Source organism: Candidatus Planktophila sulfonica, assembly GCF_002288065.1.
Taxonomy (GTDB): domain Bacteria; phylum Actinomycetota; class Actinomycetes; order Nanopelagicales; family Nanopelagicaceae; genus Planktophila; species Planktophila sulfonica.
Map to the genome: position 1 here is coordinate 509,609 of NZ_CP016773.1, position 57,671 is coordinate 567,279.

Here is a 57,671-nt window from a genome sequence, read left to right on the forward strand (position 1 = left end):
CAACTCAAGATCCTTCAGGGCTTGAACAGCCTTGGCTTCTTCAATTGAAAATAGGTTAGGGATATATGCATATTGCGTTCCCTTAGAAATAACCAGTGCAACTGCAGAACCCTTATCTGCGGTTGCCCCTCCTGCAGGTTTCTGCGAAATCACTTCTCCAGCAAGACGAGTCTCGCTAAATGCATATGTGGAAGTGACGGCAAATCCTGCATCTTGAAGTTCATTGAGAGCCTGATCTGAGCTCTTTCCGATGTAGGAAGTAAGAGCTACTTGTTCGATTCCCTTAGAAACACGAATCACAACAACAGAGCCGCGCTTTACCTTCTCACCTGACGGTGGATTGGAATCAATGACATAACCCTTTGGGACAGTGGTGCTGAACTCTTCAGAAAGTGGCTTGAGATCCAGTGGCATCTTCGCAATTAGATTTGTTGCTGCCTCGGGTGTAAGCCCCACAACTAATGGAAGAGTAAAACGTTCAGGTCCCTTAGAAACAATAAGTTTCACAGTTCCGCCTGCATCGACGCGACCGCCAGCTTCAGGAAGAGATTGAATGACTCGACCTTCAGCAATATCTTCGCTGAATTGCTTCTCGATAATCAGAGAAGTAAGACCTAGCGGTTCAAGAGCTGCAGATACTTCACTCTGCGATGCGCCAACTGTTGATGGAACGACGACGCGAGAGCCTGGACCAATCAATACATACCAACCAACAATGCCGACGACTACGGCCATAAGCAGAGCAATCTTGCGATTGCGACGAACGCGCTTGCTAGCTTTCTTGCGCTTTCTTACCTCTTCGGTGGTTTCACGAGGTGCAGGAGTCGGGATGCTTTCAGTCAATTCTCTTACCTTTGCTCGCAGTGATTTTCGGGTTGGCTTTGGTCGCATCGGTTCGATGGGAATATCTAGTTCTAGGCTGAGTTGATTCTCTTTAGGACTGAGCGCCTGATTAATGCGCGATAGCTCTTCATGGAAGACCGTTGCATCGCGTGGACGCTCATCTGGATTAGAACTAGTGGCGCGATAGATCAAATCATCGAGTTGCTCTGGAATACCTGAAACTAATGAGCTGATCTTAGGAACACGATTATTGACATGCATGTAGGCAATCTGAATTGGTTCAGCACCTTCAAAAGGTTTTTTGCCTGTAAAGATTTCAAATGCAGTAATTGCTATCGAATAAATATCGCTACGTGAATCTGCGATGCCGCGTTGCACCTGCTCAGGGGAGAGGTAAGAGACGCTACCGAGAATGACGCTGGATTCTGCCGTCATAGTGCCGCCCAGCAAAGGACCCTTTGCTAAACCAAAGTCGGCAATCTTGATACGACCTTCTTTAGAGATCAAGATATTTTCTGGCTTTAAATCGCGGTGAACGATTCCAATTTTGTGGGCGGCCGATAGGGCGCTGAGAACTGGAAGGAGGAACTTGATTCCATCCTTGACTGAAAGGCTTCCTTGTTCGTTGAGATATTCACGAAGCGTATGACCTTCGATCATCTCCATCACTAAGAAGATTGCTGGCGTGCCATTCTGATTCCAGCCTTGATCTTGTACAGCAACAATATTTGGGTGAGATAGAGCGGCAGCAGCTTTCGCTTCGCGGATAAAGCGTTCAACAAATTGTTCATCCTGCGCCAAGTGGGGGTGCATGATTTTGACTGCAACTTTGCGATCCAAACGAGTATCGAGTGCCTCGTAGATGCTGGCCATGCCGCCTGTGGCCATCTGGCGAATGAGTTGGTAACGCCCATCAATGAGCTCGCCGGTCAGGTCAGACATATCCCGAATTCTAGGTAGTCAGTACGAAATCAGCGGCGTTCTGCGTGCCCTCGTCGCGAAAATGTTGCTCTTGTGTGGAAAGCCACTTTTTCATCTGACTCTCTATTTCATTTCCATCACGTTCTAAAACCCTTGCCATTCCTTCTGAATCCTCGATATCAATCCAGATAAGGGCAGCAAGTGAATCGCGAATAGCCATCTGCCCGCTGCCGACTCCTTCAAGGATAAGCAGCTCTGATTTTTCAATTTCAGATGCTTGATTAAATTCGCCGGCGAGCCAGTTATATGTAGAAAGAGATATTGGCTTTGCATCTTTATGGGCGCTCACAAGGTGCGTAAGAACGTCCGTTAATTGCGATGTAAGTGCGTTATCCCAACCGTGATAGAGATCATCCATATGTACTTCAGTGATGGAATAACTCTGGGCGAGAGCAAGCTTTATATCGTGGGCAAGGGTGGTCTTTCCTGCACCTGCTGGCCCATCAATTGCGATGATTGGTTGCGGTACGTCCTTACAGAGATCGGATAGCGCGTCTATGAGATCCATACCAAGTACTCCATCCCAGCGCAGCCATTGCAGTGAACGCTACATAAAGTAGTGTTGTAAAGAGTAACCCTTGTGATGCATAGAGCGCGACGTATCCGGCATCGACAACCAACCACATTGGCCAGCTATCGTACTTTTCATAAACCATCAGAATCTGTGCAGCGAGTGAACCAAAGAAGAGAAGTGCATCAACGTAGGTAGATGCAGCCCCTGCCCATTTCAAGACTGGGCCGAGTGCAAGTGTTGCAACCAAAATTGCACCGACTGTATACAGGCGATACTTATTTTTGAATGGACCAGGCTTTGCACCTGTTGGTTCCCAGCCATACCAACCAGCAATTGCTGCTGCGATAAAGACTAACTGCAGCGCAGCGCTTGCATAAAGTTTGTAATGTAAGAAGAAGAGACCATACAAAACACTACTGAGCGCCCACCAAGGCCAAGTAATTCTCTTTGCTGTAATACCGAGTGCTACACCGATAAATGAAACTACTGATGCAATAAATTCGAGATAAGAGACTTCATAAGTCCAGGCGGTGAAAAAGGTGGAATACATCTATCCTCATTTCTAGATCCGCATTACCGGAACAGTCAGACGGTCGACTTCGATGAAGTCCTCTCAGCCACTGTGGCTCCCGTTATGTATAACTTTAGCGAATACGAGCAGCAATTGCCTGAATGTAGGCAGCTCCTGCAACGCGTGCGCGGCGAGCAGTTGAAGTCTTTGCTCGCTTATTGAAGATGTCATAGCCAATTGCTTCGACTTCATCGACGATTCCGCAATACAACTCGCTCGCTGCACGAATACAGGGACGAGATTCCTTATCCAAGTAAGCAATCCCGATATCGGCTTCTCGCTGTAATTGACGAACGCGAGCGATTTGGAACTTCAGCGCAGCAGTGATTTCAGGGGTTAAGACGCGACGTTCCAACATGGCGCGATCTACTCCGAATTGAGCAAGCTCTTGAAGAGGTAAATACACGCGACCACGATCGAGATCCTCGTTCACGTCGCGAATAAAGTTGGCGAGCTGGAAGGCGATACCTAACTTCTTCGCGGCCTCGTATGCGCGCTCATCTGAGTAACCCAAAATTGGGACCATCTCAAGACCGATGACAGCAGCAGAACCGTAGACATACTCAAGAAGATCTTCATATCTCTGATATTCGGTGACGGTTAAATCCATCTCCATGGAGTGCAAGAAATCAACAAAGTATTGGTGGGGGATATCAAACTTACGAGCGGTATCAACGAGTGCGCGACCTATGTGATCGGTACTTGTACCCGACTTAAGGTCTGCAAGAACTCCGCTGCTCCAAGAACGCAACGCTTCAGCTTTCTCTGTTGGAGAAAGAGTGGAAGCTAGATCATCAACGATTTCATCGGCATAGCGAGCAAAACCGTAGAGAGCATGTACGTATGGACGCTTATTCTTGGGAAGAAGCAGGGTTGCTAAGTAGTAAGTCTTGCCATGCAACGAGTTAAGTCGTTTGCACTCTTCATAACTTGCTGCAAGAGCTTGATCCATTTACTTAACCGGACCCACAATTCGTTCAGCTGCCAAACGTCCTGAGATAAGAACCATTGGAACGCCAACGCCTGGTTGAGTTCCGCTACCTGCGAAGACAACATTTTCAAATCCAGCTGCCATATTGCGTGGTCTAAATGGACCTGTCTGGAAGAAGGTATGTGCGCTAGCAAATGGTGCACCGCGCTCCATTCCTTGTGCCTGCCAATCAAGGGGAGTAGTCATAACTTCTGTTTCGATGGCATCGCCAAAACCTGTATATCCACGGTCTTCAAGAGTCTGAATCATCTGATCGCGATAAGGCTTTGCCTGCTTGGTCCAATCGATATCTGCATCCAAGTTAGGTGTTGGGTACAAGATGTAATAAGACTGCTTTCCGGCAGGTGCAAGAGATGGATCGTCATGAGTTGGCACAGTCACCAACACAGAAGGATCTGTCATTAGAACCTTCTTATTGATGAGTTCGTCAAAGACGCCATCCCAAGATTCGCCGAAGTGAATATTGTGGTGAGCAATATGGTCATACTTCTTAGATGAACCAACGAGCAGAGTTGCACATGATGGTGAGTAGTTAAGACGCTTGATATTAAGTGGTGTCTTACCTAGCAAGTCACGCCATACAACTGGCAAATCTGGGTTCATCACAACGACATCGCACTCAATGCGTTCGCCGGTATTTGTTGTGACAGCCTTGACGCGACCGTTCTGCTTATCAAGGCCAGTAACGGTTGTGTTGTACTTAAATTCAACGCCGTGCTTCTGAGCAGCAGCGGCTAGAGCGCGTGGAACTGCATGCATTCCGCCCTTAGGGAAGAAGACACCGTTTACTGAATCCATATAGGCAATGACTGCATAAATTGCCAAGGCTTGCTGTGGGCTAACGCCGGCATACATAGCCTGGAATGAGTAAACCTTCTGAAGACGTGGGTCCTTGAGGTACTGATTGACCTTTGGCTGTAAATGTCTGAAACCACCGAGAGCAATGAGGCGAGCCAAGTTAGGAGTCAGAAGATTAAGCGGTGAATCGATGTTCTTATCGATGAAGTCATGCATCTCGTACTTGTAAAGCTTGGTGACGAAATCTACGTATCGGCGGTAACCCAAAGCTTCTTCAGGTGAAACCTTCTCGCGGATCTCTTCTTCCATCTGCGCAGTATTTGCATGGACATCAATCTGAGATCCATCTGCGTAGAAAGCGCGATACAGAGGTGAAAGAGGCATGAGTTCAAGCCAATCCTTCATATCTTCACCCACGCAACTAAAGGCATCTTGAATAAGTGAAGGCATTGTTAAAACAGTTGGACCAGTATCGAATGAGTATCCATCCTTATTGAGCAGACCATTACGCCCACCAGGTACGGCTTCACGTTCAATCACTGTGACTTTACGGCCAGCACCTGCAAGGCGTAGCGCTGCACTGAGTCCACCCAGACCTGCGCCAACTACGACAACGTGATCTGTGGGTCCCTTAACGGTTCTTGTCATTAGTAGCTCCTACGGATTGCGGTCTCAGCGAGAGCTAAGAGAAATGGACGTGCATTTTCGTTAATCGCTGCAGAATTTGCTGCAGCTACTGATTCTTCACCGAGGCGGTCGATCAATTTTTCTACATCGGCGATTGCGCCGGTATCCATGATGAGCGCACGAAGTGACTCGATTTTTTCTGCAGAGAGGTCAGGCTTACCAAGATTGGCTGAAAGTTCTGCGCGGGCAGCATCCGTTGCCTTCTCCATGGTCATCGCCATCAATACTGTGCGCTTTCCTTCGCGTAAGTCATCTCCTGCAGGCTTGCCCGTAGTTTCAGGATCTCCAAAGATGCCGAGTATGTCATCGCGCAATTGGAATGCTTCACCGAGTGGAAGGCCGTATGCAGAAAGTACGTTGAGAAGTTCAGAATGCTCAGTCGCTGATGGACGGGCAATGACCGCACCTAAATGCAGCGGACGTTCGATTGTGTACTTACCTGACTTGTAACGGGCAATTCGTAGCGAACGTTCGACGCTATGTTCGCGTTCGCCTGCTTCACGAACATCGAGGTACTGACCTGCCATTAGTTCGATACGCATTTCATCGTGGATGCGAAGCGCTGCTGTAAGTGATTCATGTGAAAGACCACTGTTGTGAAGCATGTGATCTGACCAGACAAGTGCGAGATCTCCGAGCAATACAGCAGCTGCTTCGCCAAATTGTTCAGCAAGTCCTGCCATCGAACCTTGGCGATGAAGATTTTCAAAGTGGCGATGGATCGCTGGCTTTCCGCGACGCGTATCTGATCCATCCATCAAGTCATCATGAATAAGTGCGCATGCTTGCAAGAGTTCCAAGCTCGCCATTGCACGAATCTCAGTGCGGCTTGGAGTTGCCCCTGCTGCCATGAAACCTGCATAGGCAAAGAGAGGGCGAAGACGCTTGCCGCCTTCAAGAAGATAATCTTCGAGGGCATCACAGACCGGTACTAATTCAGATGCGATGCTGGTGAGATAGTCACGTTGTTCGGCGAGATAGTGAGTAAGTTCGCCTTTCACAGCATCGCGTACCTCTGATGCGCTCTTCATGACCTCTTTATCCACGGAGAAAAGGTACCCTGACGCCGTGGAGATGCGCAGTGTGAAGAGTGGCCTTACCTACTCATTCGAATTCTTCCCACCCAAAGATGTTGAAGGCGAAGAGCGCCTCTGGGCTGCGATGTCGCAGCTTGAATCCATCGCCCCTGATTTCATCTCTGTGACCTATGGCGCAGGTGGCTCAACCCGCGACCGCACCATTCGCATCACCTCAGAAATTACCGCTCGTACACATATCCCGACTGTTGCCCACCTAACTTGTGTGGGTTCTACTCGCGATGAGTTGGTAGATATCTTGAGTAAATATCGCGACGCTGGAATCAAAAGTATTTTGGCACTTCGCGGAGATCCAACTGGTGGACCTCGTGCACCTTGGAGTGCAACTGAAGGCGGACTCAATCACGCAGATGAGCTGGTAACTCTCGCTGCTGAATTCGGCGGATTTACTATCGGCGTCGCCGCATTTCCAGATGGGCATCCATCATCTGAAGGAGATATCGATAAAGATGTTCAGGTGTTGCTTGAGAAAGAGAAGCGCGGTGCAACATTTGCAACAACGCAATTCTTCTTCGATACAGCTAAGTGGAAAATTCTCGTTGATAAGTTAGCTGCAAAGGGCTCAACGCTTCCAATCATTCCCGGCATCTTGCCTGTGACCAATGTCAAGCAACTTAATCGCATGGCAGAACTCAGTGGCGTGCCAATTCCTTCAGAAATTTCAAGCGCCTTTGCAAAGGTCGAGAGTAATCCAGATGATGTGCGCAAAGTTGGCGTCGAACTTGCCACCAAACTCTGTCAGGAGTTACTTGAAGCAGGTGCCCCGGGACTTCACTTCTACACAATGAATACCTCATCGGCTACCCGCGAGATTTACTCGCAGATTAAAGATGAGCGATGAAAGAGCAGCAGTTTAAAGAGCGCTGGAGCGAACTCCATGGTGGCGCGGATACTGAAGGCGTTGTAGGTGGATGGCTCTCGTTCTCTTATCAAGCAGCGCGTGTTTGTGTAGCTCTTCGCATCACACCTAATCTCTTAACTTTTCTTGGCCTCGGAACAGCGATTGCAATGGGGCTTTCTGAGTACGCAGCCATTGCACTCCTTTTGCTTGTCATCTCACTCTTCTTCGATGGTATCGATGGCAGCGTTGCGATTCTTCGTGGCACTGAAAGCAAATGGGGCGAGCTCCTTGATTCACTCGCCGATCGCATCTCTGAAGCATTCTGGCTTTATATGGGTTGGCGCTTAGGTATTCCTGCTTGGGTCGTCATCACCATGTGGACGATTGCATCAACGCAGGAATATGCCCGAGCACGCCTTGCATCACTTGGTCATCGTGAAATCGGTGTTGTGACTCCAACTGAGCGACCAGTGCGCGCAATCTTTATGGCCTTTGCTTTGATCTTCTACATCTTTGATATTCCAGGAACGGTGCAACTTTCATACGCGTTCTTGGCTCTTCTTACCTTTAGCTTCTTAAAGGTTATGAAGGTTGCTTCTCTAAAATTGCGTTAGCAACCATCTCTGCGCTGAGGCCCACAAGAGGTAGCCCGCCTCCAGGATGAGCGGATCCACCTACTAAGTACAGACCCTTAATTGGTGAGCGGTTCTTCGCGCGAGCAAATGCAGAGCGCGCACCGTTACTTGAAGTTCCATAGATCGAACCACCTGGTGCATTAACACTTGTCTGTAAATCTAGGGGAGTGCGAATCTCAAGTACTTCTAGGCGATTTCGAATAGCGATTCCCTGTGACTCAATCTGATCGATAATCGTATTTGCATACTGGCGCTTGAAGTTTTCATCGCTCCAATCAAAACCATCACCAGTGGTGCTGTGGCGCGGAGCATTTACTAAGACAAACCATGCCTCATGACCTTTATCTTTAACCATCAGTGGATCGCGAGGTGCGCAGATATAGATAGTTGGTTTCTCAACCGGGGTCTTACTGGTGAAGATTGCTTCAAATTCAAGGTCGTAATTTTCAGGGAACAAGATGGTGTGATGTTCAAGTGGCTGCGCATCCGATGGTTTAAGACCAAGTAGGAGCGAGAAACCAGCAAGTGAAGGTTCTTGTTTTGCCAGTTGCTTACGAATTTTTACAACCTTATTGGTTGGTGCCAATAACTTCTCGTAGACAAATTGCGCATCTGCGTTGGCAACTACGCGATCAAAGTTCTGCTTATTGCCATGTACTACAACACCTGAAACACGGCCTGATGTGAGGGTAATTTCTTCAACGCGGGCGTTGAGCTGAATATCTACGCCCAGCTTTTCGCATCTCTCAGTGATCTTTTCAGAGAGTGTGCCAATACCGCCCTTGATATGCCAAGCACCGAACGCTTCTTCGACGAAAGCAATAGTTGATAGAACTGCAGGAGCTACGCGAGGGTCAGAGCCGCTATAGGTTGCATAGCGATCCATAATCTTTGCCAGGTTTGGATTAGAAATAGCTAGACCGCGCAGTGATTTCCACGGTGAAATAGTCTTTAGGTCTCGAATCAATCGCGGGCGCTTGAGTAGAGAAACTGGCGACTTCAGCTCTGACTCAATAAATGGTTCGCGCGAGACATCCCACATCGCTTCCGCCTGCAACATCACTCGGTCCCATTCAGCTGCTGCATCTGCGCCAAGAGATTCTTCAATTGAGGCCAGCGTCTTCTTGCGAGATAAGTTGGCAAACTTCACTGACTTGCCATCGTGGAACCGGTAATCAAAAGATGGATTTACTTCTTCAATTTCAAGAACGCGACCCATGACCTCGCCTGTGCGCTGGAAGAAATCGCGATAAACAGCCGGCAGAGTCAGAAGTGAAGGACCAGTATCGAATGCGTAGCGGCCAATCCATTCAGTGCGGCACTTACCGCCGGTGCGATCGGATGCTTCAAAGATTGTGACCTTATGTCCGGCTTTTGCTAAACGAGCTGCTGTGCAGAGTCCGCCGATACCTGCGCCAATAACCGCAATGTTTTCAACGTTCTTTACTTTTCCCACATGGCCGGTCATACGGTGCGACCTTTCCACTGGATAGTTCCGCGTTTAGCCCATGAGTAGATGATGAGATAAATCAACAGAGCGCTTGAAAGCGGATGCAAGAATGCGTAAATCGGATTACCGCGCGAACGGATTGCGCTGATTTCGCGAGAGAAAACTATGTAGGCGTAGATAAACCATCCGGTGAGATAGCCGTTGAAGATAAGAATGACAGGCAGGATTCCTGTAATAAAGATAAAGGCCACCGCAACGACAGCACCGATACGGCCACCAAAAGCTTTCCAGAGTGATTTTCCGTAGCCCTGTCGGATCTCATCAAATGATCCATACATGCGAGTGCTTGCTATTGCTGAGCCTTCAGTGACTACGCCCTTAAAACCAGCTGCAATCAGAGAACGTGCAAGTTCGATGTCATCAAGGATTTGATTGCTGACTGATGTGAAACCACTGATCTTTTCTAGTGCAGTTGAGCGCACGACAAAGAATTGACCATTGGCTACGGCGGTTGAACGACGTGGATATTTCTCAGCGAGGCGAAGAATGACGGTAGCCATCCAAGACCAATGCAGAAGAGGCTGAATTAACTTTTCAGAGAAAGTCTGCGCAATCTGACGTGGGTATGGTGAGATGAAATCCAGTCTCAGCCTCTCCATCTGTGTAATTGCGCGCATGATTGCATTGGGTTCTAGGCGCACATCCGCGTCAAGTGTGATGATGTAATCCGAAGTTGTCGCTTCATAACCTGATTGCAGCGCAGATACTTTTCCAAGCCATCCCGGGCGAAGCTCGGGGGAGTCAATCACAGTAAATCGTGAATCGCTGCCGATAACAGTTACGAGTAGTTCGGCTGTCTTATCTGTAGATCCATCGTTGATGATGATGAACTTGAGCTTCTTGACGCCCATCTGCGAAACCAGCGCCGAAATGAATTCAGGGACATTCTCTGCCTCGTTACGCATCGGAACCAAGACGGTTACAGCTTTCTTGACCTCTTCGTCCCTTTTAGGAATGCGAATTGTGAAAAAGTTAATGAGCGAGATTGCAAAGATGAGAATTGAAAAAGATAAAAGAAATTGAGCCATTACTAATTAATCTTTGTTGCCGAGCCAGCTTGAGAAGAAGTACGGAGTAAGTAGTCCACCCATAATCACTGTGCCGAAGAATGCGAGTCCGGGGCGATCGAAGAAGAAGAGGTTGCCGACGAATCCGCCAAAGAGAGTCCAGAGAAGAAGTGCATCAACTGCCGCAAGGGAAGCTGCTTCCTTGCGTCGCTCTTTCGGTAGAACAAGATTGAGAATTCCGACAATGACTAAACCTGCAAGTAACCAACCAAAGGCATTCGATAGTGGAATATCTGGAGTAAATGGAACGTGCGCGCCAGTTACTTCCCATGTCCAACGACCAGCGCCGACCATCAGTGGATCGAGGAAGAGATCCCATGCTGCAAGAACTGCGCCTCCGTAGAGAAATACCCAATTACCTGCGATACGTCGTGCAGCTAAGAGCGCAGGATGAACCATCATCACCCAAGCAAAAGGAACAACAAGTGGAACTCCGAAGAGTTGTGCGCCAAGGGATGAGTCATATTCATAGACTCCAAATGGCCATCCTGTATGAACTCCGAGAACTTCGATTCCTAATCCAAAGAGCGCGGTAATGGGCAGATAGCGAGTCGAATACTTCGCTCCATAAGAGAGGTGTCCATGCACAACCATGGCGAGTGCACCCATATAGATAGTTGCGATAGTGACCAAGCGCAAGGCTTCGCCCTCGATGAGCGGATATGAAATCTGAAGAAGGATTGTTAAGCCAACAAAGAGAAAGAGAAAGTTTCTTGCCTGAGGAGAAATACCGCCACGACGCCTACGGCGCGGGTTGTAATGGCGGATTGACATGGTCTAAGTCTGCCTTACTTCGCTCTCGTTGCAGAAATCTCACCGCGGAGCTCGAGTACCTCAAAGCGTGCGAAGAGTTCTTCGCTATACCAACCGATTTCTTCAGTCTGCTTGATGGCGACTTGATGCGCCTGCCCCTTATAGGCAAAATCCCGAAGAGCAGCTGCTGATTTCCAGAGCGAGAAAGTGCCTTGCAGTCCGATAGGTGCCTCACCGATTCCGATTGCTGTAATCAAACCAGGAGAGTTGTGAAGATCTGTGACCACCGGTGGAACTGCACCCCAGAAACGAAAGTTTTGATGCCACTTAATTCGCGCACGTGTAATCGCAGCAATCTGCGCATCAGGAGTTGAAAGCGCAGAAGTAAAGTCAAAAGGATTGGTCTTTGCCCACAAACCATGTGAAGACAAAGGCGAAAGAACTGCGCGAAATTCTGATGTAGATCTCTTGCGCCAGTTGGTCACGATGGAAGATGAATCAAAATCAGCCAAACGATTCTGATCGACGACCACAACCATGCCCCATCGAGTCAGGTCAGCATCGCTTGGGGTAAATGTTTTGCCCGTACCCGTTCCCAGAAGCTTCGAAAATGAAATTCCGGTGAACTTGCGACTGCGCATCCGGTCAATTGCCATGCTGAGAAAGGCGAAGGGGATACTCTTGCGTGCAATAGTAAAGAAGTAAGCGACGGTGACTTTCTCGGCGCTTTCCATAGTAAAAGGATACCCATGCTGCGCAAGAAGTTATTCGCTGAGTTTCTAGGAACAGCTGTTCTTGTGGCCACCGTTGTTGGCTCAGGCATCATGGCAACTAACCTCAGCCCAGACCTTGGCATCGACCTTCTTATCAATACCGTTGCAACAGTCTTCGTTCTCTACATTCTCATTACTCTCTTAGCCCCAATCAGCAGCGCCCACTTCAACCCATTGGTCAGTGCAATCGCGTTCTTCCGTAAAGAGCTAACAGCAGCTCATGCAATTGCATTCTTTGTTGTGCAGATCCTTGGTGGATCACTTGGCGCAATCATCGCCAACCTCATGTTTGAACACCCTGCTATTGATCCTTCGCAGAATGTAAGAGAAGGAGTCAACCTTCTTCTCGGAGAAGTGGTTGCATCTGCGGGCCTTATCTTCATCATCTTTGTAGCAGTGAAGCAGGGAATAGATAAGAAGATCCCACGCCTCGTTGCTGCGTGGATCGGCGCTGCCTACTTCTTTACTTCATCCACTTCCTTTGCCAATCCAGCTGTCACGATTGCACGAAGCCTGACTGATTCTTTCTCAGGCATCAATTTCTCATCAGTTCCTGCATTTATCGGCGCGCAAATCGTAGGCGCAGCCCTTGGTTATGCAGGATTCAAATACCTCACCACTAAAGCAAAGTCAGGAAAGTAAATGAGCCAACCAACCGTTCTCTTCGTCTGTGTTCACAATGCCGGTCGCTCACAGATGGCAGCAGGCTTTATGCGCGAACTCGGACAGGGTCGCGTTGAAGTTCTCTCTGCAGGCTCTGCTCCTAAGGATTCAATAAACCCCATTGCAGTTGAAGCAATGGCTGAAGTTGGAATCGATATCGCCAACAACACTCCAAAAGTATTAACAACCGAAGCAGTTCAAGAATCAGATGCTGTCATCACTATGGGCTGTGGCGATGTCTGCCCGTTCTACCCAGGTAAGCGTTATGAAGATTGGGTTCTAGATGATCCTGCAGGACAGGGGATTGAACCTGTTCGCGTAATTCGTGATGAGATTAAGTCGCGCGTAGAAAAGTTACTCGCTGAACTTCTTGCCTAATCTCCAACAACCATAGGCGTTGCACCTGTGCAGGCAATGAGTTCTGAGTAGCTTGTTGGGTAAACCGCGTGCGGATGTCCTGATGCAGCCCACACAACGTCGTAATCATTGAGCGCTTCGTCGATCAACGTGATTTCTGGTGTTGAGATCCAGCCGATAGGGGATACGCCACCAACGGAGTAGCCGGAAACTTCTTTGACGTAGTTGGCATCGGCGCGACCGAGTTCTGGAATGTTGAGGTTCTTTGAAACAAGGTCTGTATCAACTCTGTGGCGACCACTTGTGATAATCAGTAACGGATTTCCTGATGGAAGTCTGAAGATGAGTGATGATGCAATCTGACCGACTTCAATACCAAGGCCGTTAGCTGCATCGATTGCAGTGCGCGCAGTTTCTGCAAGGATATTGATTTCACCTTTGACACCAAGTGAATCTGCGGCCTCTTTGAAACGTTTAACTGCAGCCTTTTCGAGAATTCCATCCATATGAGAACTTTATGAGATACCGTCACGCTATGTCACAGACTTTGACCCCGTTCCAGCATGGAATCAGAGCCCGTAATGCGCTTTGGGCAATCTTCTTCTTTATGGGAGTTGTCTCGATGGGGTGGGTGCCACGTATCCCTGAGATCAAAGAGGCGATTGGCCTGACCAACTCTCAGCTGGGAATGGTCTTTATCGGAAGCACGATTGGTGCAGTTCTTGGTGCGCAGTTTGCAGGACGTGCGATTCATACCTTTGGAACAAAGAAAGTTGTTTCTGGTGCAGTACTTGTAATGCCTGTGGGACTGATCGGGATGGGAAGTGCAACTACTTTCACTCAGCTCTTCTTGGCTTTATTCGTTATGGGATTCGGCTATGCCAACCTCGATATCACAGGCAATACCGTGGCAGTCGAAGTTGAAAACTTGGTTGATCGCAAGTGGATGGTTTCATTCCACGGATGCTGGAGCGTTGGTGCATTTGCAACAACAGTGCTGGGCGGATCAATTGCTCATGCTGTAGATCCACGTGAGAACTTGATTGGCGTTGGAATAGTTTCGATTCTCTTCTTTATTCCACTCTCTCGCTACATGTTGCCGCCAGATCTTGATAACCATAAAGGTGACGATAAAGATTCATCAGCAAAGATTCCGCTCTTTGCAAAAGAAACAGCTCCACTGTGGTGGATGGGCTTTGGAATGCTCGGTGGTTTGATTGCAGAAGGATCAGCCAGCGATTGGGGCGCACTTCTTCTTAAAGACAGCATGGGTATTGGCAAGGGACTTAACGCGGCAGCATTTGCCTCGTTCTCACTTGCGATGATCATCGCTCGCTTCTCAGGAGACTGGGCGCTGACAAAGTTTGGACCGGCAGCTGTTGTCCGTATCGGAGGTTTTGGTGGAGCAATCATCTGGGGAAGTGCGATTGCAATTGCAGTTCCGCTTTCAGATTCACATCCACTCCCAGCATTTATTATTATCAATATTGGCTTTGCAGCTGCCGGTTTAGGTATCGGACCAATGTTTCCTGCATTTATCTTGGCAGCTAGTCGCATTCCTGGAATCGCACCTGGTGTAGCAATTGCGCGTGTAGGAGTGACTGGTATTGCTGGTTACTTTATTGGACCAACAATTACAGGATTCCTTGCAGATATCTTCTCGTTGCCGGTGGCGATGTTCTATCCGGTTGCGCTCTTAGGTATGGCTGGTTTCTTCTCGCGCGTAATTAAGGTTTAAAGCCAGGTCTTTGCAAGAGTAAAGAACGAAACTGCGAAGAGTAAATAAGCAAAGGCTTTACGTAGCGCAACAGGGGATGACTTTCCTGAATAGTGCGAAGCAATCTGCGCAATCACAATTGCGGCACCTGCCATAAAGATTGGGATATGCCATTGCACATCAGCCCACAGTGCGTGGTGGCCGATAAATGAAATTAAAGAGTTAAGGGCAATGATCAGTAGCGATGTTCCTGCCGCAATTGCTTGAGGAGTTCCGAAGAAGAGAACAAGAACGGGAATAGCTAAGAAACCACCGCCAATTCCGAAGAGCCCTGTCATTGATCCGATCAGAAGTGACATCAGAATGAGAATGTGAAGAGGCATGCGCTTATGTTCTTCAAGTCTTGGTGGGCGCAGCATGGAAAAGCCGGCTAAAAGGAGAACGGCTGCAAAACCTGTGGTGATCACGCTATCGGGAATGTGTTCGGCGATGAGAGCGAAACCGATATTGGTGATGAGGCCAATGCCTGAAATAACAAAGGCATCGCGATAGAGAATCTGCTTCATGCGAGCTTTCGGAACAAGCCCTGATAGCGCTGCAAGAAAGACAACAGCCAAAGCTGCGGTAGTTGCAAGCTTGGGTTCGAAGTCAAAGAGATACATCAAGATTGGTACCGAGAGCATGGCACCGCCTGCTCCGATAAATCCAAGGACGGCACCGATAAATGAACCAGCAAGCAGAGCGCCGAGGATTTCCATATAGCTATCTTGTCAGGAGAATGGAAAAAGCCCCCCGATTTCTCGAGGGGCTTTTCGTGAACTTTAGATTAGAAATCGAAGAAGTTCAGGCTTCCAACGCTTGGACCGAACTCTGTGAGTGATCCGAATGCGATGAGTGCAAAGAGGATAAGAGCTGCGCCAGCAAGTGCGATGTTCTTGTTAAATGCGATCATCTCGTTCTGCTTAGCTGTTGCATCAGTTTCTTTCCAGAAGTTGTGGAAGATGACTGCTGCGAGGATAAGAGTGATAGCCAAGAGAAGTGCACCAAGGTCAACCCAGAGACCGATAGCGATATAGACGCCACCGAGTAGGAAGAAGAGGCCTGAGATAAGAACACCAAACTTTGCAGCTGGGAGCTTCTTGTACTTTGCGTAACCTGTCATCGCTTCAAGCTTTGCGAAGTGAGTGATACCTGATGTGATGAAGATGAAGGCGAAAAGGATTCGGCCTACGAGTAGAACTGCGTTCAATTGATTCTCCTAAGGATTAGCGGGTACTTACAGGCTAAGGGTAGTTGAAATTTCAACTATCTTCCTCCACGCCACGCCGTTTTACCTCCTGGCAGGGGGGTCGATCCACGCTCAAATCCGCCCCTATATGGGGCCACTTGCCCTTGTCAGTCCTCTGGTCTACTTTTCGAACATCTGTTCGAATTATCAACAGGCACCAAGGGGAAGTAGTAAAGATGTCAGCACAATCTGTACCAGCTCAAGTAATACCAGCACACGAAGTCGTATCTGATGGCGGCCTTACGCCAATTGAGTTCACCTTTAAAGGACGACGCTTTCGCATCCATGCAGTCTTATCGCGATGGTGCGAGGCCGGGGGATGGTGGAACCGCATTAGCGATGGCAAGTTCCGCCCCGACGATCAAGCGCGTGCTTTATGGACTGTCGAAGCAGCGCCTATCGGTGCGCTCACCACATTCCAACTCGAACGCGATGAGACAACGGGTCAATGGATTATTAGGGCCATCTAAGAATGAGCTTTATCCATCTGCGCACCGCAAGTGCGTACTCACTTAAATACGGAACAACGCAGCCACGCGATTTAGTTGCGCGCGCATCGGAACTCGAAATGCCGGCGCTCGCACTTACTGATCGCGACGGCATGGCCGGTGCAATTCGTTTTACCAAGGCATGTGTATCTCATGGCATCGCACCCATTATCGGAATCAATCTTCCAATTCGTATCGGCGATCTATCAGGAACACTTCCGCGCGTTACGGTGCTTGCACATGGTGATGGCGGGTGGCGCAGTTTGGTCCGTCTTTACACAGGGCTGCAGATGAATTCACTCGATCGCACTGCAGTCTTAACGCCTGAACTTCTTGAAAAATTTAGCGAGTACACATCAAATCTGCATTTATTGCATGGCCCTGAATCACCAGTGTCACAGGCGTTGGCCACACACCGATTCGATGCAGCACTTGATATCTTCAATCAGACCCGTGATCTATTTGCTGACCATGCCATCGAATGCGTATCGCACTTAGTTGCCGGCAGCGGTCCGCGTTCTACGGCGCATGCTGCCCGTTCTCTCATCTTTGCTCGCGATAACGATATCGATGCAGTTATCACCAATGCAGTGCGTATGCGCGATCGCGCCGATGGACCAGTAGCCGATGTCCTCGATTGTGCGCGCCAATTAGTTCCGTTGCATCCACGTAACGTCGAACGCCGTAACTCTGAAGCTTTCTTAAAGAGTAGCGATGAAATGATTGCGTTGGCTGCCGAAATTTCGCGAGCAGCCGGTGAACGCACACCGCGTGCGCTGCTGAAGACAACTAGGCAGTGGGCAGAACGCGCAGTGCTTTCACCTCATCGCGATATTGGTTTAGGCGGCATTCATTTGCCCGAACCCCATGTTGTCGGCGCAGATTCTCCAGCTGCAATGCGCGCGCTACTGCGCACTCGTTCTGAAGCTGGAATCAACTGGCGCTATAACGATGGCGCCACTATTGCAAAGGCGCGTGCGCGACTCGATGACGAACTCGCCATAGTTGCAACGCTGGGCTATGAGTCCTACTTCTTAACGGTTGCCGACATTACCGATATGGCGCGCGCTGCCGATATCCGGGTTGCAGCGCGTGGCAGTGGTGCAGGCTCACTTATCTGTCACCTGCTCGGAATATCCGGCGTCGATCCGATGGAACATGGTTTATTGATGGAGCGCTTCTGTTCACCGCTTCGTCGCGCACTTCCTGATATTGATATCGATGTTGAATCCGCACGCCGCCTCGAAATCTACGAGATGGTCTTTAAACGATATGGTGCACAAGATTGGAGCAAGCCTGGGCTGGTTTCACGATGTGCCACCGTTGCAATGGTCGACACATACCGGGCGCGTAATGCAATTCGCGATGCAGGGGCGGCGCTCGGCATGCCAGCAATGGAGATCGATCTCCTGGCAAAATCAATGCCACATATTCGCGCCGGCAATATCGATGCAGCGCTGAACTCACTGCCTGAACTTAAGAACCTCAATACATCGGCGCCTCTTACTCGCGCCACCATCGCACTTGCTGCACGCCTCGATGGCCTGCCTCGCCACTTAGCGATGCACCCATGCGCGATGGTCTTATCCGATGCAGCTTTTCTCGACCGCGCACCAGTGCAGATCAATGCTGGTGGTTTTCCTATGGTCGAATTCGATAAAGATGATGTTGAAGATATTGGTTTACTCAAACTCGACATCTTGGGAGTGCGTATGCAATCTGCCATCGCACATGCAGTACATGAAATCAAACGGGTTGAAGAGAAAGAGATTGATATCGATGCAGTGGCTCTCGATGACCTCGACACATATCAACTCATTCAATCAACGCGCACGCTGGGTATCTTCCAAGTGGAAAGCCCCGGACAACGCGAACTCGTTGGAAAACTTGAACCGCGCACCTTCAATGATTTGATTATCGATATCTCACTCTTTAGACCAGGGCCGGTAAAGAGCGACATGATTCGCCCATTCCTAGAAGCTCGCCACGGTTTTAGCCCTGCGCAGATCATTCATCCTGATTTGTTGCCCATCCTGTCCGAAACCGAAGGCGTTGTTGTCTTTCACGAACAAGTGATCTCGATTATCTCTGTCATGACAGGCATTTCATTAGCTGCTGCCGATGAAAAGCGCAGAGCGCTGGGGGATAGGGCTGGCCAACAAGAGGTCTGCGATTGGTTCTTTCCTGCCGCAACCGAACGTGGCTATGAACTGAAAGTCATCACTGAGATCTGGGATGTACTGCGCGCCTTTGCATCCTTTGGTTTCTGTAAAGCACATGCTGCTGCCTTTGCCCTGCCCACATATCAATCGGCATGGCTGAAGACTCATCACCCGGCAGCTTTTATCGCAGGTGTACTGACACACGATCCCGGCATGTATCCCAAGCGGTTACTGCTCGATGAAGCGCGCCAGATGGGTGTGGGTATCGCACCTCTTGATATCAATAAATCTTCTATCGATTATCACGTCGAACGCACACTCGATGGCGATGCAATCCGTATTGCGTTCTCAACTGTTGCAGGAATATCGGATAAAGAAATTACCTCCATCATTGCGGGCCAGCCCTATATCGATCTCGCCGATTTCTATCGCAGATCAGGTGCATCAGTGCCGGTAATCGAAAACCTCATCATGACCGGTGCATTTGATTCAGTGCACACCAACCAACGCGATCTCTTGTTGCACTTTAGCGACCTACAGAAATCACCGGTTGCGCACTTGCCGGGTTCACAACTCACCTTTGGTTTTGCTGCCCCTGCTCTTGAAAGTAGCGGGCTACAACCGCTGAACACAGCAGAAAAAGTGCGCAGCGAAGTCGAACGCTTAGGCATGGATGTCACTCAACATATGCTCAGCTTCTACGCACCGTTTCTCAATGCCATCGGCGCTGTGAAATCTTCTGACTTACTTTCGCACCGTTCCAAATCATCAGTGCTGGTCGCCGGAGTCAAGGTCGCGCTGCAAACTCCGCCGGTGCGTTCAGGTCGCCGCGTTATCTTCTTAACTCTCGATGATGGTTATGGCTGCAGCGATTCAACATTCTTTCCTGATGCACAAGTCGATCATGCATCAACGCTCTATTCGACATCACTTCTTCTGGTGCGCGGTGAGACCCGTCGTACTGGTGCCCGTGGAATCTCTATCCGCGCAACAGCAGTGTGGGACTTGCGCCTGGCTTACGAAAAATGGCGTAGCCAAACAGATAGTGTGGCGATATGACCAGCGAGGAAGTACAGGAGTCAACAATCCTGCATGTCGATATGGATGCCTTCTATGCATCTGTCGCCGAACTCGATAATCCACAATACAAAGGTAAGGCGCTCGTTGTAGGCGCTGGTGTTCGCGGCGTTGTCTTGTCGGCAAATTACGAAGCTCGCAAATTTGGAATCCGCGCAGCAATGCCAGTGGGACGCGCAAAGCGAATGGCGCCGCATGCAATCTTTATCGCACCTGAACACCATAGATACTCTGAAATATCAGAACGCGTGATGGCGATCTTTAATTCCTATACACCGCTGGTTGAACCCATCTCACTCGACGAAGCATTTCTTGATGTCACGGGGTCGCAGAAGTTATTCGGTACAGGCCGTGAAATCGCCGCAAAGATTCGCACGCAAGTTGAGAAAGAGGAAGGCATTACCTGCTCCGTTGGAATCGCACCCTCTAAATTCATCGCAAAGCTGGCATCGCAACATTGCAAACCCAATGGCATGCTCGAAATTAAATCTGACCGTATTCTCGAATTCCTACATCCACTTCCTGTGCGCGCAATATGGGGAGTAGGGCCAAAGACTGCCGAGTCTCTTGATCGTTTAGGGCTGCATACCGTTGCTGATATCGCCAACACTCCGCGCTCTACACTGATTCGCGCACTAGGGGATGCAACAGGTGAATCTCTCTATGAACTTGCATGGGGGCGCGATTACCGCGATGTCGTTGTCAATGAACCTGAAAAAAGTATTGGTAACGAAGAAACCTTTTCTCGCGATATCGATAGCCCAGAAGAAATCTTGCGCGAATTCCTTCGTATGACCGAGAAAGCCACTGCACGACTTCGCGATGCCAATCTCTTTGCAAAGACAATCACCATCAAGATTAAATTTGCCGACTTCTCATCCATCACGCGATCAAAGACGTTGCCACTTGCCATCGATAGCACTCACGAAACTTATGAAGTAGTGAAGAAGTTGTATTTGGCTCTTCGCAACGATGGTGCCCGCATCCGTTTAGTCGGAGTATCACTCGGCAATCTTCAGGAAGATGTCCCGGTCCAGCTCGAACTCGGCGCCCGTGAACGAGGATGGCGAGAAGCAGATAGCGCTATAGATAAGGCCACAGCCCGTTTTGGAAGGGCCAGCGTGCGCCCAGGACGCTTGATTAAGCCTGAAAAGTCTCAAGATGAGGCGTAAGTAGCGCGTATTTACGAACTGTTCTATTCTGCACATATGGCTCTCTCCGATCGCGAACGTCGCCTCTTGGCCGAGATGGAAGCTGCTCTGGCCACTGATGACCCACGCCTTGAATCCCGCCTAGGAGCCACAACCCTTGCACCGGCACGTCCACGCTTATTGCTGGGCGCTGCTGCAACCCTTGCTGGAATTGCCATCCTCTTCGGTGGCTTGATCTCAAAGACCACACCTATTGGCGTTGCCGGATTCCTTGTAGCTCTCTTTGGCGTACTGACCTTGGTCCGCTCACTGGGATCGATTACTAAGGGTTCACCTCGCACAAAGGCGCCTCGCACATCCTTAAGCGCTCGCCTGGAAGAGCGTTGGAATCGACGTGACTTTCAGCAGTAAGTAGACCAATACCCACAAGCCCTGGCCTTCGGTCGGGGCTTTTTTTGCGCCCAAAAACAGGTGGGGAGAGGTGGGGCGAGATAGGGAAAATATTGGTGAATAGTGGTGTAAAAAGGGGGAAAGTGGTGTAAAGTGGGGAATTGAGCGAGGAATACACGCTCAAACCAACTTGGGGAAGGTGGTGAAGACAATGTTTCTAGGCACACACGAACCACGCCTTGATGAAAAAGGCCGTCTCATCCTTCCTGCCAAATTCCGTGAAGATCTCTCATCAGGTCTAGTTATCACCAAGGGACAAGAGCGATGCCTCTATGTCTTCCCAGCTGCTGAATTCGCAACGATCACTGAAACGTTGCGCCAAGCCCCAGTGACTGCAAAGAGCGCTCGCGATTACCAGCGCGTGATGTTTGCAGGCGCCCACGATGAAATTCCTGACCGCCAAGGTCGCGTCACCATCCCACAAGGTCTTCGCACATATGCAGGCCTTGAAAAAGAGTGCGTTGTTATCGGCGCAAATACTCGCGTTGAAATTTGGGATAGCGCTGCATGGAACGAATACCTCGCTGATCGCGAAAAGAGTTTTGCTGATGTCTCCGAAGAAGTTTTTCCGGGACTTTTTTAGAACATCAGCAAAAAACATTTAAAACAACTAAATAGCACAACTGAATAGCACGACCGAAGAACACAACTACATAGAGCGCTCATTTGTGGCCACCGCCGACCTTTCCATTCATGTTAGGCCGGCAGCGACGTCCCTTCCCCGGCGTCGCTATCGAAAAAGATCCGTCGGCCGGCGGTGACCAGAGATGAGCGCTCGAAGTTATTGCACAGCAATAAAAAGTTAATGAAACGAAGTAAGAGAACGGGGGAGAAGATGCAACATATATCTGTAATGCGCGATCGCTGCGTCGATCTGCTTGCTCCCGCAATTCTTGCTTCTTCAAATCCTGTTGTTGTTGATGGAACTCTCGGTCTCGGTGGACATACAGAAGCTCTCTTGCAGCGTTTTGAAAACCTTACTGTTATTGGAATTGATCGCGATGAAATCGCACTAGAGCGCGCAACAAAGCGCCTTGCACCGTATGCAGATCGCCTCAAGACAGCGCATTGCGTCTTTGATCAGATTTCAACTGTTGTAGAAGGCTTTGGATATAGTCACATTAATGGCGCCCTCTTTGACCTTGGTGTCTCATCAATCCAACTCGATGAAACAGATCGTGGATTCTCTTATTCACAAGATGCGCCACTTGATATGCGTATGGATCGCAGCCGCGGAATTACAGCATCAGAGATTCTCAATACTTACGAACCAGGCAAGCTAGTTCAAATTCTTCGCACTTACGGTGAAGAGAAGTTTGCAACTCGTATTGTTGAAAATATCGTCAAAGCACGCGCAAAGGCGCCACTGAATTCAACAACTGAATTGGCAACTCTTGTAAAAGAGAGCATCCCTGCAGCTACACGTCGCACAGGTGGCAACCCTGCAAAGCGCACTTTCCAAGCACTTCGCATTGAGGCTAATGACGAACTTGGCGCAATCACTCGCGCACTTCCTGATGCACTTGAACTTCTCATGGTGGGTGGTCGTCTCGTGGTGATGTCTTTCCAGTCACTTGAAGATCGCATCGTTAAAGAGGTCTTTGCAGAGGCGTCAACGTCGAAATCTCCACGCAATCTTCCTATCGAACTTCCTGAATATGCAGCGAAGTTCTCACTTGTCTTCCGCTCAAGTGAGACTCCAACTGCAGAAGAGCTCGAATCCAATCCACGTTCGGCATCAGTTCGCCTTCGTGCAATCGAGAGGGTGGCTGCCTAATGTCTCTGGCTACCGCTCGTAAAGTTTCAACTGCTCGTCCTGTTACAAAGAAATCTGCGCCTAAGGCAAAGAAGCAGGTATCAGAGCGCACCGCCGAGATTATTTCGGGTCTCTTCCCTGAAATTTCATCTGGTGCCCGCGCAACACATAAATACTTTGCGACATTCTTAACTGTTGTCAGTGCAGCAGGCTTCCTCGTACTTCTTGGAGTTAACACACTCCTAGCTCAAGATGCATTCACACTCTCTAATCTCAAGACAGAAGCGAAGGCTGTAGCTGATCAACGCGATGCAGTAAATCGCCAGATTGATTCTTATGCTGCTCCTGAGAAGTTAGCTGCTGCTGCTGCAGCTCTTGGAATGCGCCCATCTGAGACCCCGGTCTTCCTTGATCTCACAACGCCAGAAGGCGGTGTAGCAAATGGGTAACCTGCTCTTATCTAAAGCCCGCATCAATATTTTAATTATCGGAATTTTCGTCCTCTTTACAATCCTGGCAGCACAGCTCTTTAGAGTGCAGGTTGTTCAGGCAAGTAATTACCAGGAAAAGGCTGCCAATGAGATGCAGTCAACACGCACAATTCCAGCTCAACGCGGTGAAATCACAGATATTAACGGCGTCGCCTTTGCTCGCAGCGTTTCAGCAATCACCATCGTCGTCGATCAGACACAAATCACTGATCCTGCGCGAGTTGCAAACTTTGTTGCTCCCATCTTGGGTCTGTCCGCTGCTGATGTTCAAGAGAACATCACAGGCACCCGAAAGTACTCAATTGTTCTTAAGAATGGTCGCCCAGCTCTCTGGGATAAGTTGACCGAAGCAATTTATGAATACAACAAAGCTCTTGATGATAAGTACTTTGATAAGCGCATCATCGGCTTCTTCCCAGAGCGTTCATATATCCGCGAATATCCATCAGGGCAGCTGATTTCATCACTCGTTGGTTTCGTTCGCGCTGATGGAATTGGTGCAACCGGAATCGAATCAAGTTTGAACTCAATCATCACCGGCACAGATGGCAAGTATTCATATGCACGTGGCTATGGAGCTGAAATCCCTGGTTCACAGCGCGAAATCGTTGCAGCAAAGGCCGGCACAAATATTCGTCTCACCATCAATCGCGATGTGCAGTGGGTTGCATCTAAGGCAATCGCCGATGCAGTCAAGAGCGCGAACGCAGTCAGCGGCACCGTCATTGTGATGGATCCAAAAACAGGCGCCATCGTCGCTCACGCTACGGCTCCAACATTTAATCCAAATAACACAAAGAATGTGCCTCTTGCATTGATGCGTAACCCATCTGTCCAAGATGTCTACGAACCAGGATCAACTGGAAAAGTTATGACAATGGCGGCAGCTCTTGAAGAGAAGACAATTACTCCAACAACAGTATTTACAGTGCCTTACATGCTCAAGCGCGGTGGTTCTCCGTTCCACGATCACGAACCACATCCAACTCAACAGCTGACATCTTCAGGAATCCTCGCTGTTTCCAGTAACACTGGAACAATTAAAGTTGGCGAAACCATGAGCAATGACACGCTCCACAGCTACCTCACTAGATTCGGTATTGGCATCAAGACAGGTTCCGGACTTCCAGGTGAATCTGCAGGATTGCTTCGCCCGGTTTCAAACTGGTCTGGAACTACTGCTCCAACAGTTGCATTCGGTCAGGGATACTCAGTAACAGCAATGCAGGCCACTAGCGTCTTTGCAACGATTGCTAATAACGGCGTGCGCGTCTCACCAACAGTTATTGCAGGAACAAGTGATCCATCAGGGCACTTCACTCCAACAGCAAATCGCTCTAGCGTTCGTGTCGTCAGCGAAGATACCGCAATCAAACTTCGTCTCATGATGGAGAGCGTTGTTTCATCTCAGGGAACCGCGCCCAGTGCAGCGATACCTGGATATCGCGTTGCTGGCAAGACAGGTACCGCAATGAGATACGACCAGAAGACAGGTCGCTACAGCGGTTACACCGCATCATTTATTGGTTTCGCTCCTGCAGATGCTCCTCGCTATGTCATCAGCGTTACTCTGCAAGATCCACGTAACGGCCACTACGGCGGTTCACTTGGTGGGCCTGTCTTTAAGAAGGTAATGACTTTCGTTCTTCAATCAGAGCACGTTGCACCAACTGGCACCAAGGTGCTTCCTGTTGCTCTTACAAAGTCTGAACTCACTCGAGCTCGCGCAACACAGGTAAGCGCAAAGAAGCAATGATTCGCACCCTCGCACCGTTTACTGCGACCCTCGAAGATACGGCGCAGTTGATAGGTGCATCTCTACACGGTGACAACGTCACCTTTACTGGCGTCACTCATGTGGATTCAGAAGTTGAAGCAGGCGATCTCTTTCTTGCAATTCCTGGGGCACGTGTACATGGTGCGACCTTCGTTCAAGCAGCGGTAAAGCGTGGTGCCGTTGCCGTTCTAACAGATGAAGCCGGCCTTGTTCACTGTTCTGGGATTCCGGCCCTCGTCGTTAAGGATGTCCGTACTGCAGGAGCACTTGCCGCTTCCTCTTTATATAAATATCCAACGCGTGATCTTGTCAGTATTGGAATTACCGGAACTAACGGAAAGACCACAGTTTCAACTCTGCTCTACCAAATCTTCGAAGCAGTTGGCCGCGAGACCGGTCTTATTGGCACTGTTGAAACGCGCATCGGCGCAGAAGTTGTAAAGAGCTCACGCACAACTCCTGAGGCAACTGAGCTTCAAGCACTTGCCGCTGTCATGCGCGAACGTCATATGCGCCATCTAGTTATGGAAGTTTCCAGCCATGCACTCTCTTTAAAGCGCACGAAAGGTAGCCACTTCTCCATAGCTGCCTTCACCAACCTCTCGCAAGATCACTTAGATTTTCACCACGATATGGATTCGTATTTTGCAGCCAAGGCGCAACTCTTTACCTCTGAATATGCCGAACAAGGATTTATCAATATAGATTCACCATACGGTCAGCGCATTGTTACCGAGGCAGCGATTCCCGTTACAACGGTCTCGCGAGCAAATAAAGAAGCTACCTGGCACTTCACAGAGACTCACAACGTTTCTCGCGGAATCGAATTCAGTATTCGTGGCGCAGGCGGAATCTTGATTGAATCACGTACTCGACTCTTTGGTGGATACAACCTCGACAACTTATTACTTGCGATTGCTATCGCCGTTGAATGCGGAATTGATCCCATAGAACTTGCGGCGATTATTCCAACGCTATCTGGTGCACCAGGTCGTCTTGAATCGGTTTCACTTGGTCAGCGTTATGCAGCGCTGGTTGATTACGCGCATTCACCCGATGCGGTAAGCAACGTCCTTGCGGCAGCTCGCGAATTTACAACAGGCAAAATCATTGCTGTTCTTGGTTGCGGGGGAGACCGCGACTCTTCCAAGCGTCCGCTCATGGGTTCAGCGTTGGTACAGGGCGCTGATATTGCAATCTTTACCAGCGACAATCCACGATCAGAATCTCCAAGCGAGATACTTTCTCAGATGACAGCCTCGCTTACCTACAACGCACCTTCTCAAATCATTGAAGATCGCAGCGATGCAATTTGTGCAGCTGTCGCTCTCGCATCAGATGGAGATACAGTCTTAGTTCTCGGCAAAGGACATGAAACCGGACAAGAAGTAGCAGGCGTAGTGACACCCTTCGATGATCGCATTGCGCTGGCGCAAGCGATAGAGGCCAAGCCATGATTGCAATGAAAGCATCTGAAATCGCATCAGTTATTCAAGGAACACTGCACGGTGATGACGTCACGGTGACAGAAGCAGCTGTTATTAACTCTGCCGAAGCAACTCCCGGCTCACTCTTCTTAGCAATCAAAGGCGAAAAGGTAGATGGGCACGACTATGTAGCTGATGCTCGATCTCATGGCGCAGTGCTGACCATTTCAACGAAGTCAGTCGAAGGTTCACACATCGTTGTATCCGATGTAGTAGTAGCTTTGGGCAAACTTGCACAGCATGTTCGTAGCAACTTGCTTAATCTCACCGTCATCGGAATTACCGGCTCACAGGGAAAGACGACGACAAAAGAATTATTGGCGACTGTTCTTTCATCAGCGGCGCCAACAGTTGCACCCCACGGAAATTTCAATAATGAAATTGGCGCTCCGCTTTCCCTGCTTCATTGCACCGAGGCGACTAAATACTGCATCATTGAAATGGGCGCACGCCACAAAGGCGATATCGCGCACCTCTGTTCAATCGCACAACCCAACATCGGACTTGTCCTTAAGGTAGGAACAGCCCACGTTGGTGAATTCGGTTCTGTTAAAGCAATCGCTGAAACTAAATCAGAACTCGTTGCTTCCCTTCATGAAGAAGGGATTGGAATTCTAGGAACATACGACGAATTCACCCCGAAGATGGCAGCGCTTCACAAGGGCAAGAACATCACCTTTGGTGAAGGCCCTGATTGCGATATCCGTGCCACCGATATTGAAGTTCGCGAAGGTCGCGCACATTTCGATCTCGTTACTCCTGAAGGGCGCAGTGCAGTCGGATTGCGCATTGTTGGGCTGCATCAAGTAGCTAACGCTCTCGCGGTGGCATCTGTTGCAACTGTCCTCGGATTCTCTCTCGATCAAATCGCCGGCGGACTTTCGACCGCGGAATCAGCCGCCAAGTGGCGCATGGAAATTCACGAACTTCCTTCACTCGTTCTGATCAACGATGCCTACAACGCTAGCCCCGAAGCGATGGCAGCGGCCTTGCAGACTCTGGTCCTCTTTGCGCAAGAGCGCGGGGGAGAGTCATGGGCATTCGTAGGAAAAATGAATGAACTCGGCGAGTCATCTGATGCCGATCACGCAGGTATTGGCACCCTTGCCTCAGAACTTGGAATCGATCATCTGGTCTGCGTTGGAGCTCCAATCTACGGAGCAAAGATTGCAGCAGATAGCGCCACCTCTGTTCATCTCTGCGCCGATAAAGCTGAAGCACTCACCGTTGCAGCCAATATCAATCCTGGAGATGTTGCGTTGGTAAAGGCGTCACGATCGGAGAAGCTTGAAGAGTTAGCAGAATCAATTTCTGCACAGTGGTTGGAAAAAATGAAAGAGAGTGAAGAGAACGCATGAAGCTGATTTTGATTGCTGGAGCTCTCGCTCTCATCCTTTCACTCTTTGGAACCCCCGCGCTCATTAAAGCGTTAGCTCGTCGCGGTTACGGGCAGATCATTCGTGATGACGGTCCATCTACACATCACACCAAGCGCGGTACCCCAACAATGGGTGGGCTCATCATTATTTTTGCTTCTCTCGTTGCTTATCTTGTGGCGCACGCTGTCACACAGAGTTCTATTTCGACTTCAGCAATTCTGATTCTCGGACTTGTCATCAGCCTTGGTTTTGTTGGCTTCCTCGATGATTACATGAAGATTTCTCGTCAGAACTCTCGCGGCATCAGCGGCAAGCAGAAGATCCTCGGACAAGTTCTCTTTGCATCGATCTTTGGTTACCTCGGAACTCGTTTTCCAGATAAAGATGGACTTACTCCAATCTCGCTCAATCTCTCAACTGTGCGCGATACGAGTATCACCCTTGGCGTAGTACTTGTTGTTATTTGGATTGCGCTCATGGTTACTGCAACAAGTAACGGAGTAAACCTCACCGACGGACTCGATGGATTAGCAACGGGTGCATCTGTCATGACCTTCTTGGCATTTGTTCTGATTGGCGTCTGGGAATTCGGTCAGAGCTGCGCAGTTACTGCTTCTGCAAACTGTTACAACGTGCGCGACCCACTTGACCTCGCAGTACTTGCTGCAGCATTTGCAGGTGCATGTACAGGTTTCCTTTGGTGGAACGCATCTCCTGCAAAAATCTTTATGGGAGATACCGGCTCACTTGCTCTTGGTGGAGCTCTCGCTGGCTTAGCTGCCTCCCTTCGCGTTCAACTCTTGCTCATTCCACTGGGCGGACTCTTCGTCATCATTACTCTTTCAGTTGCGCTTCAGGTGCTTTATTTCCGCATCACTGGTGGTAAGCGACTCTTCAAAATGGCGCCACTACAACATCACTTCGAACTTATGGGTTGGGGCGAAGTCACCATCGTGCTTCGTTTCTGGATCATCGCTGGCCTCAGCGTCGCTCTTGGTCTCGGACTTTTCTATACACAATGGGTAGCAAGCTAAAACTCCTATGGCACATGCTCTCTACACAAACCTCGATGGCAAACGAATTCTTGTTGCCGGCGCAGGGGTTACGGGCGCAGCTTGTGCGCGTGCGTTGGAAAAACGAGGCTCCACTGTCACGATTGTTGACGAGAAAGTAACGTCGCTCGAAAGTTTCTCAGTCATCACACCTGATGCAGTTAGTTTCTCGAACTTTGATCTCTTATTGGTATCACCTGGATGGCGCGAAGATCATCCTGTTGTACTCGCAGCCCGTGCTGAGCGAATTGCTCTGATCAATGAAGTAGACCTTGCCTGGAGCCTTAAGCCAACTGGTCAAAAATGGATTGCGCTGACCGGAACCAATGGCAAGACATCGACAGTTGAACTCACTGCCGCAATGCTTCGTAGCGGCGGATTCCAGGCAGTTGCTTGCGGCAATGTCGGCACAACTGTGATTGAAACTGTTGATTCCATTGAAAAGCACGACTTTCTCGTTCTCGAACTTTCTTCGTTCCAGCTTCACTGGCTAGAAGATGCGCAATTTGTATCTTCTGCAATTCTTAACATCGCCCAAGATCACGTGGATTGGCATGGCTCATTTGATGCCTATGCAAAAGATAAAATCTCTATTCTTGATAAATCAATGACTGCAGTTCTCAACGCTGATGATGGCGAGATTGTTAACCGCACTACACATTGGCAGGGACGTAAAGTCTTCTTCTCACTCGATACTCCTGCACCCGGTGAAATTGGAGTAGTTGAGGAACTACTAGTGGATCGTGCCTTTGTTGCTGATACGCAAGAAGCGTCCATGATCTGCGAACTCGTTGAAGTAACACCAACAGTTCCCCATAACGTCTCCAATACTTTGGCAGCAGCAGGTCTTGCCCGCACAGTCGGAACGTCACACGAAGCTATTCGCGCTGCTATTCAAGAATTTAGCCCTGGCCGCCATCGCATTGAAAAGGTGGGCGAGAAAGATGGAATTGCGTGGATCAATGATTCCAAGGCGACCAATCCGCATGCCGCATCTGCCTCAATCATGTCAGCGCTCTCAGTCATCTGGGTTGCTGGGGGATTAGCAAAAGGTGCATCGATGTCAGAGCTTGTTACTCGTATCAAATCACGTGTGCGCGTCGCAATTCTCATCGGTGAAGATCGAGAACTGATCGCGCAAGAGTTAACCGAGAAGGCATCACACATCGAGATAATTCGAATAGATGCACCGACTGATTATGTTAAAGGCGGAGCAAGTAATTCATTAATGGAAGAAGTTGTGCGAGCAGCACACGCGAAGGCACTTTCCGGAGATACCGTCCTTTTGGCTCCTGCATGCGCATCAATGGACCAATTCATTTCCTACGGTGATCGCGGAGATAGATTTAAAGATGCAGTAGAGAAAGTTGTTCTCAATGGCTAATAAGACCGCTTCAACATTCTTGGCAAAGCCAGTTAATCATCTCTATATGTTGTTAGTTAGCGCTGGTGCGCTCACCTTCCTCGGTTTGATTATGGTCTTCTCCGCCTCATCCATTACAGCCATTGATAACCAAGGCAGCGCTGCATCCATTGTGATTCGCCAACTGCTCTTTGTGGCGGTCTCTATTCCGCTTGCTGCATATCTTTCTAAGCTTCCTATTATCCGATGGGAAATCATCGGTCGTGTCGGTCTGGTTATCTCGATTGGCCTCCTTGGCCTGCTCTTTATTCCAGGGCTTGGCAAGACGGTGAATGGAAATACCAACTGGATTAATCTGAAGTTTTTTGATGTTCAACCCAGCGAATTCGCCAAGTTACTGATGATCTTGTGGGCAAGCTATCTTCTTGCTCGTAAAGAGAAGTCTGGTCGCCACAGCACCAATGTTGTAAAGCTGATTGCGCCAGGATTTCTCATCATCATGGCGATGATCATGTATGGCCGCGATCTGGGAACCACTTCAGTCGTTGCTGCGATACTCGCTGGCCTGCTCTTCGTCTCAGGTATTCAATTGCGAATCTTGGGTTGGATCACTGCAGCAGGGGCACTCGCATTGGCATTTTTGATTGCAACATCGGGATATCGCGCACAGCGCTTCCTAGTATTTCTCAACCCGTTTGCACCTGAGGATTACAAAAATATTGGATGGCAACCTGCTCACAGCTTGCTCGGTTTAGCTACTGGCGGACTCTTTGGTGTGGGTCTTGGTGGCAGTCGTCAGAAGTGGGGAAATCTCCCCGAAGCACATACTGACTTCATCTTCTCTGTCATTGGTGAAGAACTTGGTCTTGTTGGAACTCTTACAGTGCTTATTCTGATGGCAGTTCTCATCTACTCAATTTTCCGAATCGCGCTTCGCGCACAGGATCCAATGGTTCGTTATGCATGTGCCGGAATCGGTATTTGGATAACCGTGCAGGCATTTCTCAATATCGGTTCAGCTACGAGCGTTCTCCCTGTTGTTGGCGTGACACTTCCTTTAGTCTCTTATGGTGGCTCAGCACTGGTGGTAACTCTCTGCGCAATTGGTTTCGTTGCAGGAGCTGCCTTACGTGATCCAGCGGTGCGAAAAGAAATCGTAAAGAAGAAGAGCAAGTGACCCGAGTACTTTTTGCTGGCGGCGGCACTGCCGGACACGTAGAACCTGCAATCGCGGTTGCCCGCGAATGGCGCGCTCACCATGCAGATTCCAAAATCTCTTTTATTGGAACTCGTAGCGGACTGGAATCACGTCTCGTTCCTGAAGCTGGATTTGAAATTAATTACATAACAAAGGTTCGCATTGCTCGCCGACTATCTCCATCTCTGCTCGTTGCACCCTTTTCACTCCTTCGCTCTGTTGCACAATCAGTAGCTTTGATGCGCAAGCACGATCTCGTTGTTGGTTTCGGGGGATATGTCTCAGCTCCTGCCTATATCGCTGCCGCACTTACACGCACTCCCATCGTTATCCATGAAGCAAATGCGCGCCCCGGGCTGGCCAACCGTCTTGGCGCCCTCTTCACTTCTCATACTGCAATTACACATTCCATCGGTTCTGGAAAACTTTCTGAATCACTTCTAGCTGGATTGCCACTTCGTGAAGATGTGATCAGCGCATATCGATCAGCGTCGCACGATTGGCAGAAAGCACGCGCTGAGGCAAAACGTCAGCTTGGATTTAGTGCAACAAAGCCACTCATCTTTATCTTTGGTGGTTCACAAGGATCCGTTGCTCTTAACCAGGTCATTTCAGATTCACGTTCTGCACTGCTTGCCGACGGTGTTCAAATCCTTCATGGAATTGGTGCCCGCAACGAGGAGCCAACAAAGCTCGATGGATATGAAGCGCGCGGGTACATCACCGATATGGCCACTGCTTATTTAGGAGCAGATCTGATTATTTCTCGCAGCGGTGCGGTGACATGCGCTGAAGTTAATACTTTAGGTCGTTATGCACTCTTCATTCCATTGCCAATTGGAAATGGCGAACAAGAACTCAATGCGCGCGATCTCGTTTCTCAATCTCGCGCCGAAATTCTGCCTCAAAAAGAGTTCACGGCCAGCTGGCTCACTTCGAATATCAAGCGTCTTATTTCTCACAGTGCCACCGCGCCCATCGCAGGTTCAGATATCGATATCAACGCTGCATCTAAGATGGTCTCACTGATGGAACACGCGCTGCACGGAGGTAAGTAGTGAATTCGCTTAAGGGCAAGAAGATTCACTTCATCGGCATCGGTGGTTCTGGGATGAGCGGCCTAGCGCGTATCGCACTCTCCGATGGAATCGCAGTCTCTGGCTCTGATGCAAAAGATTCTTCTGTTCTCACAGCTCTTCGCGCACTCGGTGCAGAAGTCTTCACTTCTCACGAAGCAGCGCACGTTCAGGGCGCGGATGTAGTTATTTACTCCACTGCAATCTCTGCTTCTAATCCTGAGATGGCCTATGCAGTCGAACGCTCCATTCCAATCTTGACTCGCGCACAAGCGCTTGCGGCGCTGATGTCCGGAAGTAAGAGCATCGCTGTTGCTGGAACTCACGGAAAGACTACGACTTCATCAATGCTCACCGTCGCACTTCAGGCATGCGGAGTCGATCCTTCATTTGCCATCGGTGGAACGCTCACTGCATCAGGGTCGAATGCACACCGTGGAACCGGTGATTTCTTCGTCGCTGAGGCAGATGAATCAGATGGATCATTCGTTGAGTACCGACCACTTGCGGCAATCGTTACAAATATTGAACATGACCATGTCGACTTCTTCCACACTCCTGAAGCAGTCACAGAGGTATTCGAGAACTTTGCAGCCACAATTTCACCGCAGGGATTTCTCATCTATTGCGCAGATGACGCTGGGGCAACGCGACTTGGAACCTCAGGGCTAACGTGCACACCTATCTCTTACGGTGAATCAGAGAGTGCGGACCTGCGTATCGATCAGATTGAACTTAAAGCGATTGGATCTTCGGCTCGCGTGATGTGGAGAGGAAGAGCAGTAGGTCATCTCGAACTTCAGGTTCCGGGTCACCATAACCTTCTGAATGCAGCGTCCTGCCTTGCGATGGGTCTGACTCTTGAACTGCCAATCCATCAACTCCTTGAGGGACTCCATAACTTCCGAGGCGCAGGCCGCAGATTTGAATTAAAGGCAACTGAACATGGAATCAGAATTATTGATGACTATGGCCACCATCCAACTGAAATTACTGTGACGCTACAGGCGGCACGTCGCTATGCAGGTGATGGTCGCGTCCTGGTTATTTTCCAGCCTCATCGTTATTCGCGTACACAAGCCTTCTTAGATGACTTTGCAGTTTCACTAGACCTTGCCGACGATGTCACTTTGCTTGAAATTTATGCAGCGAGTGAGAAACCTATTCATGGGGTTTCATCGTCTCTCATTGCCGAAAAGATGAGCCGCGGACATTTCATTCCAAACTTCGCTTCAGCGTCAGAGCGCGTGATTGAGATGGCAAAGCCCGGGGACGTCATCATTACTCTCGGAGCCGGAGATGTAAATTCCCTTGCTCCGATCATCGCCGAAGGGTTGCAACGTCGCTTTGCGTAAAGTCTCAAAGATTCCATTGGTTGCAGTCATAGCTGCGGCGCTCTTCGGTGGACTCATCTATCTCTTGGCATGGTCTTCAATCTTTACAGTTTCATCCATCACGGTCACTGGTTCGCCTACACCTGAATCACAATCAGCGATTACACAGATCTCAGCAATTACTTCAGGTGAGAAGCTTGCACGAGTAGAACCTCAAGCCATTGAGAAGCGCCTACTTCATCTTAAGTGGATTGAGTCTGCACATGTTTCTCGTAACTGGCTTGATGGAGCAGTAGAGATAGTCGTGACGCCCCGAACACCTACTGCAATCTTCAATGGCTCAACTATTGATGCATCCGGAACCATCTTTACTTTGCCCGGATTTACGACGGCGGATCTTCCTCGAGTCTCGGCCAAGACACCGGCTCTAGGCCTTGCTGCAATCAAAGTTTTCCAAGATCTTCCACGAGAGTTTCAGAGAAGTGTCGTATCTCTTACTGCCCGCAACAGCTCTAACTTCGCGCTCTTTGTAGATGTCGATGGTCGCAACGTTCAAATTTTGTGGGGCGCTCATGAAGAAACTGCCTTGAAAATAGAGGTTATTAGCGCACTTCTTACACTTGAAGAGAATAAGAAAATTCGTCGCATTGATGTGAGTGCACCACATGCACCCATCGTTAAGTAATAAAAATTCACTCAAGTTGTAGTTGAGAAAATAGTTCGTGGCGGTCTTTGATTACTACCTTCATACGCCATACGTTGCCGCCATCAAAGAGAGTAGAAATGTAATTCTCAAGTAGAGGTTTACAGTTCTAAAGGGGGACTCACGTGGCTGCACCACAGAATTACTTAGCTGTCATCAAAGTTGTCGGTATCGGCGGCGGCGGAGTAAACGCAATCAATCGCATGATTGATGTTGGATTAAAAGGCGTTGAGTTCATCGCAATCAACACTGATGCACAACACTTATTAATGAGTGATGCAGATGTGAAATTAGATATTGGTCGCGCATCAACAAAGGGTCTCGGTGCAGGCGCTGCTCCTGAAAAGGGACGCCAAGCTGCAATCGATCACACTGAAGAGATTGAAGAAATTCTTCGCGGCGCAGATATGGTTTTTGTAACTGCAGGAGAAGGTGGCGGAACCGGAACTGGTGGAGCCCCAATCGTTGCAAAGATTGCACGCGATCTTGGTGCACTCACAATCGGTGTTGTTACAAAGCCATTCTCATTCGAAGGAAAGATTCGTTCACGTCAAGCAGAAGAAGGAATTGAACTTCTTCGCGAACAAGTAGACACACTTATTGTTATTCCTAACGATCGCCTTCTTGCAATTTCAGATCGTTCAATTACAGCAGTGGACGCATTTAAGAGCGCTGATCAAGTTCTACTTTCCGGCGTTCAAGGAATTACCGAAATCATTACTCAGCCAGGTCTGATTAACCTCGACTTCGCAGATGTGAAGACAGTGATGACAGATGCAGGTTCTGCCCTTATGGGTATTGGCTCTGCTCGCGGAGATAACCGCGCATCACGTGCTGCCGAACTTGCTATCTCAAGTCCACTTCTTGAGGCATCAATCGATGGAGCGATGGGAGTACTTCTCTCAGTTGCCGGCGGTTCTGATCTCGGCCTCTTCGAAATTAACGAAGCATGCGAGCTCGTACAGGCAGCTGCTCACCCAGATGCACGCATCATCTTCGGTACAACTATCGATGACGCTCTAGGCGATGAAGTTCGTATCACTGTTATCGCTGCAGGCTTTGCTGGCGGAGAGCCAAAGAAGGTTGAGATGCCTGTCATCAATGCAACCACTCTTGGTGGCGTGGCAGATCCAATCCCTTCAAATGATCCACTCTCTGTGGCACTCGATTTGGATTCATCTCCTCGTAAGCGCATTACATTTGAAGAGCTCGTCTCTGAAGATGAAATTGATGTTCCAGATTTCATGAAGTAATCCACGAACGCACTTCGCATGAAGTATCGCTTTACCAATCGCACCGGTGGCGCAAGCTCCGGTGCTTTTGCGTCTCTTAACCTAGGCACCCATGTCAATGATGACCTCGAAACTGTTTTAGCAAATAGAGCGCTCTTGGCTAGCGAACTTGGCCCGATTCAATATATGTACCAGGTGCACGGCAATCGAGTGGCGATTATTGAAGAGGTAACGGATGAAGATCCCACTGCAGATGCGTTAGTGACAGGAATACCTGGTCTTTCACTGGCTGTACAGGTGGCTGATTGCATTCCATTATTGCTCCATTCAAGTCAGTCAGTTGCCGCAGTGCATGTGGGTCGCAAAGGACTCGTTAATGGTGTTGCGCTTGCTGCCATAGAGGTAATGCGCGATATGGGATCTACACAAATCACTGCAATCATCGGACCTTCTATTTGTGGAACTTGTTATGAAGTTTCTCAAGAGATCCACGACGAAGTTGTTGCTTTACATCCGGCAGCAACTGCGAAGACTGCACAAGGCACGCCTGCGCTCGACCTTCCTGCAGCTCTGCGGGTTCTCCTGAAAGATGCAGGCATTCCGATTGTCGATGAATTCCAATGCACTCATGAGAATTCTGATCTTTACTCGTATCGTCGCGATGGAGTAACTGGACGCCAAGCAGGGATCATCACGCTATGAGACGCCGCGGAGAATTAGCCACAAATCTCGAAGCCGTTAAGGCGCGGATTAAGAACCCCGAAGTCACGCTGATTGTTGTGACCAAGACATACCCAGTATCTGATGTTCAGATTCTCCATGAACTAGGTGTCAGAGATTTCGGCGAGAACCGAAATGAGGAAGGTTTAGAAAAATCTGCAGCAGTTGAAGGTAGATGGCATTACCAAGGAGAGATCCAAAGTCGAAAGTTACGAGACATTGGAGCGTGGGCTGATGTGGTTCATTCACTCGATAACGCCAGCCATATTTCCAAGTTAGCCAATGTCGCCTCCAAGTCTCTCGATATCTTCCTTCAACTTTCACTCGATGGCGACCCTGCACGTGGGGGAGCCGTTGAATCCGAGCTGCCGGCCCTTGCGGATATCGCACTGGCGTCTGCCAATCTTCACCTCGCCGGGTTGATGTGCGTGCCACCAGTTGCTGCAGACCCCCGTACTGCCTTTACTGAAATTGCAGCGATTCATCAAAGGTTTATCAGTAAATATCCAGAAGCTAAATCCCTCTCTGCTGGAATGTCGGGAGACTTTGAAATTGCTATTGACTGTGGAGCGACACATATTCGCGTAGGTAGCTCAATCCTCGGCTCACGCACGGTGCGCTAGTAACCTAGCCATATGTCAGCACTCAATAAAATGATGGGCTTCCTTGGCCTCGTCGATACAGATGAAGAGACCAACGTTTCCGAGGTTCCACAGCGCGCAGCAGTTGCACGTCCAACTCGCGAACGCACCGGAGTAACAGTTCTAGGTTCTCACCAATCTGCACATCCAGTTGCTTCACAGCCTGCGATGATCGAAGAACCAATCTCTTCATACAACATCATCACTCTTCAGCCACGTTCTTACTCTGAAGCTCGCAAAGTTGGCGAGTACTACCGTGAAGGAAATCCAGTCATCATCAATCTCGATGACATGGAAGAGTCAGAGCGCAAGCGTCTTGTCGACTTCGCAAGTGGTCTCGTCTTCGGACTTCACGGACGTATCGAACGCATCAGCCTTAAGGTCTTCCTACTCTCGCCAGCAAATGTCAGCGTGAGCAATGAAGATAAGACAGCTGCACAAGCTTCGTTCTTCAACCAGAGCTAATACATATGCTCTCATCGCTTCTCGTACAGCTTCTTGGACTTTTTAAGTTAGCTCTCTTCGCACGCATCATTATCGATTACGTTCGAATGTTTGCGCGCAACTGGCGCCCCAACGCGTTCTTCCTAGCGATCTTCGAAGTGATTTACTCAATCACCGATCGACCAATGAGATTTGTGCAGCGCTTCGTTCCACCGCTTCGCCTTGGTGGCGTAGCGATTGATCTCTCTTTCATCGTTTTACTTATTGCGATCAATTTTGCACAGACCGCAATCAGAATAATTCTCTAGTTTCTTAAGCTATCGCGAGAGTTACTCCAACGCTCAATTCGTTATCTCCTGCAGTAACTGCTGCATCAAATTCGAACGAAAGCGCCAGTACTTCATCAGAGATATGAGCAGTGTGGGCTGCAATCACTTCAGCTAACTCGGCAGGTGCGCTCCAGCGCACAGAGATGCGATCTGAAATATCAAAGCCATCGCTCTTGCGACGCTCTTGAATTAAGCGGATGACTTCACGAACGTTTCCTGAAGCTATCAACTCTGGAGATAGAGCTAGATCAAGAGCCACGCTCTCGCCATCATGGCTTGCCACCATCCAGCCGCTCTTTGGAACTTCAGTGACCACTAAGTCATCGATATCAATTGCGAATTCACCAAGTGTTGCCGCGCCAGTTGAGCGCAGACCCTTTACAAGAGCAGTTGCATCAGCTGCAGCAACTAACTTTGCAACATCTTGCACAGCCTTGCCGTATTTAGCACCGAGTGATTTGAAGTTCGCCTTCACTGAGATATCTACTAAATCTCCGTCAGCGTTGGCGATATCTTCAAGCTCGATGACATTGAGTTCATCAGAGATCTGAGCCTTCATATCATCTGGAAGGGAAGCCCATCCTTGCGCCGAAATAAGTGCGCGCTGAAGAGGCTGGCGAATCTTGATGGCAGATTCTGCGCGAGCAGATCGACCTAACTCAACAACGCGTCGAGTCATGGCAACCTGCTCGTTCAGAGCAGCGTTGATGAGAGATGAGTCTGCAACTGGAAAGTCAGTCAGATGCACTGAAGCAACTACAGATGAATCCGCTGGGCGCACCAATACCTGCCATGTGTGTTCTGCGATGAATGGAACCATTGGTGCCAAGAGTTGAGTCACGGTTGTGAGGGTCTCATGCAACGTTGCAAGGGCTGCAACATCGCCATCCCAGAAACGTCGGCGTGAGCGACGTACATACCAGTTAGATAGATCGTCAATAAAGCGAGCAAGAACACGACCGGCAGTCTGCGAATCGAAATCGTTATACGCCGTATCTACTTCAACAATGAGTGCATTGAGTTCACTGATGATCCATTGATCCATCATGGAACGCTCGCTCAAAGCTGGGCTCTGCGAAAGTTCAAACTTTGATGCTTCTGCATAGAGAGCATGGAATGAAATGGTGTTCCAGTAGGTAAGTAGCGTCTTTCGTACAACATCAGAGATTGCATCGTGGCCGACGCGACGTGCAGACCAAGGCGAACCGGCGGCCAACATGTACCAACGGACTGCATCTGCGCCATGTTGGTCCATGAGCGAAATTGGTTCTAGAACATTGCCGAGGTGCTTACTCATCTTGCGACCATCTTTATCCAAGATGTGGCCAAGACAGAGAACGCTCTTGTAAGAACTTTCATCGAAGACCAAAGTTCCAATAGCCATCAATGTGTAGAACCAGCCACGGGTCTGATCGATTGCTTCACAGATAAAGTCAGCTGGGTATGCAGCCTTGAACTTCTCAACTGAGCCTTCCTTATGTGGGTATCCCCACTGAGCAAATGGCATCGCACCTGAGTCATACCAACAGTCAATTACTTCAGGAACGCGATTCATAGTTGCTGAACATTCGGCACATGCAAAGGTGATGTCATCAACGAATGGGCGGTGTGGGTCCATTGCGCTGAGCTCTTGACCCGAAAGTGCACCTAGCTCTTTGAGCGAATCAACACAGACTTCATGCTTATTCTCGCAACGCCAGATGGGAAGGGGAGTACCCCAATAACGATTACGTGAAAGTGCCCAGTCAATATTGTTGGTGAGCCAATCGCCGTAGCGACCAGTCTTAATTGTCTCTGGATGCCAATCAGTCTTCTGATTTTCACGGATCAATTCATCCTTGATAGATGTGGTCCGGATATACCAAGATGGTTGTGCGTAATAGATAAGTGCTGTGTGACAACGCCAGCAGTGTGGGTATTCGTGCTCATATGGCTGATGCTTATAGAGAACGCCGCTTGCCTTTAGCTCTTTCACGAGTGGCTTATCTGCTTCTTTAAAGAACATTCCACCAACGACTGGCACATCTGAAAGGAAGGTTCCATCAGGTGCAATTGGGTTCACAACAGGTAATCCATAGGCACGACAAACCTGAAGGTCATCTGCACCGAATGCAGGGGATTGGTGAACAAGCCCTGTTCCATCTTCAGTGGTGACATAGGTAGCCAAGACAATGAAATGTGAATCCGGAATTTCAAGGTAATCAAATGGGCGCTTATAGGTGGTGCGCTCTAAATCCTTACCCTTAATAGTCTTCAGGATTTCATGATCTCCAGCGACCTTGGAAAGTAGAGGCTGTGCAACAACGAGAATTTCACTTACCTCTTCAACAGTTGCCTTCACCACTACATAATCAACATCTGGGTGGACTGCGACAGCGGTATTAGAGACAAGTGTCCACGGAGTTGTAGTCCATACTAAGAATGAAGCGCCAAGTTCTGCGAGTTCCCCTGATGTTGCAGGAAAGCGAACGAAGACTGATGGGTCGGTAACGGTTTCATATCCTTGCGAAAGTTCGTGATCGGAAAGACCTGTTCCACAACGAGGGCAATATGGTGCAACGCGATGGTCTTGAACAAGCAGACCTTTCTTCCAAATTTCCTTAAGGCTCCACCAAACGCTCTCGACATATTCCGGAGCCATCGTCCAGTAAGCCTGATCGAAATCAACCCAGAAGCCCATTCGCTCTGTCATGGTGGTAAATGCATCGACATGTCGGGTTACAGATTCACGACACTTATCGTTAAAGGGTGCGATTCCAAACTTTTCAATATCGCCCTTGCCGGAAAAACCTAACTCTTTCTCAACAGCAATTTCTACAGGTAGTCCGTGGCAATCCCATCCAGCTTTACGAGTGACGTACTTACCCTTCATTGTTTGGTAACGAGGAAAGACATCTTTAAAGACGCGCGCTTCAATGTGGTGAGTGCCAGGCATTCCGTTAGCGGTAGGAGGGCCTTCATAAAATGTCCAAGGAGTTCCATTGGCACGTGATTGCATGCTCTTCTGGAAAATCTCATTCTCGCGCCAGAAATCTAGAATCGAGTGTTCCATTGCTGGAAGGTCGATCGCCGCTGGGATTGCGCGAAATGGTGATGACATAAAAAATCCTCCAAGAAGTTAAGAACTTCTGGAGGGACGAAATCTGGCGACTTCGCGGTACCACCCGCCTTGTAGCTTCAGCCGTGATGCTGGAGATACCTCTTTATTACTTACATCCGGCTGGTTCTACCCCGCTCATGTGGCGGATCTTCCAGCGTGCTCCGAAGGTGATGGCCTCATCAACGCACTTTTCCTGCAAGGTCTTGCTCGCAAAGTCTAAACCATGCGTGGCAAAGTTGGTTACGAGGGGAAAAACGCATAAGGTGCGCGGCGTGCCAGGAAAAAAGATTGTGAAGAAGGCGGCTAAAAAAGCCCCTGCCAAGAAAGCGCCTGCAAAAAAGGTCGCTAAGAAGGCTCCTGCGAAGAAAGTTGCAGCGAAGAAGGTTGCAAAGAAAGCACCTGCTAAGAAGGCTGCGGTCAAGAAGGCTCCTGCAAAGAAGGCGCCAGCTCCTAAAACTTCTGTGGCAAAGTCACCAGGTCGCCCATTCCCATCAAAGATTGGTAAGACAACTCTTACCGTAGATGAAAAATCTCAGACAGTTTCTGTGGCAACAGTTGTTGCACCCACTGCAGCTCCTGTTGTTGAAGAGCGCCGCTTAGTAATGCCACCTCCTCCGCGTCCCGTAAAGAGCGGAAAGAAAGTTGCACCATTGAAGCCAATTAAGGCAGCTCCTACTCCTGTTACTGCAGCTGAAGGTGAAGCTCCTTGGACTGCTGCAGAGCTCAAGACAATTCGTGCTGATATTGCAAAAGATCTCGAACGTCTTCGCCACGAGCTCGCACTCGTCGAAGCAGAGATGGATGACCTCATCGCAGATTCTGGTGAAGGCGCTGGCGATGATCAAGCTGATTCTGGAACAAAGACTTTCGAACGCGAGCATGAAATGTCACTCGTGATTAATGCTCGCGACATGGTGTTGCAGACAGAACGCGCTCTCGAGCGAATCGATGCAAAGTCATATGGATATTGCGAAGATTGCGGTTCTGCAATTGGTAAGGCACGACTACAAGTATTTCCTCGCGCTACTTTGTGCATGATCTGCAAGCAGAAGGAAGAGCGCCGCTAACGTGCGCCGATTGTTCGCAATCGCGTGGACTATCTGGCTCTTCGATTTTGTAACAAAGACCTGGGCGCTCTCCACATTCTCAGCATCTCCTAAGCCAGTAATTGGATCTCTTCTGCAATTCACACTCATTAGGAATTCCGGCGCAGCATTTAGCCTGGCAACAGGATTTACGATTCTCTTCTCACTTCTTGCCTTAGCTGTTGTCGTGACGGTTATTTCCTATGCCTCACGAATTACATCCCAAGGTTGGCAATGGACAGCAGGGCTCTTGCTAGGTGGAGTTCTCGGCAATCTGACTGATCGAATCTTTCGCGAACCATCATTTCTCAATGGACATGTGATTGATTGGATTCAGATTCCTAATTGGCCGGTCTTCAATATTGCAGATATGGCGATATCAACAGCTGCGGCGATTGCATTTGTGCTGACGATGCGAAATATCCCTCCCATTACACGGGTAAGGTAGCCACATATGACAAGAGATTTACGACAGTTAACAGTTCCCGAAGGCGTCGCAGGGGAACGCATTGATAGCGCGCTGACTCGCGTTTTAGGCCTATCGCGCACAACAATCGTCAAACTTCTTGAAGATGGTGATATCACCACAGGCAATCAAGCGATGCAGAAATCAGATCGCGTTGCAGCAGGACAAGTTATTGAAGTGCTGATGCCAGCGCCTCTCAACCAAGATCCCATTCCTCTCACTCCGCTCGAAGGTCTGACCGTTGTCTATAACGATGATGACATCGTCGTGATTGATAAGCCGGTTGGATGCGCTGCCCACCCAAGTCCAGGATGGATGGGGCCAACTGTTGTGGGTGCCCTGATGGCTGCGGGTTACACAATTTCTACTTCAGGTCCTGCTGAACGTGCCGGCGTTGTACATCGCCTCGATGCCGGAACTTCTGGCCTCATGATTATTGCAAAGACAGAAGCGGCGTATCTCAAACTCAAAGAGATGTTCCGCGAGCATGAAGTCGAAAAGACATATCACGCACTTGTACAAGGACATATGGATCCATCAACTGGAACAATCGATGCGCCTATTGATCGCCACCCAAAGGAAGATCATCGCTTTGCAGTTGTAGCAACAGGTAAAGAGAGCATCACCCATTACGAAGTCATCGAGTATTACCGCTCTGTCTCATTGGTGAAGGTCGAACTCGAAACCGGACGCACTCATCAAATTCGTGTGCACTTCTCTGCACTCGGTCATCCACTCGTGGGGGACACTACATATGGCGCAGATCCTGTCCTCGGTAAGAAAATGAAGATGTCTCGACCTTGGCTTCACGCTCTTGAACTGCGCTTCAACCACCCTACGAATGGAAACCCGCTCGTGTTAACCGCGCCATACCCAGCCGACCTTCAGGCTTCTCTGGCGTTGCTATCCGAAGCAGTTCTGCCTTAGGCGCTAATGTTGCGCCACCATGTCATCTGAAGATTTTTCAGCTTCACGGGCATCGACGCAAGACTCGTTTGTACATCTTCATGTGCATACCGAGTACTCGATGCTCGATGGTGCCGCGCGCGTTGGAGATCTCGTTAATGAGGTAGCCCGCCAAGAAATGCCGGCAATCGCCATGACAGATCACGGAAATGTCTTCGGCGCATTTGATTTTTATAAACAAGCAACGAAAGCTGGCGTCAAACCAATTATTGGTATTGAAGCCTACGTTGCACCTGAATCTCGTTTTGATAAGAAGCGCGTGCAGTGGGCCGATGGTGGCGAAGATGACGTATCAGGTGGCGGCGCATATACGCACATGACCATCCTGGCTGAAAACAATCAAGGGCTCGCAAACTTATTCCGACTATCTTCTCTTGCATCCCTCGAAGGTTATTACTACAAGCCTCGTATGGACCGCGAACTCATCTCTCGCTACGCCGATGGCCTGATTGCAACAACAGGTTGCCCGGGCGGAGAAATCCAAACTCGTCTTCGTATGGGTAATTACAAAGAGGCGTTACGTGCAGCAAGTGATTACCGAGACATCTTTGGCGCCAACAACTTCTTCCTCGAAGTCATGGACCACCAAATCGATATTGAATCTCGCGTAAAGGCGGATCTTCTTAAACTTGGTAAAGAACTTAAACTTCCGTTGCTCGCCACAAATGATCTTCACTACACACGCCATGAAGATGCAGCAGCGCACGAAGCACTTCTCTGCGTGCAATCAGGATCAACTCTTGCCGACCCCAAGCGGTTTAAATTCGATAACGATGAGTTCTATCTCAAGACTCCCGCACAGATGCGCGAGCTCTTTAAAGATATTCCTGAATCCTGCGACAACACTCTTCTCATCGCCGAACGCTGCAACGTCAAATTACGCGAGAACGAAAACTTGCTTCCCGCATTCGAAGTTCCCAAAGGCGAAACTGAAGATACGTGGCTTCGTAAAGAATCAGTCCGCGGTCTCATCGAAAAACTTGGCGAGAAAGCAACCGAGGAATATCGCACTCGCTTGCAATACGAACTCGATGTCATGGCGAAGATGGGATTCCCGGGTTACTTCCTCGTTGTGGCAGACCTTGTTGGACATGCAAAGAAAGTTGGCATTCGCGTAGGCCCTGGTCGTGGATCTGCAGCAGGTTCACTCGTTGCATATGCACTTGGCATCACAGGTCTTGATCCCATCGAACATGGACTTTTGTTTGAGCGATTCCTTAATCCAGAACGTATCTCGATGCCTGATATCGATCTCGACTTCGACGAACGTCGTCGCTCAGAGATGATCCGTTATGCAACTGAAAAGTATGGCGAAGATCGCGTAGCTCAGATCATCACCTACGGAACTATTAAATCTAAGCAGTCACTTAAAGATGCAACTCGCGTTCTTGGTTATCCCTATGCAATCGGTGAAAAACTCACTAAGGCTCTTCCACCTTCAGTTATGGGCAAAGACATCACGCTCTCCGGTGTATTCGACTCTAAAGATGCGCGCCATGGCGAAGCAGGCGAATTCCGTCAACTCTACGAGACAGATCCTGATTCAAAGCGCGTCGTTGATTTAGCAAAGGGCCTTGAAGGTCTAAAGCGTCAGTGGGGAGTGCACGCAGCGGGCGTAATTCTCTCTCGCGAACCTTTGCTCGATGTTATTCCTATCCATCGTCGTGAAGCAGATGGCGCAATCATCACCCAGTTCGATATGGGTGCTTGCGAATCTACTGGGCTTCTCAAGATGGACTTCCTCGGCCTTCGAAACCTTTCTGTTCTCGATGATGCACTTCTTAATATCAAAGCGAATCAAAATATCGATGTAGTTCTTGAAGATTTACCACTGAGCGATCAGAAGACATTCGAACTTCTTTCACGTGGAGATACCTTGGGTGTATTCCAGCTCGACGGCGGGCCGATGCGCGCACTTCTTCGCAGTATGGCACCTGATTCATTTGCCGATATCTCTGCGGTGATCGCCCTGTATCGCCCAGGACCAATGGGCGAGAACGCACACAATAACTATGCCGATCGCAAGAACGGTCGCAAACCTGTCGAGCCAATTCACCCTGAACTTTCTGAGCCACTTCAAGAAATTCTCGGTGACACCTACGGTCTCATTGTTTATCAAGAGCAAGTAATGGCGATCGCCCAGAAAGTTGCTGGCTTTACTCTCGGCCGCGCAGATCTCTTGCGTAAGGCGATGGGTAAGAAGAATAAAGAGATCCTTGATAAGGAGTACATCCCATTCGAAGCTGGCATGAAGGAGAACGGTTTCTCAGTTAGCGCAATTAAGCGCCTCTGGGAAGTTCTGATTCCGTTCTCAGATTACGCATTTAACCGCGCACATAGCGCCGGTTACGGTGTTGTCTCCTTCTGGACCGCCTACCTCAAAGCGAATTATCCAACTGAGTACATGGCAGCACTTCTCACCAGTGTGCGCGATGATAAAGATAAGTCTGCGCTCTATCTCTCCGAGTGCCGTCGTATGGGAATCAAGGTTCTTCCACCCGATGTCAACGAATCAGATGCCGAATACACCCCTCGTGGAAAAGATATTCGCTTCGGCCTTGCTGCAATTCGTAACGTAGGAGAAGGCGTTGTTGCATCCGTAAAGGCTGCTCGAGAAAGCAAGGGAGCATTCGCATCCTTTGGAGATTTCCTCGCAAAAGTCGATGCCAACGTCTGCAACAAGAAGACCATCGAATCTCTCATCAAAGCAGGAGCATTCGATTCTCTGCAGCATCCTCGTAAGGGGCTGATGGCAATCCACCTCGAAGCTATTGATTCAGTGATTGAAACAAAGCGCGCTGAGGCCATCGGGCAGTTCGATCTCTTCGGTGGAGATTCGATTACACAAGTTGCAGGTCTTGATATTGAGATCCCAACAACCGAGTGGGATAAATCAACGCTCCTTACCTTCGAACGCGAAATGTTAGGTCTCTATGTTTCAGACCATCCACTCTTAGGTGTTGAACACGTTCTTCGTTCACATACAGATATGTCGATCAGCCAGCTCCTCGATGATGGTCCACAAGATGGCATGGTCACTATTGGCGGGCTAATCACTGGCATTCAGCGAAAAGTTTCACGACAAGGCGCATCGTGGGCTGTCGTTAACGTTGAAGACCTGGAAGGCGCTATCGAAGTTCTCTTCTTTTCTAATACCTATAACCAATACGCGCTCTCACTCACCGAAGATCGCGTGGTTGTTGTCCGCGGGCGATTCTCACGCACCGATGAACAAGTTCGATTTACCGCTCTTGAAATGAAGATGCCAGATATTTCTGCAGCTCCTACAGGACCTCTACTTATCTCTTTGCCAGCGGCTCAAGTAACTCCACCGATTGTGGAACGAATGAAAGAGATTCTTCGCTCACATCCAGGAAAACGTGAAGTTCATCTGCAAGTCATCGATCAACAGAAATCAACGACTCTTAAAATTGACGCGCTAGTAACTTCATCGCCAAGTTTGAGCGCAGATCTCAAGGCAATTCTTGGGTCAGACTGTCTCATCAGGATTTAAAGGGTCTTCGCCCTCTCGCTACACAAAGTAGAATCGCGCTGTGATTCGCACCGTTGACCTCCGTGGAAAGTCTCTCGACAAAGCTGGCTATCAAGCCGAGCTTCCACGTGCACAGCTCGATGTTGCCCAAGCGATGGTTCTCATTGAACCCATTCTTCGTCGCGTTCAGCACGGAAACGAATCAGATCTGATTGCTCTCGCTCAAGAGTTTGATGGAGTAACGCCTGCTTCAATCCGAGTTCCACAATCGGCATTGGATCAAGCGCTAGCTCAATTAGATCCTGCAATTCGTAGCGCACTCGAAGAATCTGCTTCACGTATTCGTAAAGTCCATAACGATCAAGTTCGCGGTGAAACCCGAACAACAGTTGTCGATGGCGGAACTGTTACTGAGAAGTGGGTCCCCGTAGATCGAGTTGGTCTCTACGTCCCAGGTGGTCGCGCGGTCTATCCAAGTAGCGTCATGATGAATGTGATTCCCGCGCAGATTGCACAGGTACAGAGCATCGCAGTTGCATCTCCGCCACAGAAGGAATTTGGCGGACTTCCGCACCCAACAATCCTTGCAACTTGCGCACTCCTTGGAGTCACTGAGGTTTACGCAGTTGGGGGAGCGCAAGCAATTGCACTCTTTGGTTATGGAATGAAGGGCGTGGCACAGAAGTGTGACCTCGTGACTGGTCCTGGAAATATTTATGTGGCAGCAGCAAAGCGGGCGTTGCGTGGAATAATCGGTATCGATTCAGAAGCGGGCCCAACAGAGATCGCAATTCTTGCCGATGAGAGTGCAATCGCTGCAGATGTCGCAGCTGACCTCATTAGCCAAGCCGAACACGATGTGATTGCAGCAGCAGTCCTTGTCACAACTTCAACTCAGCTTGCGAAAGATGTTGAAGTTGAACTTGAGAAGCGAGTTGCGGCCACTAAGCACTCCGAACGTATTCGCACTGCGCTTACTGGAATCCAATCAGCAATCGTCTTGGTGGATTCAGTTGAACAAGGTCTCGATGTTGTAAATGCTTATGCAGCGGAGCACCTCGAAATTCAGACCAAGAATGCTGCGCGCGATGCTGCACAGATTCGCAATGCTGGTGCAGTTTTCATTGGTCGCTTCTCGCCAGTTTCACTCGGAGATTATTCAGCTGGTTCAAACCACGTTCTACCTACCGGTGGATGTGCCTGTCACAGCAGTGGCCTCTCTGTACAAACTTTCTTGCGCGGACTTCACTTCATTGAGTATGACCAGAAAGCATTTACCGACATTCTCGATACCGTCGTCACTCTTGCAAACTCTGAAGATCTTCCTGCTCACGGTGAAGCAATGACCGCTCGTTTGGAAAATCTATGAACCAGTGGCCAGCGTGGCTTCCACTTCGCCAAAATCTTCGCGAACTCTCACCGTACGGGGCGCCGCAACTTCCAGCAGATGCTGTGATGAATACCAATGAGAACCCATATGCGCCTTCGCCCGCTCTTGCAAAGGCGATTGCTGATCGAGTCTCAGAAGTAGCGCTCACTCTCAATCGTTACCCAGATCGCGATGCAGTTGTTCTGCGCACCAAGCTTGCAGGGTTCATCAACGGGCTATCTGGAACGGATTTCGATGCAAAGAATCTATGGGCTGCCAATGGCAGCAATGAGATTATCCAGTCTCTCTTTATGGCATTCGGAGGCGGCACCGCTCTCGGTTTTACCCCTTCTTATTCAATGCACCCATTGATTGCCAAGGTAACTCAAGTGCAGTGGCTCAATGGAAGTCGCCGCGAAGATTTCAGTCTCGATATCGACTCTGCAATTTCACAGATTCAGCGCGATAAGCCAACGCTCACTTTCATTACAACACCGAACAACCCAACAGGTTCTGCAGTCACTGTCGATGAAATCGAGAAGATTGCACGTCTCACCTCAGGGCTATTGGTAGTCGATGAGGCTTACGCAGAATTTTCTGAAGAGACCTCAGCGGTAACGCTCATCAAGAAGTATCCGCACGTTGTTGTTATTCGCACCATGAGTAAGGCCTTTGCTTTTGCAGGGGTTCGCCTTGGTTATCTGGTTGCAGACCCTGCAGTCATCGATGCCATGTTCCTTGTTCGCTTGCCGTATCACCTCAGCGCACTCACGCAGGCAGCTGGTGAAGTTGCACTCGATTACAAAGATGAGTTGCTTGGCACCGTTGCTCAACTTCGCACCGATCGTGATCGCGTTGCAGCTCAACTCACTGAAATGGGCCTGAACGTCATTCCAAGCGCATCCAACTTCCTTCTCTTCTCAGGATTCGATATGCCATCGGCGCAGCTCTGGCAGGCGATGCTCGATAGGGGAGTTCTCATCAGAGATGTGGGATTATTGGGTTACTTAAGAGTCACCATTGGCAATGAGGCCGAAAACACCAAATTTATTACAACGCTATCGGCATGCCTGGGAGAAAAATGAGCAGAACATCACGAGTCGAACGCACAACTAAAGAGTCAAGCGTTCTTGTAGAACTCAATCTCGATGGAACTGGCGAGATCTCAGTAGATACTGGCGTCCCATTCTTTGATCACATGCTCAGTCAACTGGGTAAGCACTCTGGCTTTAACCTTACGGTAAAGACAACAGGTGATGTCGATGTCGATTCACACCACACTGTTGAAGATACTTCCCTCGCATTTGGCCAAGCACTTCGCGAAGCACTTGGTGATAAGGCAGGCATTCGCCGCTTTGGCGATGCGATGGTGCCACTTGATGAAGTTCTCGTGCAGGCAGCTGTCGATCTTTCTGGTCGTCCATATCTTGTCCATCGTCAACCTGAAATCGTCGAACTCATCGGAACATTTGATACAACTCTCGGAAAGCACATCTGGGAATCCATCGTTGCTGAAGCGCGCATCGCACTCCACGTGCGAGTTCTCGAAGGCCGTAATGCTCACCACGTCTTTGAAGCGCAGTTCAAAGCTGTTGCGCGTGCACTTCGTGATGCGGTTGCACTCGATGGACGCGTTGCGGGTATTCCTTCTACAAAGGGCTCTCTCTAACGTTCGTGATTGCAATTCTCGATTATGGATCTGGCAATCTACGTTCAGCGCAGCGTGCATTTGAAACTTCTGGCAAAGAGGTAGTGCTGACATCTGATTACGAAGTTGCACTGAAAGCCGATGGTCTCGTAGTTCCTGGCGTGGGTGCATTCGCTGCCTGCATGCAAGGACTTGCCGGTGTTCGCGGAGATCAACTTGTTCGCGAGCGAATTTCCTTAAAGCGTCCTACTTTAGGTATCTGCGTTGGTATGCAGATTCTCTTTGCACGTGGCGTCGAACATGGCAACCATGAAGGCGTTGGCGTCTGGGATGCAACGGTAGAAAAACTTGAAGCACCGATTTTGCCTCACATGGGCTGGAACACCGTTTCTGCCCCAGGCGGAAGTTCACTCTTTAAAGGCGTTGAAAATGAATCGTTCTACTTCGTTCATTCGTACGCAGTAAAGAAGAAGGTGGGTGCAATCGCGACGATGGCGCACCACGGTGAAGATTTCCTGGCAGCAGTTGAAGATGGAGTTATTGCGGCGACGCAATTTCATCCAGAAAAATCCGGAGATGCAGGACTACATCTGATTAAGAATTGGACGGACTCACTATGAGCTACCTCGAACTTTTACCTGCTGTCGATGTTAAAGATGGACGCGCTGTTCGCCTCGTTCAAGGCGAACTTGATGCTGAAACCGCATATGGAAACCCACTTGAAGTTGCCCTCGAATTCCAAGCAGCTGGCGCTGAATGGCTCCACCTTGTTGATCTCGATGCAGCATTTGGTCGTGGAGAAAATAGCGCACTGCTTGCTGAGGTAGTGGGAAAACTTGATATCAAAGTCGAGCTCTCTGGTGGAATTCGCGATGACGAATCACTTCGTCGCGCACTTGCAACTGGTTGCATTCGTGTAAACCTAGGTACTGCTGCGCTTGAAAATCCCGAATGGACTGCGCGCGTTATCGCAGAACATGGAGATCGCATCGCAGTGGGCCTAGATGTTCGCGGACATGTTCTTGCAGCTCGCGGCTGGACTAAAGAAGGCGGCGACCTCTTTGAAACCATAGAACGCCTTGAGCGCGATGGTTGTTCCCGTTATGTAGTTACAGATGTAACGAAAGATGGCACTCTTAAAGGACCAAACCTAGAATTACTTCAAGAAGTCTGCGCAGTCACCAAAAAACCAGTTGTTGCATCTGGTGGTATTTCTTCCCTTGATGACATTGCAGCCCTTGCTTCCCTTAACGCAATCGGTGTTGAAGGCGCAATCGTTGGTAAAGCTCTCTATGCCGGCGCATTCACACTCGAAGAAGCTTTAGAGCTCACACGTCGATGACACTATCTGTTCGCATCATTCCTTGCCTCGACGTCACCGACGGTCGAGTTGTAAAGGGCGTTAACTTCACCGACCTTGTTGATGCTGGAGACCCCGTTGAGATGGCTTCGCTCTACGGACGAGAAGGTGCAGATGAACTTACCTTTCTTGATATCTCAGCAAGTGTCGCAGGTCGTGAAACAACTCTTGATGTAGTTCGCAAAACTGCCGAACAAGTATTTATCCCGCTCACAGTAGGCGGTGGAATTCGCACAGTCGAAGATGTGGATCGCTTACTTCGCGCAGGCGCTGACAAAGTTTCAATCAATACCGCAGCTCTTGCTCGCCCTGAATTAATCGCCGAAATTGCAGATCGCTTCGGTTCACAAGTATTGGTGCTTTCTGTTGATGCGCGTCGCGCACGTACCGATTCAGGTTTTGAAGTGACAACACATGGCGGCCGCGAGTCCGCGGGCGTTGATGCACTCGCCTGGGTAGAAAAAGCCTGCGCACTTGGCGTTGGTGAAATCCTTCTCAACTCTATGGATGCTGACGGCACTCGCGCCGGATATGACATCGGAATGATTACCGCCGTCCGCGCTGTCTCAAAGGTTCCGCTGATAGCCAGTGGCGGTGCCGGCACTCTCGAAGATTTCGCATCAGCGCTCGATGCTGGAGCTGATGCACTCCTCGCAGCCAGCGTCTTTCACTTCGGAATTCACCGCATTGGCGATGTGAAGAAGTACCTTTCTGGTCATAATTATTCAGTGCGCAATGCGCATACGGTCTAAGGCAGAATACGCATATGAGCACAGAACTGAGTCCAGAGATTTCTGCGCTCCTCAAAGATCCCTCAGCTCTTATTCCAGCTATTGCTCAAGATATTCACTCAGGTGAAGTCTTAATGCTCGCCTACGTCAATGCGCAATCACTTGCTGCAACTCTTGCCACAGGGCGCGCAACATATTGGTCACGTAGCCGTAATGAACTCTGGGAAAAGGGCGCCACTTCTGGCCATACCCAACTTGTTCACTCCATCGCTCTTGATTGCGACGGAGACGCTCTTCTATTTAAGGTTGAACAAACCGGGGCTGCTTGCCACACAGGCGATCGCACCTGCTTCCATAGAAATATCGAGATTGCGCGATGAAGCTTGAAGAATTTCGCGAATACGCGAAGAACAACAACGTCATCCCCGTTTATCGCAAACTCCTAGGCGATGGCGAAACCCCGCTCAATATTTATAAGAAGCTTGCCAAGAACTTGCCCGGAACTTTTCTTTTGGAATCTGCCGAGCATGGGGGAGTCTGGTCTCGTTACTCATTTATCGGTGCACATAGCCAGACAACGTTGACTGAAAAAGATGGCGTAGCGGTATGGCTTGGAAAACCACCTGCTGGAGTTCCGCAAGGAATGAATCCACTTGAAGCTCTGCGCAAAACAGTGGCACACCTGAAGTCTCCAAAGATTGAAGGGCTTCCAACTCTTACAGGTGGCCTTGTTGGATATATGGGATATGACTCTGTGCGCAGACTAGAAAAGATTTCAAACCTTTCAACAAAGGATATCGATCTGCCAGAAATCGCATTTATGTTAACGAGTGATTTAGCCGTGATGGATCACAGCGAAGGAACCATCACGTTGATTGCAAATGCCATTAACTGGGATGGCTCAAACGAACGTATCGATGAATCCTATGCAGATGCGGTATCTCGTCTTGATCGCATGCAAGCAGAACTTCTGGCACCCCTTGCTGGAGATGTCTCAAAGATTCCGGCAAAGACAGCGCCTCAATTTGATCGCAACATGAGCGCCGAAGAATTCATGTCTAAGGTAGAAATTGCCAAAGAAGAGATTCGCGCGGGCGAAGCTTTCCAAATAGTTCTTTCGCAGCGATTCTCAATGCCATGCGCAGCCGATGCACTCGATGTATATCGCATGCTTCGTCTCAATAATCCAAGCCCATATATGTACCTCTTCAGATTTGAAGATGGAATCGAAGTCGTTGGTTCAAGCCCGGAAGCGCTCGTCAAGGTAACTGGTACCGAAGTAATGGTCCATCCAATCGCTGGAACACGTCGTCGTTCTGCATCCGTTGAAGAAGATATTCGCCTTGGAGAAGAGCTTCTTGCCGATCCTAAAGAGCGAGCAGAGCACTTGATGCTCGTTGACTTAGGTCGAAATGATCTTGGCCGTGTCTGCGCACCCGGAAGCGTTGAAGTAATCGACTTCATGCACATTGAACGTTACTCACACGTTATGCATATTGTTTCCACAGTCATCGGAAAGCTTGGAAAAGATTCCACTCCTATAGATGCGCTCTTCTCAGTCTTTCCAGCCGGAACACTTTCTGGAGCACCTAAACCACGCGCTATGGAGATTATCGAAACTCTCGAACCAACTCGTCGCGGACTTTATGGCGGCGCTATTGGTTACTTCGACTTCACTGGAAATATTGATGCCTGTATTGCCATTCGTACTGCACTGCTTCACAAGGGGACTGCATATGTTCAAGCGGGAGCAGGACTCGTCGCAGATTCAGATCCAGCATCTGAAAATGAAGAGACTCTCAACAAGGCAGCTGCCGTTCTTGGCGCAATCACGGCTGCTAATGAATTGAAGCGCAGCTAATGTTCAAATTAGGACTCTCCCTCTTCCTTGTCTCCGTTATAGCGATTGCGCTCAGTCGAAGAATTCGTCTCTCTGCACGCTACGAGCGCGAACCCAAGAAGCTCACGCCATGGAATGCAATGGATAAGGGAATAGATCCAACAGAGGACCGCACATGAGCGTTCTTGATTCCATCATCGAAGGCGTTCGCGAAGATCTTGCCGCTCGTCGCATTCCACTGGGGCAAATTCATAAGCGTATGGAAGAGACTGCGCCGGCACTTGATGCGCATTCATTCCTTTCTCGCGACGATATGAATGTGATTGCAGAAGTAAAGCGTTCATCTCCAAGCAAGGGAGAACTTGCCACAATCACCGACCCAGCTTCTCTTGCTGGGCAATATCAAGAAGCAGGCGCTGCTGCTGTCAGCGTTCTGACCGAACGCCGTCGCTTCGGTGGCTCACTCGAAGATCTCGACGCCGTGCGAAAGCGCATCACAATTCCCGTGCTTCGCAAAGATTTTATGGTCGATGAATATCAATTCTTAGAAGCGCGCGCACATGGCGCAGATATCGTTCTTCTTATCGTGGCTGCACTTTCAAAGAGCCAGCTCAGAGATTTCTACGATCTTGCAACTGAATTAGGAATGGCTTCTCTCATTGAAGTACATACCGCGCAAGAACTCGAGAGCGCGATGGATATCGAACCGCGCATCATCGGAGTTAATTCACGGAATCTGAAAACCCTCGATGTCGATAGCGCCGCATTTGCAGACCTCATTCCGCGTATCCCAGCTGATGTGATTCGGGTCGCCGAATCAGGTATCGCAACTCGCTCAGACGTTGAGTTCGCTCAGAACGCTGGTGCAACAGCGATCTTGGTCGGGGAAACTCTTGTGAAATCTGGGAATCCAATTTCCGCCATGCAGGAACTACTGGGTCGCAGGTAGTCTTTCGCCATGACGACTGTCGATGATCTCGCAGGACACTTTGGCCCCTATGGCGGTCGCTTCGTTCCTGAAGCTCTCATCGGGGCGCTTGAAGAACTCGATGCTGCTCGCATCAAAGCGCAGACAGATCCAACATTTATTGAAGAGTTAGCTGAACTACACCGTACATACACGGGTCGCCCAAGCATCATCACCGAAGCTAAGCGTTTTGGCGAACATGCTGGGGGAGCGGGCATTCTTCTTAAGCGCGAAGATCTCAATCACACCGGCAGCCACAAGATTAATAACGTGCTTGGTCAAGCACTCCTTACAAAGCGCATGGGCAAGAAGCGCATCATCGCTGAAACTGGTGCGGGACAACATGGCGTTGCATCTGCAACTGCTGCAGCTCTGATGGGTCTTGAGTGCGTTGTATACATGGGCGAAGAAGATACAAAGCGACAGGCTCTCAATGTTGCTCGTATGAAATTGTTAGGCGCAGAAGTAGTTCCCGTCACTTCAGGTTCGCGCACACTCAAAGATGCAATCAACGAAGCAATGCGCGACTGGGTTACCAATGTTGAAACTACTCACTACATGCTCGGAACCGTTGCCGGTCCGCATCCTTTCCCATCTATGGTCCGCGATTTCCATAAGATCATCGGCGAAGAATCTCGCGAACAAGTTCTCGCACTGACGGGCCGACTTCCTGACGCAGTTCTTGCCTGCGTTGGCGGAGGCTCTAACGCAATCGGAATCTTCCATCGTTTTATTGGTGATAAAGATGTCCGTCTCATTGGACTCGAAGCCGCTGGAGATGGTGTTGAAACTGGACGCCATGCGGCAACTATCACGGGTGGATCACCAGGCGTTCTTCATGGAAACCGCACATATGTTCTGCAGGATGAAAATGGTCAGACCATTGAATCTCACTCAATCTCTGCGGGCTTGGATTACCCAGGCGTTGGCCCAGAACATGCTTATCTTCACGACATTGGCCGCGCCGAATATCGTGCAGTCACTGACGCGGAAGCGATGCATGCATTTGCACTTCTCTGTAAGACTGAAGGAATCATCCCTGCAATCGAAACAGCGCACGCTCTTGCTGGCGCGCTTCAAGTAGGAAATGAATTAGGCAAGGATGCAATCATCTTGATCAATCTCTCTGGGCGCGGAGATAAAGATGTTCACACAGCAGCGCAATACTTTGGAATTCCTCTCTAAATGACAACTGCTCTCGATGATCTCTTCGTAAAAACTCGCGCCGAAAATCGCGCTGCGCTCATCGCATATATCCCTGCAGGTTTTCCCAGCATCGAAGGTTGCAAGAAAGTCATTCAAGCTTTTGTCGATGGCGGAGTCGATGCCATCGAAATCGGATTTCCCTACAGCGACCCAGTTATGGATGGCCCAACGATTCAAGCAGCAGCTGATCAATCACTTGCTCAAGGCACTGGCGCTAAAGAAGTTTTTGAAGCTCTGAAAGTTGCCACCGATGCGGGTGTTCCAGCAGTTGTAATGACGTACTGGAATCCCATTGAAAAGTACGGCGTCGAGAAGTTTGCTCAGTCGATTTCAGATAATGGTGGGTCTGGCGTTATTACCCCCGACCTCACCATTGAAGAATCTGCACCTTGGAAAGATGCTGTTGAAAAGAGTGCAATCAATCCGATCTATGTTGTCGCACCGAGTACAACTGACTCTCGTCTGCCTCAAGTGACTTCACGCTGTGGAGGATTTATCTACGCTGCTAGCTTGATGGGCGTTACCGGAACACGCACCACAGTCTCATCCGGAGCACCTGACTTAGTCGCACGAATCCGTAAGACATCTCAACTTCCTATCGCGGTGGGACTCGGAGTTTCTACGCGCGAACAAGCTAAAGGTGTTGCAGGTTATGCCGACGGTGTCATCGTGGGTTCAGCATTTATTAAAGCCTTACTCGATGCACCTGATGAAGCAACAGGTTTGGAAGCGGTAAAGAACCTTGCCAGCGAATTATCGTTAGGAGTACGTGAAGGTCGATGAAGAAATATCTTCCATGGATTGGACTGGTGGCCCGCCTCGTTCTAGGCGGAACCCTGATTGTTGCCGGATACCTAAAATTTGATGAGCTCGATAAGTCGCAGATGGCAGTTCGCGCTTACGAACTTCTTCCGATCCCGCTAGCGAATTTCATGGGCGTCTTCCTCCCATTCTTTGAATTAGCTGTCGGAATTCTTCTTGTCTTAGGTGCTGCAACTCGTCTATCTGCTCTCGCAAGCGGGTTACTGATGTTCGCCTTCATGA

The 57,671-nt window shown here is 49.4% G+C and carries 57 protein-coding genes (2 of these 57 running past the window's edge); 43 read left to right on the top strand and 14 right to left on the bottom strand.

Annotated elements, in window-relative coordinates; genetic code table 11:
- The 6 genes from pknB to A1sIA56_RS02600 all read right to left on the bottom strand — a co-directional run.
- Positions 1–1,785: the 5' portion of a Stk1 family PASTA domain-containing Ser/Thr kinase gene (gene pknB, locus A1sIA56_RS02575; protein ID WP_095673396.1), read on the bottom strand. The gene continues 114 nt to the left of window position 1, outside the view; only the first 1,785 of its 1,899 coding nucleotides appear in the window; its start codon is at positions 1,783–1,785; the stop codon falls past the left edge of the window.
- Between the two features lie 10 nt (positions 1,786–1,795).
- A complete protein-coding gene (locus A1sIA56_RS02580; RefSeq protein ID WP_095673397.1) occupies positions 1,796–2,332 on the bottom strand; it encodes a uridine kinase family protein in 537 nt (178 codons plus the stop codon).
- The gene (pnuC, locus tag A1sIA56_RS02585; protein WP_095673398.1) at positions 2,298–2,888 is read right to left on the bottom strand and encodes a nicotinamide riboside transporter PnuC; all 591 of its coding nucleotides are present in this window, start codon (positions 2,886–2,888) and stop codon (positions 2,298–2,300) included. Before pnuC ends, A1sIA56_RS02580 begins: the two co-directional genes overlap by 35 nt.
- Before the next feature lie 94 nt (positions 2,889–2,982).
- On the bottom strand, positions 2,983–3,861 hold the full coding sequence (locus tag A1sIA56_RS02590; RefSeq protein ID WP_095673399.1) for a phytoene/squalene synthase family protein: 879 nt from the start codon (positions 3,859–3,861) through the stop codon (positions 2,983–2,985).
- Positions 3,862–5,346, bottom strand: a complete 1,485-nt coding sequence (gene crtI, locus A1sIA56_RS02595; protein ID WP_095673400.1) for a phytoene desaturase family protein — start codon at positions 5,344–5,346, stop codon at positions 3,862–3,864.
- Positions 5,346–6,416 (bottom strand): polyprenyl synthetase family protein, encoded by a 1,071-nt coding sequence (locus A1sIA56_RS02600; protein ID WP_095673401.1) that lies wholly within the window; start codon positions 6,414–6,416, stop codon positions 5,346–5,348. The genes crtI and A1sIA56_RS02600 overlap by 1 nt, the downstream gene beginning before the upstream one ends.
- A 43-nt stretch (positions 6,417–6,459) precedes the next feature.
- Here A1sIA56_RS02600 and metF point away from each other — a divergent pair, with 43 nt between their 5' ends.
- Together metF and A1sIA56_RS02610 are read left to right on the top strand one after the other, a co-directional pair.
- Entirely contained in the window at positions 6,460–7,323 is an 864-nt protein-coding gene (gene metF, locus A1sIA56_RS02605) for a methylenetetrahydrofolate reductase [NAD(P)H] (protein ID WP_223298482.1), read from the top strand.
- Positions 7,320–7,937, top strand: a complete 618-nt coding sequence (locus A1sIA56_RS02610; protein WP_095673403.1) for a CDP-alcohol phosphatidyltransferase family protein — start codon at positions 7,320–7,322, stop codon at positions 7,935–7,937. Before metF ends, A1sIA56_RS02610 begins: the two co-directional genes overlap by 4 nt.
- On the opposite strand, the gene A1sIA56_RS02615 is transcribed toward A1sIA56_RS02610, so the two are convergent.
- From A1sIA56_RS02615 to A1sIA56_RS02630, 4 genes are read right to left on the bottom strand one after another with little or no spacing between them, the layout of a single operon-like run.
- Positions 7,906–9,426 carry a phytoene desaturase family protein gene (locus tag A1sIA56_RS02615; protein WP_095673404.1) on the bottom strand — a complete coding sequence of 507 codons (1,521 nt, stop codon included), beginning with the start codon at positions 9,424–9,426 and terminating at the stop codon, positions 7,906–7,908. The two genes, A1sIA56_RS02610 and A1sIA56_RS02615, sit on opposite strands and share 32 nt — an antisense overlap.
- Positions 9,423–10,496, bottom strand: coding sequence for a glycosyltransferase family 2 protein (locus A1sIA56_RS02620; protein WP_095673405.1), 1,074 nt, complete (start codon positions 10,494–10,496; stop codon positions 9,423–9,425). The genes A1sIA56_RS02615 and A1sIA56_RS02620 overlap by 4 nt, the downstream gene beginning before the upstream one ends.
- Before the next feature lie 6 nt (positions 10,497–10,502).
- Entirely contained in the window at positions 10,503–11,309 is an 807-nt protein-coding gene (locus A1sIA56_RS02625) for a carotenoid biosynthesis protein (RefSeq protein WP_095673406.1), read from the bottom strand.
- A 14-nt stretch (positions 11,310–11,323) separates the two neighbouring features.
- Complete coding sequence (locus A1sIA56_RS02630) at positions 11,324–11,944, bottom strand: hypothetical protein (RefSeq protein WP_223298472.1); 621 nt, start codon at positions 11,942–11,944, stop codon at positions 11,324–11,326.
- A gap of 93 nt (positions 11,945–12,037) precedes the next feature.
- Between A1sIA56_RS02630 and A1sIA56_RS02635 the strand changes: the two genes are divergently transcribed.
- Together A1sIA56_RS02635 and A1sIA56_RS02640 are read left to right on the top strand one after the other, a co-directional pair.
- Positions 12,038–12,703, top strand: a complete 666-nt coding sequence (locus tag A1sIA56_RS02635; protein ID WP_095673408.1) for an aquaporin — start codon at positions 12,038–12,040, stop codon at positions 12,701–12,703.
- The gene (locus tag A1sIA56_RS02640) at positions 12,704–13,102 is read left to right on the top strand and encodes an arsenate reductase ArsC (RefSeq protein WP_095673409.1); all 399 of its coding nucleotides are present in this window, start codon (positions 12,704–12,706) and stop codon (positions 13,100–13,102) included. It abuts the gene before it with no gap.
- Here the strand turns inward: A1sIA56_RS02640 and A1sIA56_RS02645 are convergent.
- Positions 13,099–13,587, bottom strand: coding sequence for a YbaK/EbsC family protein (locus tag A1sIA56_RS02645; protein ID WP_095673410.1), 489 nt, complete (start codon positions 13,585–13,587; stop codon positions 13,099–13,101). The genes A1sIA56_RS02640 and A1sIA56_RS02645 overlap by 4 nt on opposite strands.
- Before the next feature lie 29 nt (positions 13,588–13,616).
- Between A1sIA56_RS02645 and A1sIA56_RS02650 the strand changes: the two genes are divergently transcribed.
- The gene (locus A1sIA56_RS02650) at positions 13,617–14,819 is read left to right on the top strand and encodes an MFS transporter (protein ID WP_095673411.1); all 1,203 of its coding nucleotides are present in this window, start codon (positions 13,617–13,619) and stop codon (positions 14,817–14,819) included.
- Here A1sIA56_RS02650 and A1sIA56_RS02655 read toward each other — a convergent pair.
- A complete protein-coding gene (locus A1sIA56_RS02655; RefSeq protein WP_095673412.1) occupies positions 14,816–15,556 on the bottom strand; it encodes a sulfite exporter TauE/SafE family protein in 741 nt (246 codons plus the stop codon). The two genes, A1sIA56_RS02650 and A1sIA56_RS02655, sit on opposite strands and share 4 nt — an antisense overlap.
- Positions 15,557–15,624: 68 nt before the next feature.
- Positions 15,625–16,047, bottom strand: coding sequence for a DoxX family protein (locus tag A1sIA56_RS02660; RefSeq protein WP_095673413.1), 423 nt, complete (start codon positions 16,045–16,047; stop codon positions 15,625–15,627).
- Between the two features lie 215 nt (positions 16,048–16,262).
- Between A1sIA56_RS02660 and A1sIA56_RS02665 the strand changes: the two genes are divergently transcribed.
- From A1sIA56_RS02665 to A1sIA56_RS02765, 21 genes are all read left to right on the top strand, one after another.
- A complete protein-coding gene (locus A1sIA56_RS02665) occupies positions 16,263–16,556 on the top strand; it encodes a DUF6504 family protein (protein ID WP_095673414.1) in 294 nt (97 codons plus the stop codon).
- Positions 16,557–16,558: 2 nt separating this feature from the next.
- Positions 16,559–19,795, top strand: coding sequence for a DNA polymerase III subunit alpha (locus tag A1sIA56_RS02670; protein ID WP_095673415.1), 3,237 nt, complete (start codon positions 16,559–16,561; stop codon positions 19,793–19,795).
- Positions 19,792–20,985 (top strand): DNA polymerase IV, encoded by a 1,194-nt coding sequence (gene dinB / locus A1sIA56_RS02675; RefSeq protein ID WP_095673416.1) that lies wholly within the window; start codon positions 19,792–19,794, stop codon positions 20,983–20,985. Before A1sIA56_RS02670 ends, dinB begins: the two co-directional genes overlap by 4 nt.
- Positions 20,986–21,021: 36 nt before the next feature.
- Positions 21,022–21,375 (top strand): DUF3040 domain-containing protein, encoded by a 354-nt coding sequence (locus A1sIA56_RS02680; protein WP_095673417.1) that lies wholly within the window; start codon positions 21,022–21,024, stop codon positions 21,373–21,375.
- 190 nt (positions 21,376–21,565) lie between these two features.
- Positions 21,566–21,997, top strand: coding sequence for a division/cell wall cluster transcriptional repressor MraZ (mraZ, locus tag A1sIA56_RS02685; protein ID WP_095531561.1), 432 nt, complete (start codon positions 21,566–21,568; stop codon positions 21,995–21,997).
- A 222-nt stretch (positions 21,998–22,219) separates the two neighbouring features.
- The gene (rsmH, locus tag A1sIA56_RS02690; RefSeq protein WP_223298473.1) at positions 22,220–23,191 is read left to right on the top strand and encodes a 16S rRNA (cytosine(1402)-N(4))-methyltransferase RsmH; all 972 of its coding nucleotides are present in this window, start codon (positions 22,220–22,222) and stop codon (positions 23,189–23,191) included.
- Positions 23,191–23,619: a cell division protein FtsL gene (gene ftsL, locus A1sIA56_RS02695; RefSeq protein ID WP_190277020.1), complete on the top strand. Its 429-nt coding sequence runs from the start codon at positions 23,191–23,193 to the stop codon at positions 23,617–23,619. The genes rsmH and ftsL overlap by 1 nt, the downstream gene beginning before the upstream one ends.
- Positions 23,612–25,417: a peptidoglycan D,D-transpeptidase FtsI family protein gene (locus tag A1sIA56_RS02700; protein ID WP_095673419.1), complete on the top strand. Its 1,806-nt coding sequence runs from the start codon at positions 23,612–23,614 to the stop codon at positions 25,415–25,417. The genes ftsL and A1sIA56_RS02700 overlap by 8 nt, the downstream gene beginning before the upstream one ends.
- Entirely contained in the window at positions 25,414–26,895 is a 1,482-nt protein-coding gene (locus A1sIA56_RS02705; protein ID WP_095673420.1) for a UDP-N-acetylmuramoyl-L-alanyl-D-glutamate--2,6-diaminopimelate ligase, read from the top strand. The genes A1sIA56_RS02700 and A1sIA56_RS02705 overlap by 4 nt, the downstream gene beginning before the upstream one ends.
- The gene (locus tag A1sIA56_RS02710) at positions 26,892–28,283 is read left to right on the top strand and encodes a UDP-N-acetylmuramoyl-tripeptide--D-alanyl-D-alanine ligase (RefSeq protein ID WP_095673421.1); all 1,392 of its coding nucleotides are present in this window, start codon (positions 26,892–26,894) and stop codon (positions 28,281–28,283) included. Before A1sIA56_RS02705 ends, A1sIA56_RS02710 begins: the two co-directional genes overlap by 4 nt.
- Positions 28,280–29,338, top strand: a complete 1,059-nt coding sequence (gene mraY / locus A1sIA56_RS02715; protein ID WP_095673422.1) for a phospho-N-acetylmuramoyl-pentapeptide-transferase — start codon at positions 28,280–28,282, stop codon at positions 29,336–29,338. Before A1sIA56_RS02710 ends, mraY begins: the two co-directional genes overlap by 4 nt.
- Before the next feature lie 7 nt (positions 29,339–29,345).
- Positions 29,346–30,740 (top strand): UDP-N-acetylmuramoyl-L-alanine--D-glutamate ligase, encoded by a 1,395-nt coding sequence (murD, locus tag A1sIA56_RS02720; RefSeq protein ID WP_095673423.1) that lies wholly within the window; start codon positions 29,346–29,348, stop codon positions 30,738–30,740.
- Positions 30,733–31,896, top strand: a complete 1,164-nt coding sequence (gene ftsW / locus A1sIA56_RS02725; protein ID WP_095673424.1) for a putative lipid II flippase FtsW — start codon at positions 30,733–30,735, stop codon at positions 31,894–31,896. Before murD ends, ftsW begins: the two co-directional genes overlap by 8 nt.
- Positions 31,893–32,975: a UDP-N-acetylglucosamine--N-acetylmuramyl-(pentapeptide) pyrophosphoryl-undecaprenol N-acetylglucosamine transferase gene (locus A1sIA56_RS02730; RefSeq protein ID WP_095673425.1), complete on the top strand. Its 1,083-nt coding sequence runs from the start codon at positions 31,893–31,895 to the stop codon at positions 32,973–32,975. Before ftsW ends, A1sIA56_RS02730 begins: the two co-directional genes overlap by 4 nt.
- Positions 32,975–34,348 carry a UDP-N-acetylmuramate--L-alanine ligase gene (murC, locus tag A1sIA56_RS02735; RefSeq protein WP_095673426.1) on the top strand — a complete coding sequence of 458 codons (1,374 nt, stop codon included), beginning with the start codon at positions 32,975–32,977 and terminating at the stop codon, positions 34,346–34,348. The genes A1sIA56_RS02730 and murC overlap by 1 nt, the downstream gene beginning before the upstream one ends.
- A complete protein-coding gene (locus tag A1sIA56_RS02740) occupies positions 34,341–35,012 on the top strand; it encodes a cell division protein FtsQ/DivIB (RefSeq protein WP_095673427.1) in 672 nt (223 codons plus the stop codon). The genes murC and A1sIA56_RS02740 overlap by 8 nt, the downstream gene beginning before the upstream one ends.
- Positions 35,013–35,155: 143 nt before the next feature.
- The gene (gene ftsZ / locus A1sIA56_RS02745; RefSeq protein WP_095673428.1) at positions 35,156–36,283 is read left to right on the top strand and encodes a cell division protein FtsZ; all 1,128 of its coding nucleotides are present in this window, start codon (positions 35,156–35,158) and stop codon (positions 36,281–36,283) included.
- 18 nt (positions 36,284–36,301) lie between these two features.
- Positions 36,302–36,964, top strand: a complete 663-nt coding sequence (pgeF, locus tag A1sIA56_RS02750) for a peptidoglycan editing factor PgeF (protein WP_095673429.1) — start codon at positions 36,302–36,304, stop codon at positions 36,962–36,964.
- Positions 36,961–37,605 (top strand): YggS family pyridoxal phosphate-dependent enzyme, encoded by a 645-nt coding sequence (locus tag A1sIA56_RS02755; RefSeq protein ID WP_095673430.1) that lies wholly within the window; start codon positions 36,961–36,963, stop codon positions 37,603–37,605. Before pgeF ends, A1sIA56_RS02755 begins: the two co-directional genes overlap by 4 nt.
- A gap of 12 nt (positions 37,606–37,617) precedes the next feature.
- The gene (locus A1sIA56_RS07035; protein WP_095673431.1) at positions 37,618–38,088 is read left to right on the top strand and encodes a cell division protein SepF; all 471 of its coding nucleotides are present in this window, start codon (positions 37,618–37,620) and stop codon (positions 38,086–38,088) included.
- A 5-nt stretch (positions 38,089–38,093) separates the two neighbouring features.
- The gene (locus A1sIA56_RS02765) at positions 38,094–38,375 is read left to right on the top strand and encodes a YggT family protein (RefSeq protein WP_095673432.1); all 282 of its coding nucleotides are present in this window, start codon (positions 38,094–38,096) and stop codon (positions 38,373–38,375) included.
- 4 nt (positions 38,376–38,379) lie between these two features.
- Here A1sIA56_RS02765 and ileS read toward each other — a convergent pair whose 3' ends face one another.
- Positions 38,380–41,496 (bottom strand): isoleucine--tRNA ligase, encoded by a 3,117-nt coding sequence (ileS, locus tag A1sIA56_RS02770; protein WP_095673433.1) that lies wholly within the window; start codon positions 41,494–41,496, stop codon positions 38,380–38,382.
- A 272-nt stretch (positions 41,497–41,768) separates the two neighbouring features.
- Between ileS and A1sIA56_RS02775 the strand changes: the two genes are divergently transcribed.
- The 17 genes in view from A1sIA56_RS02775 to A1sIA56_RS02850 are tightly spaced (at most 40 nt apart) and all read left to right on the top strand, a layout consistent with a single transcriptional unit that may run on beyond the window.
- Positions 41,769–42,563: a TraR/DksA family transcriptional regulator gene (locus tag A1sIA56_RS02775; protein ID WP_223298474.1), complete on the top strand. Its 795-nt coding sequence runs from the start codon at positions 41,769–41,771 to the stop codon at positions 42,561–42,563.
- A gap of 1 nt (position 42,564) precedes the next feature.
- Positions 42,565–43,029 carry a signal peptidase II gene (locus tag A1sIA56_RS02780; RefSeq protein ID WP_095673434.1) on the top strand — a complete coding sequence of 155 codons (465 nt, stop codon included), beginning with the start codon at positions 42,565–42,567 and terminating at the stop codon, positions 43,027–43,029.
- Positions 43,030–43,035: 6 nt separating this feature from the next.
- Positions 43,036–43,974, top strand: coding sequence for an RluA family pseudouridine synthase (locus A1sIA56_RS02785; protein ID WP_095673435.1), 939 nt, complete (start codon positions 43,036–43,038; stop codon positions 43,972–43,974).
- Between the two features lie 19 nt (positions 43,975–43,993).
- Entirely contained in the window at positions 43,994–47,527 is a 3,534-nt protein-coding gene (gene dnaE / locus A1sIA56_RS02790) for a DNA polymerase III subunit alpha (RefSeq protein ID WP_095673436.1), read from the top strand.
- 40 nt (positions 47,528–47,567) lie between these two features.
- Positions 47,568–48,875: a histidinol dehydrogenase gene (gene hisD, locus A1sIA56_RS02795; protein ID WP_095673437.1), complete on the top strand. Its 1,308-nt coding sequence runs from the start codon at positions 47,568–47,570 to the stop codon at positions 48,873–48,875.
- Positions 48,872–49,960, top strand: a complete 1,089-nt coding sequence (locus A1sIA56_RS02800; RefSeq protein ID WP_095673438.1) for a histidinol-phosphate transaminase — start codon at positions 48,872–48,874, stop codon at positions 49,958–49,960. The genes hisD and A1sIA56_RS02800 overlap by 4 nt, the downstream gene beginning before the upstream one ends.
- Positions 49,957–50,544, top strand: coding sequence for an imidazoleglycerol-phosphate dehydratase HisB (hisB, locus tag A1sIA56_RS02805; RefSeq protein WP_095673439.1), 588 nt, complete (start codon positions 49,957–49,959; stop codon positions 50,542–50,544). Before A1sIA56_RS02800 ends, hisB begins: the two co-directional genes overlap by 4 nt.
- 5 nt (positions 50,545–50,549) lie before the next feature.
- On the top strand, positions 50,550–51,143 hold the full coding sequence (gene hisH, locus A1sIA56_RS02810; protein WP_095673440.1) for an imidazole glycerol phosphate synthase subunit HisH: 594 nt from the start codon (positions 50,550–50,552) through the stop codon (positions 51,141–51,143).
- Positions 51,140–51,865 carry a bifunctional 1-(5-phosphoribosyl)-5-((5-phosphoribosylamino)methylideneamino)imidazole-4-carboxamide isomerase/phosphoribosylanthranilate isomerase PriA gene (gene priA / locus A1sIA56_RS02815; RefSeq protein ID WP_095673441.1) on the top strand — a complete coding sequence of 242 codons (726 nt, stop codon included), beginning with the start codon at positions 51,140–51,142 and terminating at the stop codon, positions 51,863–51,865. The genes hisH and priA overlap by 4 nt, the downstream gene beginning before the upstream one ends.
- Positions 51,862–52,635, top strand: a complete 774-nt coding sequence (hisF, locus tag A1sIA56_RS02820) for an imidazole glycerol phosphate synthase subunit HisF (protein WP_095673442.1) — start codon at positions 51,862–51,864, stop codon at positions 52,633–52,635. The genes priA and hisF overlap by 4 nt, the downstream gene beginning before the upstream one ends.
- Before the next feature lie 14 nt (positions 52,636–52,649).
- Positions 52,650–52,994, top strand: coding sequence for a phosphoribosyl-AMP cyclohydrolase (gene hisI / locus A1sIA56_RS02825; RefSeq protein ID WP_095673443.1), 345 nt, complete (start codon positions 52,650–52,652; stop codon positions 52,992–52,994).
- A complete protein-coding gene (locus A1sIA56_RS02830; RefSeq protein WP_095673444.1) occupies positions 52,991–54,475 on the top strand; it encodes an anthranilate synthase component I in 1,485 nt (494 codons plus the stop codon). Before hisI ends, A1sIA56_RS02830 begins: the two co-directional genes overlap by 4 nt.
- Positions 54,475–54,633, top strand: coding sequence for a hypothetical protein (locus tag A1sIA56_RS06950; protein ID WP_190277021.1), 159 nt, complete (start codon positions 54,475–54,477; stop codon positions 54,631–54,633). Before A1sIA56_RS02830 ends, A1sIA56_RS06950 begins: the two co-directional genes overlap by 1 nt.
- A complete protein-coding gene (trpC, locus tag A1sIA56_RS02835; protein WP_095673445.1) occupies positions 54,630–55,403 on the top strand; it encodes an indole-3-glycerol phosphate synthase TrpC in 774 nt (257 codons plus the stop codon). Before A1sIA56_RS06950 ends, trpC begins: the two co-directional genes overlap by 4 nt.
- Positions 55,404–55,412: 9 nt before the next feature.
- The gene (trpB, locus tag A1sIA56_RS02840) at positions 55,413–56,606 is read left to right on the top strand and encodes a tryptophan synthase subunit beta (protein ID WP_095673446.1); all 1,194 of its coding nucleotides are present in this window, start codon (positions 55,413–55,415) and stop codon (positions 56,604–56,606) included.
- Positions 56,607–57,410 carry a tryptophan synthase subunit alpha gene (gene trpA, locus A1sIA56_RS02845; RefSeq protein ID WP_095673447.1) on the top strand — a complete coding sequence of 268 codons (804 nt, stop codon included), beginning with the start codon at positions 56,607–56,609 and terminating at the stop codon, positions 57,408–57,410.
- Positions 57,407–57,671: the 5' portion of a DoxX family protein gene (locus A1sIA56_RS02850; RefSeq protein WP_095673448.1), read on the top strand. Its footprint extends 224 nt past the window's final position; 265 of the gene's 489 nt are visible here — the first part of the coding sequence; it begins with the start codon at positions 57,407–57,409; its stop codon lies off the right edge, out of view. Before trpA ends, A1sIA56_RS02850 begins: the two co-directional genes overlap by 4 nt.

Coding starts and splice junctions, on each gene's coding strand:
- A1sIA56_RS02580 (WP_095673397.1), bottom strand. CDS start 2,332: ATGGATCTCATAGACGCGCTATCCGATCTCTGTAAGGACGTACCGCAA.
- pnuC (WP_095673398.1), bottom strand. CDS start 2,888: ATGTATTCCACCTTTTTCACCGCCTGGACTTATGAAGTCTCTTATCTC.
- A1sIA56_RS02590 (WP_095673399.1), bottom strand. CDS start 3,861: ATGGATCAAGCTCTTGCAGCAAGTTATGAAGAGTGCAAACGACTTAAC.
- crtI (WP_095673400.1), bottom strand. CDS start 5,346: ATGACAAGAACCGTTAAGGGACCCACAGATCACGTTGTCGTAGTTGGC.
- A1sIA56_RS02600 (WP_095673401.1), bottom strand. CDS start 6,416: ATGAAGAGCGCATCAGAGGTACGCGATGCTGTGAAAGGCGAACTTACT.
- metF (WP_223298482.1), top strand. CDS start 6,460: ATGCGCAGTGTGAAGAGTGGCCTTACCTACTCATTCGAATTCTTCCCA.
- A1sIA56_RS02610 (WP_095673403.1), top strand. CDS start 7,320: ATGAAAGAGCAGCAGTTTAAAGAGCGCTGGAGCGAACTCCATGGTGGC.
- A1sIA56_RS02615 (WP_095673404.1), bottom strand. CDS start 9,426: ATGACCGGCCATGTGGGAAAAGTAAAGAACGTTGAAAACATTGCGGTT.
- A1sIA56_RS02620 (WP_095673405.1), bottom strand. CDS start 10,496: ATGGCTCAATTTCTTTTATCTTTTTCAATTCTCATCTTTGCAATCTCG.
- A1sIA56_RS02625 (WP_095673406.1), bottom strand. CDS start 11,309: ATGTCAATCCGCCATTACAACCCGCGCCGTAGGCGTCGTGGCGGTATT.
- A1sIA56_RS02630 (WP_223298472.1), bottom strand. CDS start 11,944: ATGGCAATTGACCGGATGCGCAGTCGCAAGTTCACCGGAATTTCATTT.
- A1sIA56_RS02635 (WP_095673408.1), top strand. CDS start 12,038: ATGCTGCGCAAGAAGTTATTCGCTGAGTTTCTAGGAACAGCTGTTCTT.
- A1sIA56_RS02640 (WP_095673409.1), top strand. CDS start 12,704: ATGAGCCAACCAACCGTTCTCTTCGTCTGTGTTCACAATGCCGGTCGC.
- A1sIA56_RS02645 (WP_095673410.1), bottom strand. CDS start 13,587: ATGGATGGAATTCTCGAAAAGGCTGCAGTTAAACGTTTCAAAGAGGCC.
- A1sIA56_RS02650 (WP_095673411.1), top strand. CDS start 13,617: ATGTCACAGACTTTGACCCCGTTCCAGCATGGAATCAGAGCCCGTAAT.
- A1sIA56_RS02655 (WP_095673412.1), bottom strand. CDS start 15,556: ATGGAAATCCTCGGCGCTCTGCTTGCTGGTTCATTTATCGGTGCCGTC.
- A1sIA56_RS02665 (WP_095673414.1), top strand. CDS start 16,263: ATGTCAGCACAATCTGTACCAGCTCAAGTAATACCAGCACACGAAGTC.
- A1sIA56_RS02670 (WP_095673415.1), top strand. CDS start 16,559: ATGAGCTTTATCCATCTGCGCACCGCAAGTGCGTACTCACTTAAATAC.
- dinB (WP_095673416.1), top strand. CDS start 19,792: ATGACCAGCGAGGAAGTACAGGAGTCAACAATCCTGCATGTCGATATG.
- A1sIA56_RS02680 (WP_095673417.1), top strand. CDS start 21,022: ATGGCTCTCTCCGATCGCGAACGTCGCCTCTTGGCCGAGATGGAAGCT.
- mraZ (WP_095531561.1), top strand. CDS start 21,566: ATGTTTCTAGGCACACACGAACCACGCCTTGATGAAAAAGGCCGTCTC.
- rsmH (WP_223298473.1), top strand. CDS start 22,220: ATGAAACGAAGTAAGAGAACGGGGGAGAAGATGCAACATATATCTGTA.
- ftsL (WP_190277020.1), top strand. CDS start 23,191: ATGTCTCTGGCTACCGCTCGTAAAGTTTCAACTGCTCGTCCTGTTACA.
- A1sIA56_RS02700 (WP_095673419.1), top strand. CDS start 23,612: ATGGGTAACCTGCTCTTATCTAAAGCCCGCATCAATATTTTAATTATC.
- A1sIA56_RS02705 (WP_095673420.1), top strand. CDS start 25,414: ATGATTCGCACCCTCGCACCGTTTACTGCGACCCTCGAAGATACGGCG.
- A1sIA56_RS02710 (WP_095673421.1), top strand. CDS start 26,892: ATGATTGCAATGAAAGCATCTGAAATCGCATCAGTTATTCAAGGAACA.
- mraY (WP_095673422.1), top strand. CDS start 28,280: ATGAAGCTGATTTTGATTGCTGGAGCTCTCGCTCTCATCCTTTCACTC.
- murD (WP_095673423.1), top strand. CDS start 29,346: ATGGCACATGCTCTCTACACAAACCTCGATGGCAAACGAATTCTTGTT.
- ftsW (WP_095673424.1), top strand. CDS start 30,733: ATGGCTAATAAGACCGCTTCAACATTCTTGGCAAAGCCAGTTAATCAT.
- pgeF (WP_095673429.1), top strand. CDS start 36,302: ATGAAGTATCGCTTTACCAATCGCACCGGTGGCGCAAGCTCCGGTGCT.
- A1sIA56_RS02755 (WP_095673430.1), top strand. CDS start 36,961: ATGAGACGCCGCGGAGAATTAGCCACAAATCTCGAAGCCGTTAAGGCG.
- A1sIA56_RS07035 (WP_095673431.1), top strand. CDS start 37,618: ATGTCAGCACTCAATAAAATGATGGGCTTCCTTGGCCTCGTCGATACA.
- A1sIA56_RS02765 (WP_095673432.1), top strand. CDS start 38,094: ATGCTCTCATCGCTTCTCGTACAGCTTCTTGGACTTTTTAAGTTAGCT.
- ileS (WP_095673433.1), bottom strand. CDS start 41,496: ATGTCATCACCATTTCGCGCAATCCCAGCGGCGATCGACCTTCCAGCA.
- A1sIA56_RS02785 (WP_095673435.1), top strand. CDS start 43,036: ATGACAAGAGATTTACGACAGTTAACAGTTCCCGAAGGCGTCGCAGGG.
- dnaE (WP_095673436.1), top strand. CDS start 43,994: ATGTCATCTGAAGATTTTTCAGCTTCACGGGCATCGACGCAAGACTCG.
- A1sIA56_RS02800 (WP_095673438.1), top strand. CDS start 48,872: ATGAACCAGTGGCCAGCGTGGCTTCCACTTCGCCAAAATCTTCGCGAA.
- hisB (WP_095673439.1), top strand. CDS start 49,957: ATGAGCAGAACATCACGAGTCGAACGCACAACTAAAGAGTCAAGCGTT.
- priA (WP_095673441.1), top strand. CDS start 51,140: ATGAGCTACCTCGAACTTTTACCTGCTGTCGATGTTAAAGATGGACGC.
- hisF (WP_095673442.1), top strand. CDS start 51,862: ATGACACTATCTGTTCGCATCATTCCTTGCCTCGACGTCACCGACGGT.
- hisI (WP_095673443.1), top strand. CDS start 52,650: ATGAGCACAGAACTGAGTCCAGAGATTTCTGCGCTCCTCAAAGATCCC.
- A1sIA56_RS02830 (WP_095673444.1), top strand. CDS start 52,991: ATGAAGCTTGAAGAATTTCGCGAATACGCGAAGAACAACAACGTCATC.
- A1sIA56_RS06950 (WP_190277021.1), top strand. CDS start 54,475: ATGTTCAAATTAGGACTCTCCCTCTTCCTTGTCTCCGTTATAGCGATT.
- trpC (WP_095673445.1), top strand. CDS start 54,630: ATGAGCGTTCTTGATTCCATCATCGAAGGCGTTCGCGAAGATCTTGCC.
- trpB (WP_095673446.1), top strand. CDS start 55,413: ATGACGACTGTCGATGATCTCGCAGGACACTTTGGCCCCTATGGCGGT.
- trpA (WP_095673447.1), top strand. CDS start 56,607: ATGACAACTGCTCTCGATGATCTCTTCGTAAAAACTCGCGCCGAAAAT.